Consider the following 57671-nt stretch of genomic DNA (forward strand, 5'->3'; position numbering starts at 1 on the left):
GGGTCATACAATTTCTCAGGTTTACAAGCAGCTACACAAAATGTGATTATTCCATACATCAATTATGCGAAAACAAAGGGCATTTATGTTACCCTTGGTCTTGATTTCACTTTGGCTAACGACCAGGCTACAACACAATCCAATCTGGACAAATTCAATCAAATATGGGGGTATCTTGCCTCGCAGCCGGCTATTAATAGCGCGGATAACGTCATGTTTGAACTGATCAACGAGCCTATTAAGTCATATGCGAATGGGCATTGGGGAGGCTATCCTGGCGAAAATGATTTTGTTGACCATTGGAATGATCTGAGAAGATTCCAAAACTCTATCATTTCCACGATTCGAAGTAAAGGAGCGGATAATGTCATCTGGGCTGCAGGACTTGGATACAACCAATTTTACAGCCCGGCGGCAAAACACCCGCTGATAGATCCATTGAACAACTACGGCTATGCTGTCCACTGGTATCCGGGCTACGGAGCGCATGATAACAAGGACAAGCTAAAATCACAATGGGATTCCAACATTAAGGCGGCAGCTCAAGCCTATCCAATAAATATCACAGAATTTACCTGGTTCAAAACACAGCCCGGCGATTCGGAGTACTGGAATTTGTTTAACGGCTCTAATAATGGATTTGGGCAAAACACGAAGTCCATTTTTACAGCAGCCGGTAATGTCAGCATGACCGCACACATGAATGGCTTTCTGCTGGAAGCTGGAGCAAGGAGTTCATTTGCGGACCCAACAGCCGGGTTAAAGTGGGATGGCGATAACCGACGTCAGGCGATGGCCCGCTTCTTGTTTGACTGGTACTATGAGCGTGCACGGACCTATCCGAGAGCACTACTCCAGAACAGTGAATCAGCAACGGATAATCTGCCTGCGGATGCACCGACTGATGTGCTTACAGATACATACATTAATGCACCGACGGACGCACAATCAGAATGATGTTAATACTTTCAGCTACCGACAGCCTTTCCAATTGGATAGGCTGTCGTATTATCTTATAGAAATGACTAGTGTAAGATTGACGGCCATTATGAGGCCTTCCGTTATGTAAAGTTGTTGAAATGATGGGGAGAGAGTATAGTTTGTATGTATTTATTTTGTACGGGAAGAGGTTCATATGGCGACAATTCATGATGTAGCATTAAAAGCGGGCGTGTCGGTCACTACCGTATCCCGTGTAATGAATAACCGGGGATATATCAGCGAAACTACACGCAAAAAAGTGTTCGACGCAATGGAGGAACTTAATTATCAACCAAATGAAATAGCACGATCTCTGCTACGTAAGCAGTCCAATATTATTGGCCTTATTATTCCCAATGTCTCGCATCCTTTCTTCAGTGAGCTTGCCAATCAGGTTGAGTATTACGCCTATCAGCATGGCTGCAAGGTCCTGCTGTGCAATTCACATATGGATCCCGTGAAAGAGAAAGTGTATATTGATATGTTGAAGCGGAACCGGGTGGATGGCATCATTATGGGTAGCCATACATTAGAAGTAGAAGAGTACCGACATTTGAATTCACCGATCGTGACGTTTGATAGGCAGATTGACCCGTATATTCCTTACATATCCTCGGATAATTATCGCGGAGGCGAGCTGGCTACGGAGCTGCTCATTCGCAAAGGCTGCCGGAAAATTGCCCATATCTGCGGAAATCTGGAGCTGAACATGCTGTCCAATGAGCGGACCAAAGCATTCCGGGATGTGGTGGGTAAGCATAATGTCCAGCATGTGATTGTTCAAACGGACTTGAATGTGTTCGACCAGAAGGAGTACGAGCGGATCATTTCAAAACTCGTTTATGAACATCCAGATGTGGATGGGGTGTTCGCAACAAGTGATATTATTGCTGCTTTTGCGCTGAAAGAATATATTCGCGCTGGAAGGCATGTGCCAGAGAATGTGCGTATTGTAGGCTTCGATGATGTAAGCGTTGCTTCCTGGCTGACGCCAGAACTTACATCGGTAAGACAGCCGATTGCAGAGATCGGCAGGCTGGCGGTCGAGCTGATCCGCAGGCAGGCGGAGGGGGAGCAGGTACAACCTGTCAATCTGTTGCCTGTTGAACTAATTGAGCGTGCAACGACCTGAATGAAAATCTGTTCCTCTAACAAGGGGAACAGATTTTTTTTAGTACAAGTTAAAAATTCAACATGTCAAACGATTGACACAAGTTAAACCTTTGACATATAATCCGTTTGTAAGCGTTTTATTTAAGTGTTCAGAGCCATTATATAAATAAGGGGATGACAACAGTGAGTAAATTCAAAAGAGTTCAATGGATGGTAATGCTGCTTCTTTTAGTTATGGTGGTGTCTGCATGTGGTGGCTCCGGTGGAGAAGGTAATTCGGCTTCTGGAGGGGGATCAGGGGATTCGAAAAATGTGAAGATTACGCTTTTGAACTCCAAAGGCGAAATCCTTCCACAGCTGGAGGAAGCCGCTAAGGCCTTCCAGAAAGACAATCCGGGTATTACTGTTGAAATCCAGCCGGTTCCGACTGGTGGGTCGCCTTTTGAGCGTGCCTCCGCTTTGTACGCATCCGGAAACCCGCCGACCATGATCATGCTAGATACAGGTGATGTGGAGAAGTTCAAGGACCGTATCCTCGATCTGAGCGGAGAAAAGTGGAATAAGGACACAGTTGAAAACGCTACCACAGCTACGACGGTTGACGGCAAAAATTATGCGTTTCCGCTGGCTGTTGAAGGCTACGGATTCATTTACAACAAAGCCGTTGTAGATAAAGCGGTAGGCGGAAGCTTTGATCCTACCACAATTAAAACCCGAAATGACCTTGAAAAACTGTTTCAGCAAATTGAGGCATCTGGTAAGAAAGCATTGGTGATTTCACCAATGGACTGGTCTCTGGGCGCTCATTATTTGCCTCTTGCTTATGCAGGCCAGAACAAAGACATGGCTGAAGTGGACAAATTCATGGCGTCACTAAAAACGGGCCAGGCTAGCTTGGCTAATAATCCTGTATTTAACGGACTTATGGATACATTCGACCTCATGATGAAATACAACATCGATCAGGCTTCTCCGCTAGCAGGAGCTTATGAACGCGGACCGGAGCTGCTCGGCAAAGGTGAAGTTGGCATTTGGTTCATGGGCAACTGGGCATGGCCGCAAATCAACAGTTTTGATACGGCTAACAAAGAATATGGTTTCTTGCCTGTACCCATCAGTAACAATGCCGATGACTACGGCAATCAGGAGATTTCGTCCGCTGTATCCAAGCGCATTGTTATTGACAAGGAGAAGACTACTCCGGAACAGCAAGATGCGGCGAAGAAGTTCCTGAACTGGATCGTATATGATGAGAAAGGCCAGGATTTCCTCGTGAACCAAGCGAACATTATCCCGGCGTTCAAAAATATTACACTGCCTGCGGCCGACCCGCTTGGCAAGTCCATCCAGGATTATATTGCAAAAGGCAAGTCAGAGCAGTCGATGAGCATGCTGCCTGCGGACCACTGGTCTAAGACAGGATCTTCCATGCAAAAGTATCTGGCGAAACAGGGAGATCGTGCAACACTGGTTAAAGAAATCGAAAACTACTGGAAAACCGTTAAATAAGGTTGTTTTCAAATTACCTGGAATAGAGAGAGAAACCCGAAACAAAGGAAGGGATCATCATGATTACGGAAAAAGGAGTATGGAACCGGCTGCGGACGCGGCTACTGTTTACGGGCCCAACCTTGTTTGCCTTCATAACGGTAATGATTATTCCATTTTTGTATGGCATCTATCTGACGTTCACAAACTGGGATGGTATTTCCACCACACTATCGCTGGTAGGCATCCAAAACTATCTGGCTGTTTTTAGAGATATCGAGTTTTGGAAGTCATTCGGCTTGACGCTCAAGTATGTGTTTTATACCGTTGTTCTTATCAATGTGATCGCTTTTATGCTGGCTTATGTGCTGACTAAAGGGTTAAAAGGGCAGAGTATTTTCCGGGCAGGATTTTTCCTGCCCAACCTTGTCGGGGGCATTGTACTCGGTTTTATCTGGCAGTTTATATTCAACAACGTGCTTGTCTATTTGGGACAACATGCCAGTATACAGTCGCTCAGCACGACTTGGCTGGCTGATCCCGACAAAGCGTTCTGGGCACTCGTGATTGTAACGGTGTGGCAGAACGCGGGTTACATGATGGTCATTTACATCGCGGGATTGACGGGTGTGCCGAATGATATTATGGAGGCCGCAAGCATTGATGGGGCAAACAGCTGGACCAGACTGCGGAAAATGGTATTGCCCTTGATGGTTCCTTCTTTCATCGTATGTATATTTTTGTCCCTGCAACGCGGATTTATGGTCTATGACGTGAACCTTGCGCTCACGAAAGGTGGGCCGTTCAGCAGTACTCAAATGGTGTCGATGCATGTGTATGAAAAGGCATTCCTTTCCCGTGATTATGGTGTGGGGCAAGCAGAAGCATTCGTGTTGTTCCTGATGGTTGCTCTCATCACTCTGCTTCAGGTTTATTTTAGTAAGAAGTTGGAGGTGGAGGCGTAATGACAAGAAAAAGAGTTGCTTCCTCCGTAATCAAATTCATTGTGCTGACAGTCATACTCATATTGTTCATCGTACCGTTCGTCTTTCTGCTGATCAATTCGTTCAAAGAAAACATGGCCATCACCTCAAATCCGTTATCGCTTCCAGAGAGCTTCAGTATGGTCAATTATATGAATGCATTTGATAAAATGAATTACATCGCTGCCTTCACCAACTCATTGGTCATAACGGTGTTAAGCGTTCTGTTTATATCGCTGTTTGCGGCGATGACGGCTCATTATTTTGTCAGAAACAACACCAAGTTCAACCAATATACATTTATGCTGATGGTTGCATCCATGATCATTCCATTCCAGGCTATCATGATTCCATTGGTGAAAATCTACGGGTCACTTGATCTGCTGAACAGTAAGTGGTCGCTGATTTATATGTATATCGGTTTTGGTAGCTCGCTGGCCGTCTTCATTTATCATGGTTTCGTAAAGAGTATTCCAAAAGAACTGGAGGAAGCGGCGCTAATTGACGGCTGCACGCGGGTTCAAACATTCTTCCGGATCGTGTTTCCGGTACTGATGCCCACGACTGCCACCATTTCCATTCTCAATGTGCTGTGGATCTGGAATGATTTTCTGCTGCCTTCCCTCATTCTGGTCGATCCGGAGCAAAGGACACTTCCGTTGTCCACGTATAACTTTTATGGAACCTATACAGTGGATTATGGTCCATTGATGGCAAGTTTGGTACTGACGATATTTCCGATCATTATCATCTATCTGTTCGCCCAGAAGTATATTATTCAGGGTGTTATGCAAGGTTCGATTAAATAATTGTAGGAGTAGGATGCCTTATCAAACAGACTAGAACGTATACGAGAGAGCGTGCAGATCAATTTATTTCCCAATCGAAGCATATGCTTCGGCCGGATTATCGGCTGAACTACCATTTAATGGCTGAATTCGGCTGGATGAATGATCCGAACGGCTTCATTCAATATAACGGGCAGTATCACTTGTTCTATCAACATTACCCGTATAAATCAGTATGGGGACCGATGCACTGGGGACATGCAGTCAGCCGCGATCTTATGAAGTGGGATTATCTACCGGTCGCTTTGGCACCGGACGGCGAGTTCGACCAGGATGGCTGCTTCTCTGGCAGTGCGATAGAGCAGGACGGGAAGCTTGTCCTGATGTATACCGGACATGTTGTAACCGGGCCTGACAAGGATCAGGATTACAAGCAGTCACAAGGGATTGCAGTATCGGAGGACGGGGTGACATTCGAAAAGTGGGAGGGCAATCCGGTCATCGGTTATGACGCCGTACCGGACACGATCAGCCGTAAAGACTTCCGTGACCCTAAGGTGTTCAGGCACGAAGATCAATATTACGCCGTTCTTGGTTCTAATGATGCCCAAGGGAACGGACTTGTACTGCTTTATCGTTCTGAAGACCTGAAAAGCTGGACGTATGTCAATGTACTAGCCGTGAGTGACGGACGTTTCGGCGATAATTGGGAGTGTCCGGATTTGTTCCCGCTTGGCGGTCGGCACGTATTTATGCTGTCTCCACAGCGCATGCCCCCTCAGGGAGAAGCATACCGCAATCTGCATTCCACCATGTACGGTATAGGTGATTTCAATGCGGAGGCTGGAACATTTACGGCAGAGCGGTATGCTCAGGTAGATCACGGATTCGATTTCTATGCCCCGCAGTCAACCTTGGATGATAAAGGGCGGCGAATCGTCATCGGATGGATGGATATGTGGGAGTCGGAGATGCCGACCCAGCAAGGGCACCATTGGGCGGGTGCAATGAGTCTTCCGCGGGAAGCGGTTATCGACCACGACAGATTGCTGTTCCGTCCGCTTGAAGAGGTGGAAAATTACCGATCCAATCTGTTCGAACAGCGGGATATCTTGCTGACAGGCGAGCAGATCATGGAAACGTTCGGAGATAGCTACGAACTGAAGGCGGTATTTGAGTTCGAAGCCAGTAACACCAATGAATTCGGCTTGAAGCTGCGAGTGGGCGACGAAGAGGAGACTGTACTCTCGTATCGTCCCGATGACGGTCTGTTCCGTTTTAACCGTGAGCGTGCAGGTATAGGCCCGGGCGGAGAGAGAAGAGTGCCTTTAAACTTAAACGAGGGCCGTCTGGAGCTTCGGATTTTTGTCGATAAAAGCTCGGTGGAAATATTCATCGGCGACGGTGAATACGTCCTCACAGGAAGAGTGTATCCGGGAGCAGAATCTACAGGCATTCGAGCGTTCACGAGCGGAAAGTGTACGATGGCTTCGTTTCAGAAGTGGGATATCTCCACATAGAAATGCATGATAAACAGGAACCCGACCCTTGATGGTCAGGGCTCCTGTTTTTTTGTAGAATTGTAATCGTGTGATTTACACAAGCTTATTTTGAAGATAGGCATCAATTTTTGCGAGGGCTTCTTCTGTACCGCCAGATTGCTGGAAGCTATCATTTATTTTTTGTACGCCCTCTTTATACGTTGCGTTCGACAGTACCTCATGTACGGCATCTCTTAACGATTGTACATTGATGTGGTCTTTGGTTATGCGATAGCCAGCTTGAAGTTCTGTTAACCGCTGCGCGACCATGGGCTGATCCTTGTCCTGCGGCAGTACAACCAAGGGTACGTTAAAGTGAATTCCTTCATTTACACTATTCATTCCACCATGAGTAATAAACACATCTGAATGACGTAATACCTCCAATTGGGGAACATAGGGCGAGATGATAAAGTGCTCTGGCGCCGGATTGATTTTCGTAAAGTCAGCTTTCTCGCCAGCTGCAATCACGACGATACCTTCAAAATCGGAAAAAGCTTCAATACAGGTGTTAAAAAAGTCTTCAGTATGGTCCAGAACAGTTCCCATCGAAATATACAAAACCTTTTTATCCTCTAGTCTGTCCAGTGGAAATGAATTTTCCCCTTTACGTTCTGGAAAGCTGGGACCAATAAAGAGATTCTCGTCACCATACTGTTCACCGTCTGGTTGGAAATATCGACTGGTATATACAACATTCAAAGCCCCTGTATTGCTCATAAATTGAACCATATTTTCGGGAGCAACACCGAACCTTTCTTTCATGAGCTGCAGTGAGGTCGTGGCATGTTCATCAAGTTGAAACGGCTCTTTTTCATTAAAGCGAAAGAGATTGGTAGCCATCCGATTCTGTGAAATCAGAAAAGATGGGGAGGAAGCAATACCAGGGATTTTCAAATAGTCTCTAACTAACTCGCCAGCTCCGAATCTATCATAGAATACAAAGTCAAAATCAATGCTTTTAGACAGTTGCTGAGTAATTGCTAATATGTCCAGCGAAGTCTGAATATGAATTTTCATAAATGCACTCAACCCATCCGGAGTATTGGAATCAATAGAAGCGGTCCTGACCAGATCAGAATGCAGGTGAACCTTCGCTCCAACTGCTTCGAGTCTGTCCTTGTATTTCTCAGTTGTAATGTAATGTACTTGGTCCCCTCGTGCTGCAAAGGCTTGCGTCATCCCAATCGTAGGGTTCACATGTCCTTCTGCCGGAAAGTTAACCATTAATATGTTTAACATTCATCATTACTCCTTTTCTCTACAATTAAGATTGCAGTTTTCACTGAATCTCTCAATCCATAATAACAATAATATTTATTTTTTCAAATGATATCCTTTCAAGATCGTGAAACACATGTTGGCATGAAATATGTATAACAAATATTTACCTCGTGCATAGTAAGGGGGAACTCTACTTAGCAAGGGAGGTTTTTTCTAAGTGAATGTTCAAAGAGCGCAAGAAATAGCGTCTTCTTCCATAATGGCGAATGTGTTGTGTGATGGGCTACCCATTTATATTCAGCATGTGAATGAACAGCGTGAGACGGCACGGATCTATGCGCTGAACAACCCGGAAGAAGAACGGGAAGTACCTTTGTACGCGTTAACAGAACGAGATCAGACCCTTGAATAGAAAGGAGCGACGTGAAAAATGAAACCGACCCAACAGAAAGAGATTGAGGCAGATCGTTTGAACTTTCGTGATCAGACGGATGATGTGGTCAGAGAAGTACCGGCCACAACGGATGCCAGCGAAGCTGTTGCAGCAATGACTTCACATATCAATAAATACGATGTACCAGATGAGTTGGAAGAAGAATAGTAAGTGGTCAAGCGCGCACAGGATAACCTGCTGCGTGCTTTTTATATGACGCATAACTTGGATGGTATCAAACAAAAAGTATTCAATGCCCAAACGTACAAGTGAAGCTGCCCATGTGTACGTTTTTTTCTTTTCGTTTTTTTGTAAAATAATATATAAATGATTTCTGTTCAAACTAAATGGACTAGGCCGTCATAGTGCCATTATCTCTATTAAGTCGAAAAGCCGAATTTAGAATTGTAGGAGGGAATTATGAACGATGAATTCAATGTACAGGTCCAGAATGTAGATCCGGAAATAAGTGAAAGTGAAGGTGAATTTGAGAAGAAAGATATTTCAAAAGTATTAACTATAATATGGATTTTTATAATTTATAGTGAGTCTGTCATTCTTCAACATTTGTCTAGTGGTCTAAATCTGCTGCAAAGTGTCTTATTTACTGTAATCGTCATATTACACATCCTCTTGTACTTGCATGCTCAAAGAGTTGCAAAATATTTTTCATGGGCTTATTTTGTTGTGCAAGGGGGATTGATCTTTTCAAGTGCATTTCTTCTACCTGACAGTTTCTCCATTGTGCTGGTTGGGTTAATGCCAATTTTGGTGGGTCAGAGTATAGGTATTTATTACAAGCCGCTTAAGGTCATTCTTGTATTTTTGATTTCCTATGTACTTTTTTGTGTGGCTGTAGTCTGGCATAATGATGGCAGGCAATTTGTATTGTTCATCCCGCTATTTTTTCTCATTGCAGTTGTTATAGTAGCTTATGCCATTCTTTTTCTCAAACAAGTTCAAGCACGAATCCGAACGCAAAACGTTCTTAAAGAACTTGAAATCGCACATCAAAAGGTCGAAGAACTTACAATCGCTAACGAACGACAACGTATGGCCCGTGATCTTCATGATACGCTGGCGCAGGGACTTGCTGGGCTAATCATGCAACTTGAAGCCATTGATGCTCATCTGACAAAAGGAAGTACGCAAAGAGCTCAGGAGATCGTCCAACAATCGATGTCACAAGTGCGAAGAACATTGTCTGATTCAAGGCGAGCTATAGACAATCTGCGTTCAAAAACCATCTCGGAAGTTGATTTTGCAGAAGCCGTGGAGGAAGAAATACAGCGATTCACAATGGCTACGAGCATTCGTGTAATCCGCAACATCAAAATTAAAGCTTCGGTTCCCAGACTGGTGTTCGAACATGGATTGTTTATTATAAGCGAGTGTTTAACCAACGTAGCGAAGCATTCACATGCGAATACTGTATGGATAAGTATTTTGGATAACGAAGGCAAGATTGAAATCGAGATTCGTGATGATGGAAAAGGATTTGATACGGATATTATTGCCAAGCAAACAGGGCATTACGGAATAATAGGTATACATGAACGTGTACGGATGCTGGGTGGAAAAATAAATATCAACAGTATATTTCAAGAAGGTACGGCTATAAAAATAGAGGCGCCTCTTACTAAAGGAGACCTATTATGAAATACAAGATTTTAATCGTCGATGATCATTGGGTAGTTAGAGAAGGATTAAAGCTGGTGCTGGAGACCAATGACAGCTATGAAGTGATTGGTGAGGCTGGAGAAGGTGTAACGGCTCTTAAATTGATCGAAGAACTTCAGCCGGATATCATCCTGTTGGATTTATATATGCCGCAAATGAGTGGTTTGGAAACCATGAAGGCCCTCAGAGAAAAACAAAATGAAACGCCAGTCATTATCCTGACGACCTATAACGAAGATGATTTAATGATTAAAGGACTCTCTTTGGGAGCAAAAGGATATTTGTTGAAAGATACCAGTCGGGAAAACCTATTTCGCACGATTGAGTCTGCGCTAAGGGGTGAAACGCTGCTTCAGCCAGAAATAACAGCAAGGGTATTTGCTGCCACGAATAAGAGAGAAGCTGAGGCAAAGTCACATGAAAGAAACTTAGTTCTGACTGATAAGGAAAGACATATATTAAAGTCTGTTGCACATGGTTTTAAAAGTAAGGAAATTGCGTTTGATATGGGAATTTCCGAGCGTACCGTAAAGGCACATTTAACGAATATTTATAACAAGCTTGGTGTTGATTCCAGATCTGAAGCCGTTGCTGTTTCGTTGGAACGTGGTATTTTACAGCTTTAGAAATAATAACTGAAAATATGTTATTTATTTGCCCAGTCGTACATAAGGTGCTTGCCCCTTTGTACGATTTTTTTGTTTGTTCATTGTTATAACATGAAAAAAGGATGAAAAAGTTTACTTGACCCACGGGTTGCTGATAGCACCTTTAGAAGAGAGAATCAGGGAGGATGACATGAAGTTGAAGAAAAAAGGAATTAGGATAATGATTGCAGGGGTTGCATTAGCTATCGTAGCTTCCGGTTGCTCCAGTGCAACGGAGAACTCTGTAACAGAAGCCAGTCACCCGGTAAAAGTGGAGAAACTTGCAATGAAACCTTTGGCCAATGATTTTAATTTGGCGGGTACATTGCAGGCAAGTAATGAGGCCATTGTTTCCTTTGAAGCGGATGGACGTATATTGAACACCATGGTTGAGGTTGGGGATTCAGTAGAAAAAGGGAGCGTCCTTGCGAAGTTAGATACATCCACTTACCAGTTGCAGCTGGATCGGGCCAAGGCAACCATGGAAAAGGCAAAGGCTGGTGTTAGCCAAGCGGAGGCTTCTGTCCAATCGGCACAGGCGGGCATTCATAGTTCGCAATCCCAGGTCAATGCGGCCCAATCCAAATTGCAGGAATTGAACAATGGCGCCAAAAAGCAGGAGATAGCACAGTCTCAAAATGCGGTTACTGTAGCAACTAATAATTATAACAAGAAGAAAGCGGATGCCGCACGCTCCCAAAGTCTATTCCAGGCAGGTGCGGTATCTTTAACGGAAAATGAGAATGCGCAGCTGGAATTAGCAAACGCACAAAAAAGCTTAAGTGATGCGCAAGAGAAATTGTCTCTTTTGCTTGCAGGGGCATCCCAGGAACAGCGTGCCCAAGCTTCGGCCGGCGTAGATCAGGCCAGAGCAGGGCTGGAATCGGCTAGGGCTACTATACAACAAGGGCTAGCCAGTAAAGCTCAGGCACAGGCTACCTATGAGGATGCATTGGCTGCTTATGAACAGTCATCCTTGTCACTGAAAAAAGCGACTTTAACCTCCCCGATCACTGGTGTTGTGATTGAAAAAAAGATATCTGATGGTCAACTGGGCTCCAGTGGAAGTGAGGCATTTGTTGTCGGAAATATCAAGACTTTAAAAGTACTCCTCCCCGTACCAGACAGTGAAATCTTATCGTGGAAGAAAAACCAAAAAGTTAATATATCTCTCTACGATGAAATGAGAACAGGAACCGTCACCCAGATCTATCCATCGACTAACTCCAAAACGGGAAGCATCAATGTGGAAGTTAGCATTCCCAATCCCGAACTGAATTGGAAGCCTGGTCAAGTCATCAGCGCATCTAAAAGCCTAAATCAAAACGAAGCGCTTTTAGTGCCCGTAGAGGCCGTAATTAGTACGGGAAATGATCCTTATGTCTTTAAAGCTGTAAATGGAAAAGCTGTCAAAACACCGATTAAACTGGGGAAAGTGACTAATAATCAGCTCGAAGTGGTCTCTGGGCTACAGGCAGGAGATCAAATCGTTACGCAAGGAGCAGGAACCTTATTTAATGGTGATTTACTTGGGAATGGTGTACCTGGGAAATCGGAGGAGTCGTCCGAATGATTAAATATATCGTTAAAAAGCAAAAAATTACACTCATTTTCTTCGCCATGTGCATTGTGCTAGGGCTCTACAATTTTACATCGTTACCTAAACAGGAGCAGCCTGATGTTATTCCTTTGTCAGCCAGTGTTACAACCATCTATCCAGGCGCTTCACCCGAAAGAATCGAGCAAACCATTACTAAGGTCATGGAACAGAAAATTAAAGCCGTACAAGGTGTCAAAACGATTTCTTCCACTTCATCTAAAGGACAATCTAGTATAATGATAGATGCTTTTGAAGATGCGGACCCGACAAAGGTGTGGGCTGATCTTCGTACAAAGGTACAGGATGCACAGTCTGAGCTTCCAGCAGATGCGATGCAGCCCATTATTAATGATAGCATGACAAGCTCTTTCATTGGTTCATACGCGATTACTTCTGATAAAATTGAGAATTTATACGCGTTAAATGAATTGATGAACAAATGGAAAGATCAATTAAAAACGGTCTCGGGTGTTTCGCAAGTTAATATTCAAGGAATACCAGATCAAGAAGTACGAATTAGTTTAGACACACAAAAGATGCAACAATATAACATCTCCTGGGAGCAGGTTGTTCAAGCAATCAAAAATGAGAATGAAAGAGTTCCTACAGGAAGTATGGATTTCAATGAGCGTACTTATCAGCTGACGGTAAATGCCTCTACCGATCCATCCATTCTAAATAACGTCCAGATTTCAAGCAATGACGATGGATTCCCGATATCTCTGAAGGATGTAGGGACAGCCTCACTTGTTTTTAAAAAAGCGACTAGTTATACGTATGTGAATAACAAGCCTGCTATTTCGATCAGTGTGAGCGGAGATACAGGCACAGACGTGCCAACGGTATCTAAGGCGACTACAGCCAAAATCAATGAACTTGTGAGCGGTTTGCCGAAGAATGTACATTTTGAGCTACTTTTTGCGCAAAATGATCGAGTCGATGAAATGTTTGGAAACCTGACCAAAGAGATGATCATCGCTATTATATCGGTCATTGTTATATGTACATTAGGTTTAAATTTGCTGACTTCTGCATTTGTGGCCTTGGCCATTCCTGTTTCCATCGCCATCGGCTTTATTTTCTTACCCACAACAGGAATCACGCTGAATCAAATTTCAGTCATCGGATTAATTATCGTATTAGGGATATTGGTTGATGATGCCGTCGTGGTCAATGACAACATTGAACGCCGACGCTCTGAATTTGGGGAAGATGCTACGGAGGCGGCCATTAAAGGGACGAAAGAGGTATCCTTATCGATCATTACAGCTACGCTAGCTACGGTTGCGGCATTTGCCCCGCTTTTATTCCTGCCGGGCACTATTGGTGACTTTATTAAACCGATACCTACCGTTATTTCGTTAACGATGCTGGCATCCATGATTATGTCGTTAACAATTATTCCTATTTTCCGTCAATGGTACGATCAACGTCGTAAAGGAAAAGAGAGTAGTAAGACAGTTAAGCCACCTGGACTTCTGGGGAATCAAATACAATCTCTATCCAATGTGTACTCTAAAAACTGGATGCCTAGAATACTGCGACGTCCACTGTTAACAGCGCTTATTGGTCTTATGATGGGTACAGCAGCTTATGGACTACTTGCTGTTGTTCCCATTGAATTATTTCCGGATTCCGATCAAGCGGATGCCACGATTAGCGTAACGATGCCAGAAGGAACGTCGTTGCAGGCAACCAATCAAGTTGTAAACGAGATTGGGAGCTGGGTCAAAAAACAGCCAGAAACAGAGCGGCTGGCGGCAACGGCAGGTGGAGGAGCGCCTCAGCTGTATAGTGATGTTGCAGGCGGTCATGGCTCTGGGGGAGCGGTCAACGGCCAAATTGCTGTCGTTGGGAAAGAGGGGATATTTGATCTCAAAAAAACAGTAGATAACTGGACCCATACGCTACAAGCTAAATATCCATCTGCATTAATCAGCATTCGTGTTCCCCAATTAGGTATTCCGGTCGGCAGTGCGGTGTCTATCCGTATTAAAGGAGAAGATATTGATAAGCTGCAAAACATGACAACTAAAGTCAAAGAAATGGTTGCGGGGACCCCCGGAGCTGTAGATGTGACCGATAATATGGGTATGCAAAGCTATAATCTGAATTTCCAAATCAATCAGCAAGCCTTGGATAAATATCAGGTTAGTTATTCCGATTTAACGCGTACTTTGCTATTAATGGGTGACGGGGTGAATGTAACGGATTTTGATACGGGTAAGGAATTGCTTGATGTCAATATATACATGAACAAACCAAACCAAGATCCTGAGGTATTATTCCAACAATTAAGTGTGAACAATGCGGCACGGGAGCAAATACCTTTATCCCAATTAGCCACGATGAAACCGGACTTTTCCATCCAACAAATCCACCGTTATGATCTGGAACGGACGGTAACGATCTCAGCCAATGGTAACGGGCGTACGGCTACAGAACTCACTAATGATATCCGTAGCAAACTTACAAATACCCAGTTTGAACCAGGCTACACCTGGGAGATGGGAGGGGAAACATCTGCGCAGTCTGATATGTTTAAGGACTTGGGCAAATTAGCTGTTATTGTTATTTTCCTTATTCTCCTCTTGATCACCATGCAGTTTTACTCGGTGTCCACACCGCTCATTATTATGACTACTGTTTATCTGGCAGCGGCAGGGGGAATCCTTGGAAGTTTTATTTCAGGGATGCCCATTGGATTCATGAGTATTATGGGGATCATTTCACTTGCTGGTATCGTCGTGCGTAACGGTATCGTGCTGATAGAGTTTATTGAAGATGCGCGGCGTGAAGGCGCTGATTTAACAGACGCCATTCTAATGGCATGCTCTGCCCGTTTCCGTCCGATCTTGCTTACTTCGCTAACTGCCATTGTGGGTATGATTCCTATTGCCACAATCGGGGAGATCTTGTTCAAACCGTTGGCAACAACCATTATTTTCGGACTGATTTTTTCAACTATTTTAACATTGTTTGTAGTTCCGACGCTGTATATGGTCGTAGCTCATCTGAAGCTGAAACGGAAGCATAAGAAGCAAAAGGCTATAAATAGCGATAGTTCATTGACCTTGTAGGTAAATATATAATACAGGATCGTACATTAGGCGAGAGTCTTAATGTACGGTTTTTTTATTTCATTGACATAGTCCACAAAAATCTTTACTATAATTGTTGCAAAAGTCCACTAAATAGGGGGAGTTATGGTCAATATAGATGCTAATATCATAGCGGATATGAGGCGTTTTAATCGGTTCTATACGAATATACTGGGTGTTTTGGATAGACATGTGCTGGATAGCGGATATTCCTTTACCGAGGCCCGTGTCATTATAGAGATCGGGTTGATCGAGCCATGTATAGCGAATACTTTAGTCGAATCTCTTAAAATTGATCGCAGCTATATGAGTAGGATCATTGCTAAATTTTGCAAAGAGGGCTTTCTTGTTAAGGAAAATTCAACGTTGGATAATAGAACAAATCTGATTCGTTTGACTCCTAAAGGAAAGGCGTTCTATAACCAACTGAATGAAAGGTCTGATGAACAAATTCTAAAATTAGTTCAAGGACTCTCAGAAGAAGAGATAAAAGAATTACATGCTTCTATGTTGTTAATTCAGAAGAAATTGGATAATTTGGAGAGGATACAGAATGATACGATTTGAATGCGACTATACCGAAGGTGCCCATGAGCGCATATTAAAGCGACTACTGGAGACGAATGATGAACAAACTCCAGGTTATGGTGTGGATGATCATTGTGAAAAAGCTAGAGCATATATTAAAGAAGCATGTGACTCCCCAAATGCGGATGTACACTTTTTGGTTGGAGGTACACAGACCAATACCACTGTTATTTCTTCTATTCTGCGTCCGCATCAAGGCGTCGTTGCGGCAGTGTCGGGACATGTTGCGGTTCATGAAACCGGAGCGATTGAAGCTGTTGGACATAAAATACTTACTTTGCCAAGCGGAGATGGGAAGATCCGGGCCGAGCAGGTACAAGATTTGTATGACGCTCACTGGAATGATGCCGCTCCTGAGCATAGTGTACAGCCCGGGATGGTTTATATTTCCCAACCTACTGAGAATGGAACGATCTATAGCAAAGCAGAGCTGGAAGCATTAAGTAGAGTCTGTCAAGAATGTGGTTTACCACTGTTCATAGATGGAGCCCGATTGGGCTATGGCTTGGTGGCCGAAGATAGCGATGCATCTTTAGCGGATATAGCACAGCTTTGCGATGTGTTTTATATTGGCGGGACAAAAATTGGAGCATTGATGGGAGAAGCCGTAGTCATTCTAAATGATACATTGAAAAAAGATTTCCGATATATGATCAAGCAAAAAGGGGGGCTGCTGGCTAAGGGAAGAATGTTGGGCATTCAATTCGAAACTTTGTTTGAAGACGGTTTATACGTTGAAATTTCCAAACACGCTATAGATATGGCAATGCTGCTTCAAAACGGATTATCTGAGCAAGGTTTTTCTTTTCAATACCGTTCTACAACCAATCAGCAGTTTCCGATTTTACCAGATCGTATACTAAAGGCATTGAGTGAAAAATATACTTACTCCTTTTGGGAAAAGGTTGATGATACACATAGTGCAGTTCGATTCTGTACCAGTTGGGCTACGAAGAAAGAAAATGTTGAATTGCTGATTCAGGATATTAAAGCATTGCAATAATGGTCATAGAAAGAGTAATTTATAATTTTAAAGATGTAAAATGACTTTGTAATAGCCATACTTCGGTGCACGCATTGCAGCGAAGTATGGCTTTTTTGTGCATTTTACTTATTCCAACGCGGCTTGTATTTAGTTCCATGAAAGAGCAAGTGGATATAAAAATGGAAAAACAAGACAAGAGCGGAGGTATAAAATTGGCGTCTAATTCTTTACACTGAATATCTACCGAACCTGCTTGCGGTACTGAAGAGGAGAGAGCCCAGTTATTTTTTTAAAGATTTTATTAAAGTGGGAAGCATGACCGAACCCGACATCCTCTGCAATATGCTGGATTTTGTCTTTGGTGGTTCGAAGTCTGGTTTGGGCCGCCCTGACCCGCACTACGCGGATGTATTCGCTGAAATGAAAACCAGTCAACTTTAGAAAGATACGGCTTAGGTAAGCTGGACTAATGAAAAAGCAGGCAGCCACTTGTTCGAGAGTTAACGGTTCATTGTAATGATCCTGAATAAAAGAAGAAATTTCCGTGATTTTCTGATGCATGGGATGGGAGGAGACAGGTTCACTACGCTCGATCGCTTCCGATCGGTGCACCAGGATCAGCATTTCCAGCAGTAAATGCTGTACGCAACGGTCATGCAGAGGCTGCTTATTCCTGCATTCGGTATTCATCTGTAGGAATAAACGTTCAACCTCCACTTGCTCTCTCGCAGGTAAGCGAAGTAACGCGGATTGCTGGTATGGCGGCAGGTCAAGAATGTCATGATCCTGCTGTGGGAGAAACGTCGGAGAAAAATGAATCAAAATGCGCTCTGTTTCCTGCAATTGCGTACTGGCGGTAGAGTGCAAGTCGTGAGGAAGGATGAATATCAGATCCCCCTTGCGAGCGGTGTATACCTTGCCATTCATAAAATAGATGCGTTCGCCTCGCAGTAAAAGATACAGCTCATAGTTCTCGTGGACATGAGGCCGGGGCATAACTGTGAAACCGGTACGATAGATGTGATGAATGGAGAATTGTTGTTCGCCAATGACATATTTATCTTCTTTCACTTCATTCATGTGCTTCTTCCTTTACAAATTAAGATAAGTAAGCGCATTCATACATCAACAGTATATATGACAACCTGCCAATGATAAAAGCAGAAAAGATTGATGAAAGGAGGTGAAGGCGCTTCTGAACGTCTCGGATCGTGTTTTTATAAAAATATGCGCTGATGTGGAAGAAAATCTTAGGGAGGAAACAGAATATGAGCAAGCAGCGTACGTGGAAAAAGGTGCTATGTAACGTGGTTGTGGGTTCATTGTTGTTGACCTTGTGCCCGCCACTAATCCAAGCGGAGACTGCGGTAGGAACAGAGAACGCAAAGGGGGCAAAAGTGGCGACGGATATTCCGGCGTTTCCGGGGGCTGAGGGTGGCGGTAAATATGTTACCGGTGGACGCGGAGGTGAAGTGTATGAGGTTACCACGCTGGCAGACTACGGCAAAGGGGAGCAGATCATTCCCGGATCTTTTCGCGCAGCGGTCAGCTCCGATAATCGGACGGTCGTATTCCGGGTGGGTGGAACGATTCATCTCAAGGAGCCACTTAAAATCTTGGGAAACAACCTGACGGTTGCGGGTCAGACAGCTCCTGGCGACGGTATAACTGTAAGCGATTACACAACAGGGATTGAAGCAGATAACGTCATTCTCCGTTACCTGCGTTTCCGATTGACCGACCGTTACCCCAGTGAGGATGACGCATTGGGAGCCAGATACCATAAAAACATAATGATTGATCACTGTTCCTTTAGCTGGTCGGTGGATGAGGTACTGAGCCTGTATGACAACGTCAATACAACGGTACAATGGTCCATTGCGTCCGAAAGTATGCTAATGACTACGCACCAGAAAGGTCGCCACGGCTATGGCGGCATATGGGGTGGACGAAATTCCACCTATCATCATAACTTGTTGGCTCACAATGCAAGCCGTAATCCGCGTTTTCCAACCGATAAAAAACAAATCGACGCTGTGGAAATGACCAATAATGTCATTTATAACTGGGGATTTTTCTCCTCATACGGCGGTGGTGAAGGATCGTATAATGTGCTAAATAACTATTATAAGTATGGCCTTAACACATATGAGGGCGTTCGCGGTCAAATTTTTGTAGACGTGGGTAGTAAAAAATATAAAACACGCATCTTTATTGGTGGTAACTATATGTACGGCAATGACTCGGTTACGAAAGACAACTGGCAGCTTGGCACATCCATTGGGTCCATTATTGATCCGTCCACCCGTTTGGCGGAGCCGATTGAAGTCAGAGGGGAATACGACAACGGAATCTCACCCGATGCGTACGGTCCATATCAAGCGACAGATGCACAAACCGCATATACGGAGGTGCTTGCCGGCTCAGGAGCCACGCTGCCAAGAAGAGATGCGGTGGACGCCCGAATTATGAATGATGTGAAGAATGGAACGGGTGCATTTATTAACTCTCCGCGTGAAGCAGGGTGGATTTATGACGATTCTAACGTAACGACGACGGAGCTTTCTGACAGTGACCATGATGGAATGCCGGATGAATGGGAACGTGCCCATGGGCTGGACCCCAATAATGCAGATGATCGTAACGGTCAGGGGCTTGCCGGCACAGGGGCGTATGCTCATTTTGCCAAGGGTTATACGAATCTGGAGGTCTATTTAAATGATCTTATTGAGAAGCTGTCGAATGGAAATGAGGTGAATAATCCAGAGGCTGTCGTTCAGGTGTCGGATGCAAACGGACGTTCACTAAAGCATAACGATATTTTGGAAGCAGGCCGGGATGCGACCATAACAGCAACAGCCAAGGACAAAGATGGTATTGCTCATGTTGAATTTATCATTGACGGCAAACTCGCTGGAAAAGTAGAGACTGCGCCTTATCAAATGAATTGGAACCATGTGACGGACGGGACCCATTACATTGTTGCACGGGTAACAGATCACAAAGGGACTGCCGTATTTTCCAATCCTATCACCATCCACGTTAACACGACTGCACCAACAGGAAGCTGGCTCAGCGAGGAGGTTGGCTCTGAGGGCCACAGTGGTTATATAAAAGGGCATACTCAGGTCTTAAAAGAAGATGCAAGCGGCAGCAGTATAAGACTGAAGTCAGCGGGAGACGTTGACGGTAAGGCAGATATTTTCCATTATGCTTATCAAAAATGGGAAGGTGACACTGAAATTACAGCCCGTGTGGAACATATTACCCCAGTGGATGATAACGCCGAAGCGGGTGTAATGATTCGTGAATCGCTGAAGCCTGGATCCAAAATGGCCTTTATGTCTTTAGCATTTGTTAAATATGGCAAACAGGGTATTCTTATCAGTCGTGATCAAACGGAGGGTAAGACAAAACGTGCGTCAATGGAGACGTTTATTGCAACGCCATATTCGGTACGTCTTGTACGACAAGGACAAAAGGTTACCGGCTGGGTATCCGCAGATGGTGTGACGAACTGGGAGAAGGTTGGTGAAACGGTTATAGATGTGCCGGATCATCAACCGCTATTGTTCGGGTTGGCTACTGATGCATCCAAACCACAAAACGATGTATGGAATTACAATACGTCGGAATTCAGCCATGTCACCATCCGCAACCTGACAGACTCAGGAGGAACTCGTCCTACTAGTGTGGTGGTAGCGACCTATGGTCCTGCTGACTTTACATCTCTCCAGGCAGCTATTGACGCAGTCCCTGACGACAGCAATACAAGGACAGTTATCCATCTCAAAAACGGTACGTATCGTGAGAAAATAAAGGTGAATTCCTCTAAGAAAAACCTGAGTATTATCGGAGAAGATCGGGATAAAACGATCATTGCTTTTGATGATACGGCCAAAACCGTGGTGGATGGAAAAGAATTAGGAACAAGCAACAGCTATACCATGCGTGTGCAAAGTCCTGATTTTGTGTTGGAGAATGTCACGGTTGCCAATACAGAAGGAACCGGACAGGTGCAGGCTGTAGCGTTATATGCTGAAGGCGATCGTGGTAAGTATCACAATGTCAAAATTACCGGCCTACAGGATACGTTGCTTGTGAACCGTGGCAGACAGTATTTCAAGGACAGCTACATCAGTGGCAGTGTAGATTTTATATTTGGCAATGCACCCGCTGTGTTTGATAATTCGATCATACACAGCCTGCGTGCCGGATATGTGACAGCAGCTTCAACAGAAGAGAACAAGCCGGGCTTTGTATTTATTCAATGTCGTCTGACAACAGAAAATGGCTTAACAGGCAAGGTGGATCTCGGACGGCCATGGCGCCCTCACGCTCATGTTACTTTTTTGAAGACCTATATGGATGACCATATCAAGCCGGGCGGCTGGAATAATTGGGGCAAGGAATCCAATGAGCAGACCGCAAGATTTGGAGAGTTTGATAACTTTGGACCAGGTGCAGGAAGTAGCGAACGTGTACCTTGGGCCAAACAGCTTACTGCCGATGAAGCAAGCCAGTACACCGTTGAAGCTGTTCTGAGTGGACCAGATCATTGGGATTGGCTTTGATGTTCAGTGGTTAAGCGGGGCAAGCGCTTCTAGCGTTCAGCCTCGCTTATTTCTATCGTTTGAGTGGAGGATACATATTTAATTTTTAGGTATTGAAAATACTTGTTTATATGGTAAATGTTTGCTATGTTTAAAGTGTATTTATTTCAAATTGTAATTTATTTTTGATTTTGGAGGTGTAACGTATGGCACGTGTGTTAGTAGTGATCACGCCTGCTGAAGGCCATGTTAATCCGACACTAGGATTAGTGAAAAGGTTGGTAGACAGTGGGGAGGATGTTGACTATGTGTGTACGGAAGAATATCGTACGAGAATTCAACAGACAGGAGCGCAGATGATCACCTACCCTTTTGTGGATGATGCTTTTTCCAAAGACTCTGATTTAAAGCCAGCAGAATACAAACATCATTATCAATTTGTATACATGATGGTAAAAGGTATGATTCTTCCGATTATTCCAGAGGTTTTGAGAGTTATTGAAAACAGAACCTATGATTATTTAATCTATGATTCTTTGATGGGTTGGGGAGGCACGATTATTGCTGAGAAGCTAGGAATTCCTGCTGTATGCTCTATCGCTTCTTTTGCTTTCGTAGAGCCATTGGGATCGGGGCAAGGCATGAATGACAATGATCCGGAGGTAAAAAAGTTATACACGGCTACGATGCAAATAACGCATCAACTAGCTAATGAGCTTCAGGTTGACGCTCCGGCTATAGAAGAGATTGCTCCTCATGGCGGACACTTAAGAATCGTTTATACAAGCCGCTATTTTCAACCGCAAGCCGAAAAACTGGATCACAGTTTTATTTTTACAGGTCCTTCTATTGTACCGCGTAAAGATGCTCCTTCCTTCCCGTTCGAACAACTTCGTGTTCTGCATCCACAGGCGGTGTACATTTCAATGGGTACTATTTTGAATAAAGACTTGGAATTTTATAAGCTTTGTTTTGCAGCATTTCGCGATTTGCCTGTGCAGTTTGTGCTGTCTTCAGGCAATTATACAGATATGGAGCCATTGGCCCCGTGTATCCCTGACAATTTTATAATCAAGCCTTATATTCCGCAATTGGAAATGCTTCAGCATGTGGACGCTTTTGTTACACATGCGGGGATGAACAGTACAAGTGAAGCTCTGTATTACAATGTGCCGCAGGTCATGATTCCTTTAACATCGGATCAGCCCATTGTAGCGAGTCGGGTGCGGGAACTGGGAGCGGGTGTTGTTGTGGATAAAAATGAGCTTACACCCGCTAGTTTGAGAGCTGCCTTATTAGAGGTATTGAGTCATCCAACCTATAAAGAACAGGCTCATGTGATCGGCGAATCATTACGCCAGGCTGGTGGGTACAGTCATGCGGCAGATACAATTATGAGCCATTTCTCTACCATAGAAAAATAAGCGGCAGTCTATATACTGTGATTCCTTTCTTTTAAAGTAGCAGATTTTTCAAACTCTAGTTTCTTTGAAATCGCCAGAAGACCAAGGGAGCAGATGATCAGGGCCAAACATACCCAATAGGTATTTCGGTAACCAATCCATTGAGCGGTTAATCCGCCCATCAAGCTCCCCACCAGTCTTCCGATGGTTGTCGCATTGGAATATAGCGTCGATGCGTACCCTGGAAGAGAGGGCAACAAATCCTGCATGTAACTAATGCCAATGGCAGAAATCACTGCAACAAAGAAGGCTAGAAGAAGCTGCCCCACGAATAGCTGCCACATCTCCGTAGACATAAGGACAAGGAGATAATAGACAACTCCTGTTAATGCCCCTAAAAATATAAGCAAACGGTTGGAGTATTTAGCTGCTAGTACGCCTAGCATGAGCATCAAGGGTATTTCTACAATTGCGCAAATACTGGATACTAGAGCAACGTCACTCGTGTCGCCTTGTAAATTGTGAATGATGAACAAGGAAATATTCAAATTATTCATCCAGTGAGACGTATAGAGCAGAGTAAGAACGGAAAAGGGAATCAGAATCTCAATATTTTTATGTAATGTAATGTGATGAAGTGAAAGTTGATTGTTATGTTTAAGTTGAGCGGGAGGCTGCTTGATAAAAAGGAATAGAAGCACAGCAATGAGAACAAAAATAGAGGTCGTTCCCATAAAGATACCCTTAAAGCCCGTATGTGCAATCAAAAAGGAACCAAAAAGCGGCCCGGTAATAAAGCCAAGAGAAAACATAGACCGAAGCGTTGAATTAGCAAAGGCGTGATCCGCAGATTTACTGCGATTTACTGCTTCACGTGCACTGGCAAATAACTGCGGCATCCCAGGAGCACCAATGGCCGTAAAGATCGTCATATAAACAAAAAGCACATAAAAATTTTGGATTACAAGATATCCTGCAAAGGCTACGGCATTAAATAACGTACAAATCACCAAAATTTGTTTGCGATCTAATCCGGTATCAGAACGTTTGGCAATCAGAGAGCTTATCCATATGCCACAAATCAAACTCACCGCTGTAAACACACCAAAGGTTCCTACAGATACGCCAAGTGTACTTGTAAAATATACAGCTAAAAAAGGTGCGCTGATGGATATAGCCATGCCTTGCAATAACATGCAGATCATGAACAATGGGTAGTTAGGTATAACAAAAAGATTTTGAATACGCTTTAGCATTTCATTTTTACACCCCTTCAGATTTAGAAGCAGAATAATACATACCTATCCCATCTAAACTATATATGAACTTAGCATAATTTGTATATTTACATGGTATAAAATATTATATATTATTTTTTACTTATTTGAGTAGGTCATATACAGGCAAAGATACAGTATCGGTAGTGAGAAGTAGATGTGTATGCGATTTTTCCCATAGGATGTACCTTAAAGACTGAAGCGATCTACGAACTGCTTAATCAGTTCATTCAATGATCCGGCGGCCTTCGTAGGAAGGCGGTGATCGACTTTTTCAATGAAAACAAGCTCACTCTTCGGTAATTGTTGATGCAATATTTTGGCATAGGGATGAAAGTGCTTATCCTCTTCACCATAAACGAGCAGGACAGGAAGGTGGATTTCTCCGAGCCGTGAGGTACAGTTGTACTTCAAGCTGTAACGGTAATATTGTTCGACATTCCTAGGATTTCCCTGTTTCGCATCGTTGAATAACTTACGGAACAAAGATAGCTGTTTCGTTTGTGACCAAGCATTAGAGAGCGCAATCGTACCGACTGCGCCGATCTTGGAAAGAGCAATACCCAAAGAAATTTTGTTTTTTAGCCGCCATTCGTTGACTTCCGACATTCCACTAATAACAATGCCTCCCCATGCCCGATCCGGATAAGTCAAGAGAAATTCAAGTACTATCGAGCCTCCGGTAGAATATCCACACAAAAACACTTTATCTAAGCTCAACCGGTCCATCAAATGTTTCATATCCTGGGCGATGAGAGGATAAGTAACCGTCTGTTCGGAAGACTGACTTTTACCGTGTCCTCTGATGTCAAAAGCTATAGTTCGAAAATGGGGCGAGAGCCCTTGGATTTGGTATGTGAAATTTAAGCTTGTGAGTACCGGAGGGTGAATGAATAGGATGGCGATTCCCTCCCCGGAATCCATATAATGCATGGAGTATTCGTTTATGTTTGTAGTAGTCATGGTTATGCTCCCTCCCTGAATGGTTTGATCTTAAATTTGGCCTATTAGATCCAAAAAATTCATGGAGGTGTATCTTTAATTGTTGTATGAGATACCTTTGTCCCGATGATCCAATGCAGGAATAATTTTTTTAGTACAAGAAAAAAATAAGAGGATCAAGTTTTTCTAAGAAAGGGACACACACATGGGCATGAAAAATAAAGTTACCAATGTACTAGTGCTAAGTTTAAGCTTACTGATCGTTGGTTGCAGGGCGGACTCCAGTCAACAGCTAAAACAACAGAGTGTGAAGCCGCACATCACAGTAAATCAAATGGGCAAAAAACCTGTTATAGTTATTTTGATTGATTCTCTAATGGGTCAACCATTGCAAGATGCGATTCGAGAAGGCCGTGCACCTGCAATGGAATATCTCCTTCATAAAGGGCAATATTTCCCGCAGGTCGTGAGCTCATTTCCCACGATGTCTGTGACAATAGACAGTACATTATTAACAGGGACGTATGCAGGCCAACATCATGTCCCCGGACTTGTTTGGTACAGCGACCAAAAGAAACGCATGATTCTCTATGGCAATGGTGCCAAAGAAGCTTTAAAGATAGACCAACTGCAAGTATTTAATGACGCTATTTACCAATTAAACCAAGTTCAATTGAACAAAAAAACGAAAACAATACATGAAGAATTAGCTGACAAAGGAAAAGAATCCGCGTCCATCAATGCTATTGTCTTTAGAGGGAAAACGAAACATGCCTTAAAAGTGCCTGACTTCATAGCGAATAGCAACAGGGTGCCAGAAAAAATGATAGTAACAGGGCCTAAATGGTTATCTTATGCAGCTCTGGCACAATTGAATCCGAAAAATAACTGGAATACTCCTTTGTGGAAAAAATTTGGGATGAACGATGAATTTTCCGCAAAAGATGCCGCTTTTCTAATCAGCCAGAAGAAACTTCCAGACGTAACCATCACATACTTTCCTGAGAATGATAATTTGGCGCATAGAAAGGGCCCGACTCAACTGAAGGGAATCGAAAAAGCAGATCAAGCACTACAAACTGTGTTGAACGCATATGGTTCTTGGGAGCAGGCTGTAAACAATGCGATATGGATTGTCATGGGTGACAGTGGGCAAAGTGCAGTTTATGATGATCGACAGGCAGCAACTGTGGATATAAGGCCTCTTTTGAGCCATTACTGTATTGCAAAATTAAATCAACCTGTAAGAAGTGATGACCAAATCGTGATTGCCGTTAATGAACGGATGGCCTATATCTATGCAATTAACGATAACGTGGAGTTATCCAATGTGGTGAAGCTTTTACAAAATGAGGACAAGCTCGACATTATCGCTATGAAAGATGGTAAAAGCAATATTCATGTTACAAAGGGCAAAAAGGGTAAGCTGTTTTCTTATCATCCCGGTGGAAAATTCATTGATGAATATGGACAATCATGGACATTGTCGGGTGAAGAGGACCTTGTGGATATTACGGTGAATAACAACCGGATCAAGTATGGAAAATATCCAGACGTATTGGCGAGGCTACACGGGGCAATGAATTCGCATGAAGGAAGATATGTTGTCGTCACGGTCCAACCCGGATATGAACTCGTCGGTGAAAGTTCTCCCACCCACATTGGAGGAGGGGCTCATGGATCGTTGCACGAAAAAGATTCCCTTGTCCCATTAATTATTTCTGGAACGAATACACGGCCTAAAACACTGCGAATCGTTGATCTAAAAGACTGGATTCTGCAATTGGTAAACGAATAAGTATTATTCGTTATTGATATTAAACCCGAGCTCCATTAGTATATAAGCATATGGTTATATGAGTGGAAGGGGGTCACACATTGGATCAACTAGGTTATGTAGCCGATCATTTAAAGCTATTGGGCGATAAAACTCGACTGGCTATGCTTTCCCTGCTAAGAGAAAGAGAGTGGTGTGTTTGCGAATTTGTAGATATCTTTGATATGACGCAGCCAGCAATTAGCCAACATTTGAGAAAATTAAAGTCGCAAGGAATTGTAAATGAAGAGAGACGAAGTCAGTGGGTATACTATTCCTTAAACGTAGACGACAAGCCGCATATTCAAGCTGTTCTTGAGCGTATGCCAGACTCCAAGCAAATTTTAAAATGGCTGAATAAAGAGGAGCCGATCACATTTTGTGAACCGGATTCCTCAGCTTGTTCATCCTAAAGACTGTTCCGTGTATCTCCTTGAGGGATAACGGTGCTATTATATAAGTATATGTTTATAAGGTAATATATTGGAGGTTTAGAACATTGATTTTGTTGGCATGCATTATATTTTTAGCCACTTTAGTATTGGTGATCTGGCAGCCTAAAAATCTGTCCATCGGATGGTCTGCCTGTGGCGGTGCCATACTCGCCTTGCTGGTGGGTGTCGTCGATTTGCATGATGTTTGGGAAGTTACTCATATTGTCTGGAATGCGACACTGGCTTTTGTAGCCATTATTCTGATTTCGTTGGTACTTGATAAAATCGGCTTCTTCGAATGGGCGGCGCTTCATATGGCACGAGCTGCGCGAGGAAGCGGAACCCGGATGTTTGTTTATGTGACCATTCTTGGCGCCGTTGTTGCTGCTTTTTTTGCGAATGACGGTGCGGCCTTAATACTGACACCGATTGTACTGGCGATGGTTCGGGCACTTAAATTGGATGAGAAAATGATTTTTCCTTTTATTATAGCGAGCGGTTTTATTTCAGACACGACCTCGCTTCCGCTTGTGGTCAGCAACTTGGTCAACATTGTGTCAGCCGATTTCTTTGGGATCACCTTTATGGAATATGCGAGTCGCATGATTGTACCTAATTTATTTTCTTTAGCAGCCAGTATAGGAGTACTGTATCTTTTTTTCCGTAAAAGAATTCCGAAAACGTTTGATACGGCACAATTAATCACGCCTGCGGAAGCGATTAAAGATCCAAAAATGTTCCGTATGTCTTGGATCGTTCTCGCGGTTTTGTTCGTTGGCTACTTTGCATGCGAATTTTTTAACATTCCCGTTTCGGTGGTGGCTGGTATTATTGCTATCTTTTTCTTATTGATGGCGCGTAGAAGCCCTGCAGTGCCGATGAAAGAAGTCATCAAGGGTGCTCCATGGGCTATCGTATTTTTCTCCATTGGGATGTATGTTGTGGTGTACGGTCTACGTAATGCGGGTTTGACAGATCTTCTGTCTCATGTGATTCAGGCGGCTGCCGATCAAGGTATGTTTGTGGCCACCATGGGCATGGGTTTTATTGCGGCGATTATCTCGTCGGTCATGAATAACATGCCTACGGTCATGATTAATGCGCTTGCCATTGATGCTACCCATGCAACCGGTATGGTCAAAGAGGCGTTGATTTATGCTAACGTCATTGGTTCTGATCTGGGACCGAAAATAACTCCGATCGGTTCATTAGCCACGTTGTTGTGGCTGCATGTGCTCCGTTCGAAAAACGTAAAAATTTCTTGGGGTACTTATTTTAAGACAGGTATTATCTTAACCATTCCTACACTTTTTATGACCCTACTGGGCTTATATCTATGGTTAATCATTTCATAATGGAACATTGAAGGAGACGGTAATGATGGAAAAAAAGACAATTTACTTTTTATGCACTGGTAACTCTTGCCGCAGTCAAATGGCAGAAGGCTGGGCCAAAAAATACTTGGGAGACCGTTGGAATGTATACAGTGCGGGTATTGAAGCACACGGCCTTAACCCTAAAGCGGTGCAAGCGATGAATGAAGTAGGGTTGGATATTTCCGGTCAAACTTCAGATATTATAGATCCTGCTTTGCTGAACAGCGCGGATTTGGTTGTGACCTTGTGCGGAGATGCTGCTGATAAATGTCCTATCACACCTCCGCACGTTCGTCGTGAACATTGGGGATTTGATGATCCGGCTAAAGCACAAGGAACAGAAGAAGAGAAATGGAGCGTATTCCAGCGTGTACGGGATGAAGTAGGGGCTCGTATTCGGAAATTTTCGGAGACTGGTGAATAAACAAGGTACACAGCTTAGGTATAGTATTTCAAACAAGCACGCCTCCTTAAAGTGGTGGTGCTTGTTTGGCGTTTTTTTCCTCCCTAGCAGAATACTCTTCCAGTACCTTTGTTTTATCTCCATAGATCCTATCCAAATGATCCTCTCCCCATAAGCAAAAACGATCAAGCAGATCTTTAAAATCCCATCCATATTCACTAAGCTCATATTCCACTTTGGGGGGAACTTGGTTATAAATGATGCGGTGGATGATTCCATCCTTTTCAAGCTCTCTAAGCTGTTGGGTGAGCACTTTTTGGGTGATTTTCGGAATGAGTTGACGAAGTTCGTATGTACGTTTTCTGCCGTTGGTTAAATGGTGTAGGATAATGCCTTTCCACTTTCCACTGATGACCTCCAAAGTTGCCTCGATCCCGAGCATATAGGTTTTGGCTTTGTCTTCCATAGACTTTTCCCCCTCTCCGATCTGTAGTACAAAAGGCACTAAGGAACCTTAAAGTACCTACAGTACATTGAAGTTCGTACTTCACACTTTAATGTATAACATCCATAATAGCATCTGTAGACAGGGTTCACCAATTATGAGGAGAAAGAAGGTTTCGGATACATGAAAGTTCTATTGGTCGTCACGCATCCTAGAGAAGATTCACTAACCCTTGCGGTCATGAATCGTTTTGTAGAGGGATTGAAAGAGAATAAGCACGAGGTAGATATTTTGGACTTGGATCGGGATGGATACAATCCAGTGTACAGCGCTGCAGATGAGCTGGATTGGAATACGACCCATAAACAATATGCTCCTGAAACACGGAAAGAGATGGATAGAATAGTGGCTGCGGATGCTCTGGTCTTTGTGTTTCCATTATGGTGGTATAGTGTCCCGTCCATGCTAAAAGGATACCTGGATAAAGTGTGGAACATAGGTTTACTTCAGGAGTTCACGACAAAGCAGGTTCTGTGGATGTGCTTGGCGGGAGGGACTAAAGAACATCTGATCAAGTATGAATATCACGATTTGGTTACTAATTATTTAAATAAAGCCATTGCTGGTTACGCAAGAGTAAGAGAGTCCAAGGTGGAGTTCTTCTATGATACTTTGTCCGAGTCGAAAGAATACATTGAAGGTTTACTGGAGCACGCTTATCAATTAGGCCTGGCATATAAGTGAATTTTATTCTGATAACAATGAGAATTTCATATTGTTGAGGATTTTACAAAATCCTGATTATTGAAAAAGGGTTAAGGATCGTTAGACGGCACTTAACCCTTTTTTATTTTGTAGACGAGACTCTATCCTTTTATAGGCTCGTGCATAGGTGCTGATGGTGCCCCTTGCATAGATAACCCGCTGCCAGTTGTGCTTGCTGGAACAACGGGATGTGGTAATCCCTTTTCAGAAGCAGTGCCCGCAGTCTGCTTGGCCAGCTTCTGTTTCTCCCATAGGGCTCTGGCGATCACCAGCAAGGAGAGTACACCCACATATAGTAACAGAGAACCGAGTTCGGGAAGCATCTCCTGCAAAGGTGCACCACGCAGACCCATAGTGCGCAGGAATTTATACATCCATACAAAGGGGAAGAAATCACCGATTTGAATCGCTAAAGGTGGAAACAGTGATCTGGAAAGAACAGCCCCTGATAGAACAAAAGCAGGCATGAGTATCATCACCATTCTGCCAATGGCTATTCCCGGATGTGCAGCGCCCCATGCAACCAGGACATTGATACAAACGGTACCGAATACATACAGGACAACTGGAATTATAAAGAGAATTGGATTGGCCTCGAAACGGCCTCCCCCAAACACTTTAAGCATCCCTAGAGAGAAGATTAAGCCAGCCGTCGAAAACAGCGTATAAGGAAGCATACGCAGCAGGATGTTGAACGGATTTTGCAGCTCAGCAGCCAGCCTCTTGGAAACCCGGAGTCTGGCGACCAGAGGTAAGCTATTTATATTCAGTATCATAAAAGAGAACATACAAGTGAATGCAAGTATCGTCGTATTCTGATAGTCATTCGTTGGATTAAACATGGAACGCACTTCCAAGGCGATACCATTGAGGGCCCCTTGAGCCTGTTCTGCGTTCATCCCGGTTTTCAACATAGCTGGAACAGACAGTTCCATATTCTCGGAAACGCTAATTTCCTGCATAGCTGTACGAATCGAAGTAATAGATTGTACATTGGTATTATCGAGAATGAGACCCACGCGGCTGGAGAGGGAACGATTGTGATTGTCCTCTAAACCATGCGGCAATGAAATAACAGCCAAATATTGCTCATGATAAAAATACTGTTCAGGGTTGTCCGTATACGAAACAATCTCAGCTACGTTCATATACGGGGAAGCATCTATTTTCTGAATGAACTCACGGCTGTAAGCTGTGTTATCTTGATCCACCACTACCACGTTAGCGTCGTTAATTTGGCTGCTTGGGAGCAACAGTGAATACCCCAGTACGGCAATCAATGGGAAGATAATAGCTATAATCGGATACTTGGAGTGAACCAGATACGACCATTCATCACGAAGAGATTTCATTTGTATTCACCTCAACTGTCATGCCTGGTAGCAAAGCTGCTTCTCTTGTTACATATACACGTACCTGGAATGTAGCGGTATCTGCTTCTCCTTTTTCACGGGACATCTTCACATTAGCGAATTGTGGTGCAGCAGTTACATAGCGTACCGTACCTTTCAAGTCCTTATTGAGACCAGAGATATGAGTTTTAATTTCTTGATTGGCCTTGAATTTCCCCGCTTGTTCTTCATTCACATAGAGATCGTAATATAAATCGTTGGTTTCCAGGGTAATCACAGGAGCACCTTGCGCCACATTTTCGCCGACTTTGGTACTAATCGAAGTCACCTTGCCATCCTGTGGTGCTTTTAACACCAGGCGTTCTTTTTTGAGCAGCAACGTTTTAAGCTGAACTTCCTGTGTGTCTTTTTGTTGCTTTAAAAGGTCAATAGCCAGCTTCTGATCTGCCAACTGTTGACGACTCTGCTGAATGGTTTCCAGCTGGGTCTTGGAACGATCGACGGACAATTGGGCACCGCGAATTTCTTCCTCGGCTTGTTTTACCGAAACGGCTGCTTGTGTCGTCTGTTCACTGGCCTGCATACGTTCTTCAGAAGTGGCACCATGAAGTAGCTTTTGTAGAGCCTCTTTTTGCTGACTCAACTGATTTGTCGCTAAAGTCAAAGAGGATTCGGCATCATCCAACGCTGCTTTGGATGCACTTCCTGCATCATAGAGTGCTTTATTACGCTTATAGTTGGTCTGCGCAGTCTGAACGTTTTTGGTTGCTGAGGCTACAGCAATTCGTTGCTGCTGAACATCTTCATCCCGAACCCCGTTATTGACCTGTTGTTCCGCAGCAGTGGCTTGACGCTCAGCCGCTTGTGCCCGCTGCAATGCTGCCTGACTTTTACTCTCAGTCACTTGAGCTTGCGCGATATCTAGCTGTGCCTGTTTTTCCTGAGTTGCTGCCCGTGTATAGCCTAAATTGATGGATTGTTGTTGTTGGCTGATTTGCGTATTGAACTGGGCAATTTGTGTCCGCAGCTGCTCAATTTGCAGATCCACATCTGTGGAATCCAAAGTCATAAGGACAGTTCCTTTTTTCACCTTCGTTTCTTCTGTTACCGGGATGTTCAGGACTTTGCCTCCTACTTGTTCAAAAGATACATGAATGCTATCCGCATTTAGTGTTGTGCCTTTAACGGATCGCGAAGCATTGACTTGATCTTGTCCGTTGGTCTGGAGCAGGAAACCCCCGCCGATCAGACAGGCGATAGAAATGAGAGGGATGATGAGGCTAGTGGCTTGTGTGCGATTCATGGGTAATACGCTCCTTAGATTCATAAAATGGGTTAAACATAGACTCGAATAAATATCCTGATATGTACATTTTATTTATTCTTTTATTTAATAATTTAAAAGTTAGTCGGCTAACTAAAACGCAAAATTAAAACTTATTCTGGTTTTGCTGCTTTATATATCTCTTTTGCTTGAGGGATGCCACTTTCTATTTTTTGCAGTAACGTCAGGAGCAATTCCTTTTCATCGGTGGACAGGTGGCTCATCAGTGTGGAAGTGCTTGTAAAATGTATAGGCAGCAGTCTTTCCATCATTTCTGTTCCTTGTTCGGTCAGTTTAACAATGCTCATACGGCGGTCGGAAGGATGAACAGATCGAATAATAAGCCCATCGCGTTCCAGGCGGTCAAGCAGACCGGTAACAGTAGGCTTGCTAACCCCTACTTTCTCCGCAAGCTCTGTAGCCAGCAATCCTGTATGGATGTTGCGGTATAGAAGAATTAATATTGAAAATTTCCCATGAGATATACCGAACTTCTCAAAGCCCTCAAAGCTGACTTTAAAGACGCTGGAAGATACCCGCATAAAAAATAGCATAGCTTCTGTTGCTCTTACATCAATCTCGGGGATACGCATAGAAAATTCTTGTAGCGCCTCACGAGTGGGCAAGTCCCGTAAATCAAAATCCATAAGGTTCTCCTTTCTTCTTACAGTATGCTCCAATCAATAAATTAGTTAGCCGACTAATCTTAATCTATTCAAAAATGAATTTCAAGCTAAACTTTGTTAATCGTCATGCGATTGTTCACCATATGGAGGTTGTTCGTGCCATGGTTCAAGCTTTTCCCTACATTGATATTTACAATGAAGTGCTTGATAATAAGTGGATATCGCACGAGACCAAAAACCCAAAAGTGAGGAACCTGGAATGACGACAAAATTATACTACACTGCTCCAAATCTTACGGAGTGGGACACTCATATTACACAGAGCATGGAAAGAGACGGAAAATATTTGGTTACGCTGGAGGAAACGGCCTTTTATCCGCATGGTGGAGGCCAGCCTTGTGATACAGGAACCATTCAGGGCGTCCGTGTATTAGATGTTGTTCTCGAAGAAGGGGATATTTGGCATCAGGTAGAGCGTTTGCCGGAGGATCGGAAAGTAGCCTGCCGATTGGATTGGGAACGCAGATTTGATCATATGCAGCAGCATAGCGGGCAGCACTTGCTGTCAGCGGTTTGTCTAGAGTTGTTGGGTGCCCGTACGGAAAGCTTTCATCTGGGACAAGAATATGACACGATTGATGTGAACTGTTCGGATATAACGCCTGCGCAGCTATCGGCAATCGAGCAGGAAGTAAATCAGCAAATCTATAGTAATCGCAGCATAAAAAGTTATTTTGTAACCCGTGAGCAATTGAAGGACATTCCGCTTGTGAAAACGCCCAAAGTGACAGAAAATATTCGGATTGTCGAGATCGAGGGCATTGAATATAATGCTTGCGGTGGCACACATGTAGCTCAGACCGGGGAAATTGGAATCATTAAATGCTTAAAATGGGAGAAGCAGAAGGGGATGGCAAGAATCCATTTCAAATGTGGCGCTCGCGCACTCCAGGATTTTAACGATAGTGTTCAGATATTGGACGTGTTATCTATGAAGTTCAATACCGGGCGAAAAGATATTTTGACCCGATTCGAAAAGTGGGAGCAGGAGCATAAACAGCTTAAGGCGCAAGTGGAGCTCCTACAAGAGGAAAATGCTTCGTACCAGGCGAAAGAGTTGCTATCTGCTGTGCGGGGGCATGTTCTTGCTCATGTATTCGAACAAAAATCCCTGCAGGACATGCAGCAATTGGCTACCAAGCTGACAGCTGAGCATGATTTGCTTGTTCTATTTGCCACAACAGCAGAAAACAAAATCCTTCTGGCACATAACGGCACCCAGTCTGTTAGCTGCGGAGCATTTTTGAAAGAGAATCTGGGGGCATTTCACGGTAAGGGGGGCGGTAGCAACCAATCAGCTCAGGCTGCATTCCCGTCCCGTGAAGACCTTTTGAATTTCTTTGAAACGGCCCAGCGCCAGTTCGTTCAGGGCTGATGTAATGGAGGATTAGTGGCGTAGGGGAAGCTTCCACTTTTCCTTTTCTGTAAATAAAATAAAAGAAAAAATAAGTGCAACAACAGCGCCCCAAACGGCTTTATCCCCAATTGTCAAAGTTAGAAATCCCCCCAGCAAGGCTCCTACCAAGAAGGCTGCCAGGATGACACCATAACGCATCGCTCGAATGGCAGCGTTCGTGTCCTTGGTCGTTACGGCGACATACACAGCCTCGATAGCTGATCGGAGGTTACCGGTGCTGACCGTGGAGGTGTACGGCACATCAATGAGCTTGCGGAAGGAAGTCATTTGCACGGAAGCGACGAACGAGACGATCACCACCACTACCGTATTGGGAACTCCTTGCGGAATCAATCCCACGATGAAAAAAATCGCAATTTCCAGTAAAAGAATTGCGCGGGTCCAGTCCGGAGTTAAACGGTGGGTTGATTTTCGTTTAATCCCTTCAGCAACAAAAACCCCCAGTGAAAAGGCGATCAGGGGCGGGATATAGGATAACGCCTGAATCCAGTGCCCCTGAATGACTTTGACAGCCAGCAGCACGATATTGCCTGTCTGTGCGTTGGCGAAAACACCGCCTCTTCCAACAAAGGTATATGTGTCCAAAAAGCCCCCTACTAATGATAGTAAGGCGCCCAGTCGCAACGATTCGGACGTTACCTGATGTAAATGTATTTTGCCTTTCATAAACACGGCATATAAGCCTCCTATGCTAAACGTCGATTGTTTAAAGCTAACACGAAAATCCAGGACCATACAATTAAATTAATCACTTAAGCATGAAAATGACACAAAAAAGCCACATCAGGTCCCATACAATAGAAAGGACGTGATGCGGCTTGTTGGAGTGCTGTTTAAAGTGTCATCTGGAACTTCGAGAATGTGCTTATTGCAGAGCTTGAACGAGGGCTGCGCCGAATTCCTGTGCACCATCTGGGCCATCGGCTGTAATAATGTCGCTATGCGCAACGACATGCTGAGCGAGATATTCGGCTTGATGCACTTGAAGCTGATCCTTTTGTATATCCACTGGATAGCATGTAGCCGTTCTACCAGAGAGTAGTCCGGTTTGAGCCACGGCTACAGAGCCTGCGCAGATGCCAGCCAATAAAGTCTTTTGCTCATGAGTTTGTTTTAGCAGAGTTTGGAGATCCGCGTTATTCCACAGATGGTCATTCGTACCTGATCCGCCGATCACAGATACTACATCATAATCAGCCAGCACAGCGTTTGTAAAAACAAGATCAGCTGTCGCTTTACCGTTGTAGTCACCCGTGATTTCGCCTGTTTTTGTACTAGCTAGGGTCACGGTAACGCCTGCTTGCTCCAGCGCTTCCTTCGGTTTAAACAATTCATCCTCATTAAAGCGCTCTGGGGGTATAATAAAAAGAGCTTTTTTACTCATACTTTATTCCTCCTTGAATGTGTAACGTTATCTACTATTGTAGGATGGCTTCGTCAGGCTGTGAAGAATGCACTTTCAAGTACGGAGGTTACCTGCAGGTTACTATTAGAGTGCAAGACCATGATGATTTAGAAGGAGTTAATTATATATGTCTGATACGCTAAGAGAAGAAATACGGGAGAAGATCGTTAACGGAGACTATAACTGCGAAAAGGAACTAACCTTGTCAGTGTTAAGCGGAAAATGGAAGGTCGTCATTTTATGGCATCTGGGTGTGGAAGGAGCGCATCGTTTCAGTGACCTGCAAAGGCTGTTTCCGAAGCTGTCGCATAAAGTGCTGACCAATCAGTTGCGGGAGTTGATGGAGGACGGTATTGTGCACCGGGAAGTGTATCCCGAGGTACCTCCAAAGGTGGAGTATTCGATGACCGAGCTGGGGATGACGATTTTACCCATTGTGGAGATGATGTATGACTGGGGGAAAAAACGGGTGCAATCCATACGTGAGGAAATGCAACGCAGCGGTGAGGGAAACGTTTAAAGTTCCTTCATATGAAAAATAGAACGCCTTGCACTATGAGTACAATTGTACTTAGAGCAAAGGCGTTCTTTGGCATGTTAGCAGTCTGTGTTTTTATCATATTAGTCTAGGAACAATAGCGGTAGACGTGAAGCTGCTTCAATAAGAATCATTGCTGTTCAAGTGCTGGTAGAACCTCAATCCAGCGTGTAGCCCAAGTACCGATATGGTCAAACAAAGGAGCTAAATCGCGTCCTTTATCCGTAAGAGAGTATTCAATCCGTACGGGCTTCTCAGGATAAACCATACGTTGTATGATTCCTTCTTCCTCCAGCTCTTTCAAACGGTCCGAAAGGACCTTTCCACTTAAATTAGGAATTGAATTCTCAATAGCGACGAAACGTTGCGGACCATTCGTTAGTTGAAATACGATCAATACCGTCCAACGCTTACTCAGTAGTTCCATAGCCTTTTCAAACCGTGGACACATCTGCGGAATGTTCATGTGATCACCTCATGCTTATTATTAACGATTCACTGTTAAAAGTAAATGATTTTACTTTACATAAATTTATTACTTGACGAAATGATATGATATAAATATACTTTGTTACATAAAGTAACTTGTTAGCTTTGAGACGGAGCTTAAGATATGAATACTTAAAATTTAAACTTAATTTGATGTTATTTTTGATATTATTAATGATGTAATTAAATGAACAGGTACGAACTAATCGTTGAGGTTATGGTTTGGGTGTAGGGGGAAGTCGGATGAAGCTGGAATGTGAAGTGTGCGTAGTTGGAGGGGGACCCGCAGGGACTTTGTTGTCCTGTCTACTGGCGGCGCAGGGTGTATCCACGATATTGATTGAGCGACAGAGCATAGCGGGAAAGGCCTTTCGCGGTGAAATCTTGAATGATGAGGGTCAGGAAGTGATCCAAAGGCATAAGCTGCTCGAACAAATTCATGAGAACTATGTTCTCGCCTCCACAAGGATCGAATATTGGGGGCATCAGCGGCAAGTGAAGACGGTCAAGCCAGTATCAGTTGATGGTAATGTGGGGGTTCATATTCCACAGCCTCGATTTTTGGAGGCTTTGCTCAAACAGGCGTCAACCTACGAGTCCTTCCGTTACCTGGCGGGTACAACTGTGACTGCGTTGGAAGGTAACAGCGAGCAGGGCTACACGGGCTTGATCGCCCGCGATAAGAACGGTCATGAGATCACGATTGACAGTTCGTTGATTGTAGGGGCAGACGGTCGCTATTCGACTGTGCGCAAGCTGGCGCAGATGCCTGTGACGAACATTCGACACGGCTATGATCTGCTATGGGCGAAAATTACGGCACCTGCTGGGTGGGAGCCCGTCACTCGTCTGGCACTGGTCAATGGAGGTCAGTTGGCTTTATTCTCTCAGGCTGAGGGATATATTCAAATTGGCTGGAATGTGGAGGAGAGTAGCTTTCCAACCCTGTTTAAGCAATCCTTTGAACCATTTATACAACGGTTTACAGAGGCTTTTCCAGATTTGAAGCATAGTGTGCATGATCATATTCGTTCATGGAAGGACTTCGTACCGTTGGATATTTTCAGCAGTCGTAGTGACACCTGGACGCAGAACGGACTGGTCCTTATTGGAGATGCGGCGCATACCATGACACCTACCGGAGCTTTTGGCTTGAACGCAGCTTTGAAGGATGCCGATGTGCTAGCCAGTGAGCTTCTTCGTTTACGACAGAAGAGCTATACCGCCGGAGACCTAAAGGCGTTCGAAGACGGACGACGGCAGGCTGTCACCGAGCTTCAGGAACGGCAACTGACGATGGAATCCACGTTTCATGAACATTTCTTACACAGAGTTCAATGATTTATGACCCTAACAATAACGATTAGCCTTTGAAGAATTAGGCATTTTCTATATAGAGCTTATATAAAGGATGGTGCAAAGAGATGAACCAAAAAGATGTAGCTACGCTACTTAACGATAAAATTCAAACCGTTCGTGGAGAACAATCTTCGACGATTTTGGTTGGACCGATCAAGCTGCCAGTTAATTTGGAAGGGGAAACGGTTGTTTTTCAGTGGTACTGCTGGTTGCCTGTACGGGATGAGGAAGATCGTCAGGACTTACTGAATGCCACCGCTGAGACGATTGTGAAGCGATTGTCCACACTGGATTTGGCAGAGGGACAACAGTCAAGCGTTTTGGTGTACGGCGATCTCGAGCAGTCGGAAAATGCATTAGTTCGCATGCATAGTATTTGCCATACTGGAGATATTTTTGGTAGCAAGCGTTGTGATTGTGGATTTCAACTCCACCAGTCCATGAAAATGATCGTGGAACATGGAACGGGTGCATTGTTCTATCTGGCTAACCATGAAGGCCGCGGAATTGGTTTGTTTAGTAAAGCAATGGCTTATATTCTGCAGGAAGAAGGCATGGATACCGTGGAAGCCAATCATCAATTGGGTTTTGAAGATGATACACGCAACTATGCGGATGCCATTAGTGTGCTCCGTCACCTGAGACAAAAGCCGGTAACCCTGATTACAAATAATCCTAAAAAACTGGATGCCTTGAAAAAATCGGGTATGAATGTGGCGGGTCGTATGCCGCTCTGGGGCGATGTGTCGCAATATAATGAACGGTATTTGAATACAAAAGTGGAACGATCCGGCCATTTGCGGGATTCCGATCTCAGGGAGGTTCTATGACCACTCACGAAAAATATATGCGCCTGGCACTGGAAAATGCCAGAAGTGCTAAAGGGCAAACAGAACCGAATCCGCTCGTCGGATCAGTCATTGTCAACAACGGCCGTATCGTTGGGATCGGCGCTCATCTGAAGCCCGGCGAGCCACATGCCGAGATTCATGCGTTGCGTATGGCGGGTGAACACGCTCAGGGAGCGACGATTTACGTAACGCTGGAGCCGTGTTCCCATCACGGCCGGACAGGCCCGTGCGCGGAAGCGATTGTGAAGGCTGGTATTCGTCGAGTGGTGATTGCAGCGCTGGACCCGAACCCGCTGGTTTCCGGCAGAGGGGTGCAGATTTTGAAAGATGCAGGCATTGAGGTCATTGTCGGCGTATGTGAGCAGGAATCCATCCGCATGAATGAAGTGTTCAATCAATATATCGTGAGCAAGCGTCCTTTTATTACGATCAAATCAGCAGTAACGCTGGACGGTAAAATTGCAACTCGAACCTCTGAAAGCAAGTGGATCACATCTGAGGCTGCACGGGAGGATGTGCATCGTCTTCGTCACGAGCATGTAGGAATCCTGGTCGGTGTACAGACCGTGATTCATGATAATCCTCAGCTTACGACTCGTCTACCAGAAGGACGGAATCCGATTCGTATCATTCTGGATAGTAAGCTTCGAATTCCATTGGATGCTCGTGTCATTACAGATGGGGAGGCTCCGACCTGGATATTCACAGGACGGGCCTACGATGAAGGCAAGCGAAGCCAGCTGGAACAGCTGGGTGTAAAAGTATATCCGACACAGGATGAAAACAGCGATCGGGTTAACCTGCCGCAAATGTTGGATATTCTGGGGGCAGCGGAGGTGTCATCGGTGTTCGTGGAAGGCGGAGCCGAAGTGAACGCTTCGTTCGTGCAGCAAGGGCTGGCAGACAAGCTGGTGCTGTATATGGCGCCGAAGCTGGTTGGAGGACGTGCAGCCCCGGGATTTCTCGGGGGAGAAGGCGTGTCTGCGATGAGCGATGCGGTGGCATTGCATGATTTGAGCGTGACACAGGTTGGTGTAGATTGGAAAATAGAAGGGTATTTTGAGCGGGGAAAATGAGTGAGTTGTTTTCGGGTGGAGGAGGCGCTTCGCGGAGAGGTTGATCTTCCGATCGCTGTTGCAGTGGGATTCTTCGGATTGTATGAGAGATTTAAAGGTAAGAATCCCACTGCAAAGGCGAACGCTTCCGCTTCTCCAGATTCAACCCCTTCGCTCCGCTGCTGCCCACCGCAAAGTCACTCTTTTTCCGAAATGTTGTGGAGCATGGGAAGGTCATAAGAAACTAAATACTCAAAAACTCAAAGGCTCAAAAACTTATAAATTCAAAACAGAGGATCTGAAGGGCTAAAAGGCCTGGAGGATTCTTTTTTTATATACTAAACGTTTATTAGGGTGAATGGTTAATGGGATGAATAACTTATAGGGTGAATGTCTTATGGGGTGAGTTTGAAAACATAATTACGCGAATGCCTACCACTGGATCTATAATTTGGATGCTGTAGGCAACATCGACCGCAGCATCACCGCTAATTCACCTATTTATGCCGTATTTCATAAGAACGGTGTAAAAACCTATGTGGCCTACAACTTTACAGACCAGGTCAAAACAGTAACCTTCTCAGATGGGCACAGTATTACCGTGCAGCCGAATAGCTTTAATGCCGGAAATGGAAGCGGCGGTGGCAATCCGCAGCCTGATACGGAGGCTCCGTCCATCCCGACGAATGTACGAGTTACGACCAAAACGGCTTCGACAGTCACTCTGGAGTGGGATGCAGCTACAGACAATGTTGGCGTTACGGGGTATATCGTTTATAAGGACGGGGCTCAGGCGGCAGAGATAAGCGGTATTTCCGCATCAATTACAGGGCTGAATGCAGCTTCCACTTACAGCTTTACCGTTAAGGCTCGCGATGCAGCTGGTAACCTATCTGCAGCAAGCCATGCTGTATCGGTAACTACGGAGGCAGCATCTGGCGGTAATGAGGGCGGCGGAGAAACGGAGGATTATAAAGTAGGAGCTCGCTTTGTCAGCGATCGTGAAGCATTGCTTCAATTTACACCCAAAACAGCCTCAGCCTATGTTGACGTGCATTATACTTTAACGGGTGGACAACAGCTCAATTACCGGATGACCAACAACGGCGGTGTCTGGGAGCAGCGGGTAACAGACCTCGATATCGGGAAGGGTGTCAGCTATTGGTTTACCTATGAAAAGGCGGGATTGCAATACGAGACCCCTCCATTCAGCTATACACACCAGCAGATTGCCTCAACAACGACAGACGTTCCAGAACTTCCAACACTAGGCGCTGATCCCGTTTTCGAAAAAACATCCTAGTGGATCAGGCCTAAGATACGAACGCGACTAGTTAACTATAGAGAGAAAGACACGAGGGAAGCACATATGCTTCTCCTGTGTCTTTTTCGTTTTTTATAGGGTCGTAATACTTTCGCCATGTTCGCGAGTTCTAGATTACGCGATAATGATAAAGGCTGATACAGGAAGATATTACCGAGGCGCGGATTTCCAAAGGTCCCGCAGTGCCTGCCCTGATGGGGTCAGGTATCCTGTAAACTTGCGTATCCACCAACAATTAGGGTTCGATTCCCAATCGCCTTCCACGCGACTTCTGGTAGAGTATTCGAATGATCGAATAAAAACAATGAAAAGACCCGGATAAGAGCATCCCATGTCTGGTCTTGATGACAGATACCGGGGCGATGGCTATGCGGCCAGCGGATACCGGAGAGAGCAAGCGCCGACAGGGCCCGAGGCTTCGGAGATACGGATTCACAGTCGATGTTGGGCTGATGAATCCCATCCCTAGAACACGAAAACAGGCGGTATCTTTCTTTTTCCTCAAGCTTGACCCCGCCGTTCACACCGGAGGGATGCTCTGCAAGGGTCCTAACCCTACTACAACAAATAAAAATAAAAAATCCTCATTTTAAAAGTGTGTTAATTTTAAGGCGGGCAGCTACGGAGCGGTCCATTTGAATCTGAAGAAGCGAAGCGTTCGCCTTTTGCCCCTGAAGTTTAACCCTATAAGGGGTTCATCAAATCCAAAAATTCAGGGGCAACAGCGATTGGAAGATCAAATGGATCGCGGAGCGCCACACGTAGAAAAAAACACTCTTTTAAGTTGAGGATTCTAAATACTAGGAGTGATACGATGTTTAAGAAGATAACAATTAAATCCGATGAGCGCGGATTGCTGTTCAAAAAAGGAAGCTACCACAAATTGTTGCAACCAGGAACTTACCTATTGAAGACATTTCAGCAGGAAGCGGTTGAAATTTTGAATGTAGCCGAACCATTTTTTGTACCGGACCATGATATTCGTTTGTTTTTGACAGATCCCCTATTGCTTGAGCAATTGAATGTCATTGATGTAGAGGACCATGAATATGTGCTGCATTATGAGGATAATCGGTTTGTGGAGCTGCTGACGGCTGGGAAATATGCTTATTGGAACGTGCTCAAGGAACATCGTTTTGTTCGTGCAGATACTCGGCAGCCTGCAATTGATAAGGCATTGGGGCAAGCATTCTTGTCCAAGACACCGGGCTTCTGGAAGGCGCTTCAGGTGGGCAGCTATGAATTAGGATTTTTGTATTACGATAATGTGTTGCAGGGTGAGCTGAAACCGGGTAAATATTATTTCTGGATGTCCACGGTGAATACAGAGATCAAAACGATAGATATGCGACAACAGCAAATGGACTTGATGGGACAGGAAATCATGACAGAGGACAAAATTACGCTGCGCCTCAACTTCGTCTGTCAGTACCGTATCATCGACCCATTGCGGGCATTAGAATTCCGGGCATACGAGGAGCAAATGTACATTATGCTTCAACTGTTGTTACGCGAATACGTTGGCACGATGAAGCTGGATGATTTGCTGAAAATGAAGCAGGAGATTGCGGTATATGTTTTGACTCGACTGAATGAGCAGAGCGACGAATATGGAGTGACTTTTACGTCAGCAGGGGTGAAGGATATTATTTTGCCGGGGGATATCAAGGATATTCTGAATACGGTGCTGTTGGCAGAGAAGAAGGCACAGGCCAACCTCATCACACGACGTGAAGAGACGGCATCCACTCGTAGTCTGCTCAATACGGCCAAGCTGATGGACGAGAACGCCACTCTCTATCGTCTCAAAGAGCTAGAATTCATGGAAAAAATCTGCGAGAAGATTGGCACGATTTCGCTAACTGGCGGGAATACGTTGCTGGAGCAGCTGAACACGCTGGTTCACATGAAAGAGGGGCAGGGACTCCAATAACTGAAAATACTCCCGAACGATGAGTGCAAGCCGCCTCAAGGTTCGGGAGTATTTTGCGTTTTAGTTCGTCTTGGTGGATGCGAGAAAAGCGTCCATATCGATCACCGGAATGAGGGTACCCTGATGCTCCATCACGGTAGGGAACAACTCGCGCTGCCACTCTTCCTCATTGCTTTGTAGCTGACTGTCCTCGGCAGAAGCCGTGTCCTCCACCTGATCGACAAGCAGAGCAATCTTCGCACGGCTGAGCAAAATCATTTTGTCCTCGGAGGAATCGCTGGATGCAGGAAGAAGCAGTTTTTTGCGTAAATTAAGGATCGTAAATACATTGCCGCGAATAGTCACCATTCCTTCATGCCATGCTTCGGAAAAGGGAAGCGGAGTTCCCTTCTTAGCATTCATGACTTCTTCTACTTCCACAAAGTTTAAAGCGAACTTTTTGTCCGCTAGACTGCACACAATAAATTCAGACATAACAATTCTCCTTATCTATTCAGATGAGCCATCACAGGTTGTGATTGAGCGGTAAAATGGGTTAACTATTGCGTTTTGACAGATGGAACGATAAAGTTGAGGATGCGGTAAAATGGTTGTAGTTACTCACAGAATATCACAAACGAGCAGTTAAATCTTCCAAAATAACAACCATACGGCCAAGGCGTGGCTTCAAGTTTCCCTTCATATATAATGTTTGGGACTAAAGCTGTGTCCGATGGCACTACATTTTAAGATAAGCGGGTTGAGGTAGAGTGGATCATGAAAAGCAGCGATTAAGTATCGAAGCAGCCAGATTATACTATCTAAACGACTACAGCCAGCAAGATATCGCGGTCAGACTCGGGGTTTCGCGTCCTACGGTATCGCGGTTACTTCAGGCTGCCAAGGAACAAGGATACGTGCGGATTAGTATTGTGGACCCGATGGAGGATATGGACGCGCTCGGAGAGCAGGTGAAGAAGAAATACGGACTGGATACTGTGTTAGTCTGTTATTCGCCGTTAAATGAATATCAGGAGATCAAGAAGCATATTAGCAAAAAAGCAGCCGATTATTTGCATGAAACGGTACAGGATGCTGATATTATTGGAGTGACATGGGGAACAACCATGCATGCCGTGGCGCTTCATCTCCAACAAAAGCAGGTCAAGGGAGTTGAGGTGGTTCAGCTCAAGGGAGGCGTGAGCCATTCACATGTCAACACATATGCTGTGGAAACCGTGAATTTGTTCGCAGAAGCCTTTCATACCATAGCAAGGTATTTGCCGCTGCCTGTAATTTTCGACAGTCACGCCGTTAAGAAAATGGTCGAGGAGGATCGGCATATCCAGCGTATCATCGAACTTGGCAAGCAGGCGAACATCGCGGTGTTTACGGTGGGGACGGTCAAGGAGGATGCGTTGCTGTTCCGATTGGGTTATTTTAACGGGGAAGAGCAGAAGCTACTGCAAAGAGTTGGCAAGGGCGATATTTGCTCACGCTTTTTTGACGCTGAGGGCAACATATGCAGTCAGGAAATTAACAGCCGTACCGTTGGGATTGATTTGCCTGATTTGCGAAAGAAGGAGAAGTCCATTCTCGTCGCTGGAGGCCAGCGCAAAGTGGAGGCCATTCGGGCATCGCTGCGTGGCAAGTATGCGAATATCTTGGTGACGGATCAGTTTACGGCACAAGCACTTTTACAATAGAGCAAGTCGCCTCCATCCAGCAAAATACACGGTTATGGCGTGTGCCTACAGGGTAATATGAATGGTAGGTGAACGCCTTATGTACAAGCGTGAACATAATTTCAAAATGTGTTTTACATATGTTCAAAGCCGTGCTATGATGATCTCATCACAGAGAAATAAAGGACTTTTGTCTTCAACTATTTATCTAATGAAGGAGCTTTTAGATATGAACATTGCAGCATTAATCGACCATACATTGTTGCGTGCAGATGCGACGAAGGATGAAATTACGAAATTGACTGCCGAGGCAAAAAAATATCAGTTTGCTTCTGTATGTGTGAACCCGGCGTGGGTAGCTTATGCAGCAGAACAGCTCGCAGGCACAGGCGTAGCCATTTGTACAGTTATCGGTTTCCCGCTGGGAGCGAGCACGTCCGCAACGAAAGCATTTGAAACGAAAGATGCTATTGCTAACGGAGCGACTGAAATTGATATGGTTATTAACATAGGCGCTTTGAAGGAACGTGATGTACAGCTCGTCGAGCAGGACATCCGTGCGGTCGTGGAAGCAGCTGCTGGTACACTGGTAAAAGTGATTATCGAGACCTGCCTGCTGACTGACGAAGAGAAGGTACTGGCATGTGAGCTGTCCGTCAAAGCGGGGGCGAATTTTGTGAAAACCTCGACAGGCTTCTCAACAGGTGGAGCTACTGCGGAAGATGTGGCTTTGATGCGCAAAACGGTAGGACCTGAGATTGGTGTCAAGGCTTCAGGCGGTGTACGCAGTCTGGAAGACGTGCAAAAATTAGTAGAAGCTGGCGCAAGCCGGATCGGTGCAAGTTCCGGTGTGAAAATCATCGAGGGCGAGCAGTCTACATCTTCCTACTAAGTTTATTTTAAAGTCATGGAGGGATTCGCAATGAAGGATCAATTGATTCAGAAAGCGCTTGAGGCGCGTAAACAGGCGTATGTTCCGTATTCGAATTTTCAGGTGGGTGCTGCGGTTCTCGGAAGCGATGGCACGATTTATCACGGATGTAATGTGGAAAATGCCTCCTACGGCTTATGCAATTGTGCAGAGCGGACAGCGATTTTTAAAATGGTATCCGAAGGCTGCCGGAAAATTGATTCGATTGCGGTTGTAGCTGATACGGAAGGGCCTGTGTCTCCATGTGGGGCCTGTCGTCAGGTCATTTCCGAATTTGCTCATCAAGATACCAAAATTTATCTGACAAACCTTCATGGCAACACGGAAGAGTGGACGGTGGATCAATTACTGCCGGGTGCCTTTCGACCTGCGGATCTGGGGAAATAAAAAAAAGAATGCCTCTTTGGGGCGCGTTCTTTTTATGGGGAATGTAAGCGCTTAATGTAATAAGGGGGAAATTAAATGAAATATGTAATCGCTCTGGTGGGACTGCTCGTTGTTTTTGCACTTACTTACGTTGCCAGTAGTGACAAACGTAAAATCAGGTATCGTCCGCTGGTGGTTATGGTTGTGTTGCAGGCGGCGCTAGCTTTTGTATTGCTCCACACAGGTATTGGCGAATTTTTGGTCAAAGGCTTTGCAGAAGGTTTTAATAGTCTTTTGGCATATGCCACTGAAGGGATTAACTTCGTTTTTGGAGGAATTGCGAATGAAGGAGCAGCACCGTTCTTTATCGGTGTACTGCTGCCAATCGTGTTCATATCCGCGCTGATTGGTATTTTGCAATATGTAAAAGTGTTGCCTTTTATTATTAAATATATCGGGCTTGTCTTGAGCAAAGTAAACGGAATGGGTAAACTGGAATCCTACAACGCTGTAGCTTCGGCTATCTTGGGTCAATCCGAGGTGTTTATTTCCGTTAAGAAGCAAATTGGTCTGCTGCCAAAACATCGGTTGTATACGCTGTGTGCGTCTGCGATGTCTACGGTGTCCATGTCGATTGTGGGAGCTTACATGCAAATGTTAAACCCCAAATATGTGGTCACAGCTTTGGTATTGAACCTATTCGGCGGCTTCATTATCGCTTCTATTATTAATCCGTACAAGATTGAGAAGGAAGACGATTTACTGGAGGTTCAGGAGGAAGAGAAGCAGTCCTTCTTCGAAATGCTCGGGGAGTATATTATGGACGGTTTCAAGGTTGCGATTACGGTAGCTGCGATGCTGATCGGTTTTGTGGCGCTGATTGCCATGGTTAACGGGATTTTCTCCTGGTTGTTTGGAATCAGCTTTCAGGCGTTGCTTGGATATGTGTTTGCGCCTTTCGCTTTTGTCATGGGTATTCCGTGGAACGAAGCCGTTCAGGCGGGCAGCATTATGGCTACTAAACTCGTATCCAACGAATTTGTGGCCATGCTGGATCTGACCAAGCAAACAGGATTGTCCGAGCGTACAATCGGGATCGTATCGGTATTCCTCGTATCCTTTGCTAACTTCTCATCCATCGGTATCATTTCCGGGGCTGTGAAGGGTCTGCATGAAAAACAGGGAAATGTGGTGGCCCGCTTTGGTCTGAAGCTGTTGTACGGGGCAACGCTGGTTAGCGTGCTGTCGGCAACGATTGCAGGGTTGTTTTTGTAAAAAAAACAGCGAGTCAGGAAAGGATTTTTATAATGTCTAAATTTAAACGGATTCACTTGGTCGTTATGGACTCGGTTGGTATCGGCGAAGCGCCGGATGCTGCCCAGTTTGATGATTATGATGTAGATACACTCGGTCATATTGCGCGCGAACGCAGCGGTCTGAAGATGCCGAATATGGGCAAGCTCGGTCTGTCCAATATTCGTTCCATAGAAGGAGTGGCAGCAGCCGACAAGCCGCTCGCGTATTACACTAAGATGCAGGAAGCGTCCAATGGCAAGGATACGATGACGGGTCATTGGGAAATTATGGGCTTGAATATTGCAGTTCCTTTCCGTGTATTTCCTGATGGGTTCCCGGATGAGCTGATTCAACGCATTGAGGAGCACACAGGCCGCAAAGTGATTGGCAATAAGCCTGCTAGCGGCACGGAAATCATTGATGAGCTGGGCGAAGAACACGTGAAAACTGGAGCGCTCATCATCTATACCTCGGCGGACTCTGTGCTGCAAATTGCGGCGCATGAGGAAGTTGTACCTTTGAAGGAGCTCTATGAGATTTGCGAGTTCTGCCGTAAAATCACGCTGGAAGATCCGTACATGCTGGGTCGCATTATTGCCCGTCCGTTCGTAGGTGAGGCAGGGAATTTCTCTCGTACCTCTAATCGACATGATTACGCGCTCAAACCATTTGGTCGCACTACAATGAACGAGCTGAAGGATGCAGGCCTGGATGTGATCGCCTTGGGTAAAATCTCTGACATTTATGACGGCGAGGGTGTAACGAAGGCGGTGCGTACGGTGTCCAATATGGACGGCATGGATAAGCTGGTGGCTACGCTCGACGAGGATTTCACCGGATTAAGCTTTCTGAATTTGGTGGACTTTGACGCTGTGTACGGTCACCGTCGTGATCCACAGGGATATGGTCAAGCTTTGGACGATTACGATGCGCGTTTGCCAGAGGTTTTTGCTAAAATGACCGATGACGATCTGCTGATCATTACTGCAGACCATGGGAATGATCCGACATATCGGGGAACGGATCACACCCGCGAATATGTACCTTTGCTGGTATATTCCCCGCGTTTTACAGCGGGGGACAAGGAACTTGCGGTTCGTAAAACCTTTGCTGATATTGGAGCGACCGTAGCGGATAACTTTGGTGTAAAACTGCCTGAACACGGAACGAGCTTTTTGGCAGAGCTTCAGTAATCCAGGGCCCGCAAGAGTACAAGCAAGATTACAAAGATTAATGTAACGGTATAAATAACGATACAAGCACGGACAAATGGGACGGAGGAATAAAAACATGAGTGTACACATTGGAGCCAAACCTGGAGAGATTGCAGAAACGATTTTGCTGCCAGGAGACCCGCTACGGGCAAAATTTATTGCTGAAACATATCTGGAGGACGTGACCTGCTACAACGAGGTGCGCGGAATGCTCGGATTCACGGGTACGTACCAAGGCAAACGCCTATCTGTACAGGGAACCGGGATGGGGCTGCCGTCTATCAGTATTTATGTCAACGAACTGATTAGCGAATACGGTGTGAAAAACCTGTTCCGCGTGGGTACATGCGGCGGAATGAAGGAGCATGTACACGTTCGTGACGTCATTTTGGCACAAGCATCCTGTACGGATTCCGGTATGAATCGCCATATTTTTGGTGGCTACGACTACTCGCCGATTGCCAGCTTCGATCTATTGAAGGGCGCTTATGATCGTGGTGTTGCCAAAGGCTTGAACATGCATGTCGGCAATGTATTCAGCTCAGACAGCTTCTACCGTGATGATAAATCAGTGGTACAAAAGCTGATGGAATACGGCGTGCTGGGTGTAGAGATGGAAACTTCAGCTTTATACACGCTCGCAGCCAAGTTTGGCGTAAACGCACTGACGATTCTGACGGTAAGCGATCATTTGTTGACGGGGGAAGAAACGACCGCAGAAGAACGGCAAACGACCTTTAAAGAAATGATGGAAGTTGCACTGGATACAGCAGTATCTCTGTAAACGATCATACGCACAGTGAGGAGAAATGACATATGAGAATGGTAGACTTGATTGAGAAAAAACGTGACGGAAAAGAACTGAGTACGGAGGAAATTAATTTTATTATCCAAGGCTACACTCAGGGTGAAATTCCCGATTATCAAGTCAGTGCATTGGCGATGTCCATTTTCTTCAAAGATATGACTGAACGCGAACGCGCTGATCTGACGATGGCGATGGTTCATTCGGGTGATACCATTGATCTGTCCGCGATTGAAGGTGTAAAGGTCGATAAGCATTCTACTGGCGGCGTGGGTGATACAACAACGCTGGTACTGGCTCCGCTCGTAGCGGCCTTGGACATTCCGGTAGCCAAAATGTCAGGACGCGGCCTCGGACATACCGGAGGAACGATCGACAAACTGGAAGCTATTGCAGGCTTCCACGTCGAAATCAGCAAGGACGAATTTGTGGATTTGGTGAATCGCAGCAAAATTGCGGTCATCGGACAAAGCGGTAACCTGACACCTGCGGATAAAAAATTGTATGCCTTGCGTGACGTTACGGCGACGGTCAACTCGATCCCGCTGATTGCCAGCTCGATTATGAGTAAGAAAATCGCTGCTGGCTCCGATGCTATCGTGCTCGATGTAAAAACAGGTGCAGGCGCATTTATGAAAACTGTAGATGATGCCAAAGCACTGGCACATGCCATGGTGAGCATCGGTAACAATGTGGGTCGCAAAACGATGGCAGTCATTTCCGATATGAGTCAGCCGCTGGGTCTGGCTATCGGGAACTCACTGGAAGTGAAAGAAGCAATTGATACGCTGCGCGGCGAAGGACCCAAAGATCTGGAAGAACTGTGCATGGCTTTGGGCAGTCAGATGGTATTTTTGGCAGGGAAGGCAGATTCCCTCGATAACGCCGAAGAGAAGCTCAAAGAAGTCATTCGTAATGGCAAAGCACTGGAAAAATTCAAAGAGTTTATTGCGAATCAGGGCGGTGACGCTTCTGTAGTGGATCATCCTGAACGCTTGCCGCAAGCACAGTATCTTATTGAGGTGCCTGCGAAGCAGGACGGTGTGGTAGCTGAAATCGTGGCTGACGAAATCGGTACCGCAGCGATGTTGCTTGGAGCAGGACGTGCGACCAAAGAATCCGAGATTGATCTGGCCGTCGGCTTGATGCTGAACAAAAAGGTCGGGGATGCTGTTCAAAAAGGCGATTCGCTAGTTACTATCCATGCGAACCGTGAAGATGTAGCCCAAGTGCTGGAGAAAATCTACGCGAACATCCGTATTGCAGATCACGCGGAAGCGCCAGTGCTAATCTACGGAACAGTGACAGAGTAAGCGATAAGCCCTACTCATAAAGTCGTATTAGTAGCATGCATATGAAGCCGGAGGCCCTAAGTTTAGGGTGCTTCCGGCTTTTCTGTTGTCCTCGTTCTCAGACAATTGAACGGCAGAATTTAAAAATGGGGTTGTCAATTTCAAGTGAGGGTAATATACTGAACCCATAAACTGACGACCGTTCGTAAGGTATTGGAGGAAAAGCATGACACTACAGAAAATTAAAACAGTTAGCTTGCAGCAATTTGCGAAAAAGGGATACGATGCGTCCTCTCTGCAACTGATAGCTGATGAGGTAGGGATTAAAAAGCAGTCCATTTATGCTCATTTTAAAAGCAAAGATGATTTGTTTTTAGACATATTTAAGGATGCGGTGGATCAAGAGATTTTGGAACTGGATCGTTATTTTCAAGATCAATCCGAACAATCACTTGAAGTTGTCCTGCGCGGACTAATCGTTGAATTTAAGGAACGCTATGAGAGTGCTATGAATTTGCGTCTGATTCTGTATATCGGCTTTCTGATTCCATCTGCACTGGAAAGCCAGGTTCAGGCTTTGGTCACACGCTACGTACAGCATAAAACCAGCTTGGTACACGGGCGACTGGCAACTGAAACATCGGTTAAACTTCGTGTTCCAGCTCAATCTGCCGCGACAGCCTATATGAATTTGATTGAAGGCATGCTGGTAGAACTGGTGTACAACGGCACCGACGGTTTTGATCTGCGTCTGGAAAGCTCTTGGGATATTTACTGGCATGGCTTGATTCGGGCCTGAACAACTGAGCAGTCGAAGTAAACATGATTGTATTGGGGGAAGAGAACAGTGTCTGTGAAAGAAAGCTTTTGGTCCAGAAACTTTATTTTTTTGATGATATCCAACGCTTTATTGTTCATGGCATTCGAAATGCTTATGCCTACGCTGCCGCTGTTTGTGGAAAGTCTTGGCGGCAGCCCATCCCAGATTGGATTGGTGACTGGCGTGTTTATGTGTTCTGCTATATTGATTCGTCCATTTTCAGGTACGCTGATCCAGCTCTTGGACAAGAAGTATGTTCTGATTATCGGAGTTGTGATTTGTATGCTGGCAACGGGAAGCTACATGCTTTCCAGTAGTTTGGTACTGCTGTTAGTATTTCGGCTGGTACATGGCTTTGGATTCGGCATTGCGAGCACGTTGTATGCTACCTCAGCCTCAGATGATTTGCCGCCTCATCGTATGGGGGAAGGAATGGGCTACTTTGGCGTAGGTGAAACCGTAGCGATTTCAGTGGGGCCACTGATTGGTATATGGATGCTTCACGCATCAGGTTTTAACGGACTGTTTTCCACGGGAGCTATAATTCTACTGTTGTCGCTCGTGATGAGCGTATTGGTTCGTCGCCGTGCTCCGAAACCTATGTCGGCGGATACAGTGCAGGGCAAAAAGAAGGTTCCTTTTAAATTATTTGAAAAAAGAGTGCTGCTGCAATCCTGTCTTGCGTTGCTGGTTGGCGTGGTGGCAGGTGGAGTGATGTCTTTCGTGGCTTTATTTGCCAAGGAGCAGGGCTTTACCAATGCAGCATGGTTCTTCTTTACTGTGGCTATGGCAAGCTTCCTCGTCCGACTGGTGTCAGGTAGAATTTTCGATACCAAAGGCCCAGCTTATATCCTGATTCCTGCAGGGATTGTGCTTATCGCCGCCATCGTTATGGTGGCCTCATCGCGGACCGAGTTACAATTTTTGGTTGCTGCTGTGATGTATGGTTTGAGCTTTGGAGCTATTTTCCCAGCTTTGCAGGCTTGGGCAATCAGTGTGGTCGGAGAAGATGAGCGAGAGGACGCTGTAGGCTCCTTTTATAATTTCTTCGATTTGGGCATTGGAGGAGGCTCTTTGGTTCTGGGGATGGTTGCTGGATTAACCTCTTATAAAACAATGTATTTGTTCTCCACTTTGCTGATTGCGGCTTATCTAATTATATTTGTGACGTATATTGTATTGGATAAGAAAAAGAAAAAGTCCCATAACACGTTGAACGTATAAGCTATGATTACGGAATACGAAATATATGATGGAGCGCTTGCGTTTGGGTGCCTTTGATCAAGTTTGAAAAAAATGACAGCCGGACTCATAATAGATATGAGTTCGGCTTTTTTTACGAAGGAGGAAATCAAATGGTGGAGAAATGGGTTTGGGTTGGGGTTGCCGGAGCAATCGTGGGTTATGTCACTCTTGCCAATATATCGACTACCATGCATAGTACATCATCGGTGAGTCAGGCGCACTCGGCTGCTCCGTTAAGTGCACAGAGTGAGAATGGGAGCGCAGCGAAGCGTATCGTACATGATCAAAGAATGCATTTTGAAGGACAAGGCGGAACGAACTTTAAATTTGAAGAGGGGCGCAAGCTGTACATCAGTATCAAGAATGTTGGAAAGCAGCCCATACAATACAAGCTCAACAGTTCGAATGGATCGGACTTGCAAGGTACAACGAGCGGATTTTCCAGTCGAACGTTGCAGCCAGGAGAACGCCATGATCTGCTGTTTGTAAAGCCAGAAGGGCAGGATGAAGCAGCAAATGACTCCTTAAAAGAGCTGATTTTGAAAGTAAGTACGGACGATGGATCGCAAGGAAGCGTTAAAACCTTCGCCTATATCACACTGTAAGCTCCTTCCAGAAAGGGCACGACATGCGGTCATTAGTCTACTTATGTTACAATAGAACGGTTGAAGACTTAATGAACAGAATAGGTCAGAGCAGAAAGCAGAAAGGATGACCCGTTGTGCCCATAAACCATGAATTCGGTAATCAAAAGATGTCACGGAGGCTGTCACTCACAGCTATTTTACTTACACTTACTTTTGTGGCACTTACTGGCTGTGGTCAGGATAAGAATGCTGAAACCATTGATACTGGAAGCAGTACAAGCGTGATCGAGAATGGAGCCGGTGGTAATCGTAGCGGTTCAGCCCAAAATGACAAAGCAGCGAAAGAGAGCGAGAGTGCAGAAAACAGCGATACTGATGCACAAAAGTTAGCTCCTTCGGCTCCAGCTGCTTCATCGGATACTTCTTCTTCTCCGGCAGCCTCCAATCCATCGCAAAATCCATTTGAGGTAGCAGGTATTCAAGATCCTAAAGCGTTTTTGAACACGTTCAAAGCGCTGCAGAAGGCAGTTGCCGACAATGACAAGGAGAAAGTGGCCGATTATATTTTGTACCCTCTGCGTGTTAATGATAGTGAAAAGTCGTTAACGATTCCGAATAAGAAAGATTTTATTGCCAAGTATGATCAGATTTTTACGGACGCGATTCGCGAGGCGCTTGTGAATCAAAAGACAGATGATTTGTTTGTTAATTATCAGGGAGTCATGGTGGGATCAGGTGAACTGTGGTTGAGAAGGGCTACGGACAATCCGAAGCTTTTTGGAGTCTTTTCGATTAATCTTGAAACGGTTGCCAACTAAGTCGTACCCCGTGTGTAAATGACCTCTAAACGGTCGGAAACATATACAATGTTTCTGACTGCCCCCCTTAAAGAAAGAAAAGTACAGATAATGCATACCAAAAAAAGGTTTGACATCACTCCTAAACTCTCGTATTATATCCGTATAACTCATTAAACAGGTAGGAATTAAAGAATTAAAGTTTGATCTCGCCATTTTGGCGGAGAACCTCTAGGAACAGCAGGCAGACACTGTCCACACGACAGGTTTGACCTAACAGGGCTGCATCAGGGAATTCTCCGCTCTTTTTTTAATTATGTCTGTAAATAACAGGCGTAAATGAATACAAATTACATAGAATTCGGGGTGTCTTGATGAAGAGGCAATGGAAAAGTGGACTTATTCTCGGACTATCTTTGGTTTTAACGATGATGCTAAGCGCTTGCGGGGCAAGCAAGGGAGGGACGGAGGTAGATGGTAGCTCTGCTGCCGTGGAGTTGCTCAATGTTTCTTATGATCCGACCCGTGAGCTGTATGAGGCATATAATAAAGCATTTGCCGCCCATTGGGAGAAGGAGAAAGGACAGAAGGTTACGATTAAGCAATCTCACGGAGGATCTGGCAAGCAAAGTCGTTCTGTGCAGGACGGGCTGGATGCGGACGTGGTCACTCTGGCTCTGGGCTATGATATTGATGCGCTACAGGAAAAAGGACTCGTTCAAGAGGGATGGCAAAGTAAATATGAGCATAACAGCGCCCCGTACACTTCAACCATCGTGTTATTGGTACGCAAAGGGAACCCGAAAGGGATTAAGGACTGGGACGATTTAATCCGTGGCGATGTGCAAGTCATTACACCGAATCCTAAAACTTCGGGTGGAGCACGTTGGAACTATCTTGCAGCCTGGGCTTATGCGCTCAAGAAGAACAATAATGATGAAGCCAAGGCCCAGCAGTTTGTACAGGAGCTGTATAAGCATGTGCCGGTATTGGATAGCGGAGCACGTGGAGCGACAACGACTTTCGTAGAGCGTGGAATTGGCGATGTGCTGATTGCATGGGAAAATGAAGCACTGCTCTCGGTGAAGGAGCTGGGTGCGGATAAATTCGATATCGTATATCCATCGATCAGTATATTAGCTGAACCTCCGGTAGCAATAGTCGATAAGGTGGTAGATAAAAAAGGTACACGCGAGGTAGCGGACGCGTACCTGAAATATTTGTACAGTGAAGAAGGGCAGACCATTGCTGCTGAAAATTATTATCGCCCAACATTGGAGAGTGTGACGGCAAAGTTCAAGGATCAATTTCCTAAATTGGAGCTCGTAACCTTGAAGGATGTATTCGGGACATGGAAGGAGACGCAGCAGAAGCATTTCAGCGACAAAGGCATTTTTGACCAGATTTATGTACCCGGCAGTTCATAAAATAGGTGGACTGTGTAGACGATTGGATTGGTAGCCGCGAGTGTCATAGTGAATGAATTCAGAGAGGGATGGACAGAACATGAGTCAAGTGCAAGCCACTCGAAAACGCGTACTTCCCGGGTTCGGGTTAACAATGGGTTATAGTGTGCTGTATCTCAGTCTGGTGGTGCTGGTGCCTTTATCGGCACTGCTTCTGAATTCAACTGGACTGACGTGGGAGAAATTTTGGGACGTGGCGACTGATGTCAGGGTGCTGGCTTCCTACAAGGTTAGCTTTTTGTGTGCCGCGGCTGCGGCGCTGATCGACCTGTTTCTCGGTTTATTGATAGCCTGGGTGCTGGTGCGTTATGAATTTCCGGGGAAACGAATTTTTGATGCGATGATTGATCTGCCCTTTGCTTTGCCTACTGCGGTAGCGGGGGTTGCTCTAACTGCCCTATATGCGCAGAACGGCTGGATCGGTTCGTTGTTCGAACCGCTTGGATGGAGGATGGCGTACTCACAGACGGGGATTACGCTAGCATTGATGTTTATTGGCATTCCGTTTGTCGTACGGACAGTTCAGCCGGTGCTGGAGGAACTGGACAAGGACGAGGAGGAGGTCGCTGCTACGCTGGGAGCTGGCAGATGGCGTATCTTCTGCAGCGTTATTGTGCCGGAGCTGGTACCACCGCTGCTGACGGGTTTTGCGCTCGCCTTTGCCCGTGGCATTGGCGAGTACGGCTCTGTCGTCTTCATTTCTGGCAATATGCCGATGAAGACGGAAATTGCTCCACTGCTCATAATGTCCAAGCTGGAGCAAAATGACTATGCAGGAGCTACGGCGGTAGCATTGATGCTGTTGGTGATTTCATTCGTGCTGTTATTCGTGATTAACAGCATTCAGCGCTGGTCACGGCGCCGTGCAGTTTAACGTAACTGCCTAAAC

At 45.0% G+C, this 57671-nt stretch carries 54 protein-coding genes (1 of these 54 only partly in view); 42 read left to right on the forward strand and 12 right to left on the reverse strand.

Translation table 11 applies throughout. The features are described from left to right. From JOD82_RS20765 to JOD82_RS20790, 6 genes are all read left to right on the forward strand, one after another. On the forward strand, positions 1-957 hold the 3' portion of the coding sequence (locus tag JOD82_RS20765; protein ID WP_069011603.1) for a cellulase family glycosylhydrolase. 390 nt of this gene lie to the left of the window's left edge; the window shows 957 of its 1347 coding nt (coding positions 391-1347); its start codon lies off the left edge, out of view; it ends in the stop codon at positions 955-957. Positions 958-1135: 178 nt separating this feature from the next. Then, positions 1136-2113 (forward strand): LacI family DNA-binding transcriptional regulator, encoded by a 978-nt coding sequence (locus JOD82_RS20770; protein WP_069011602.1) that lies wholly within the window; start codon positions 1136-1138, stop codon positions 2111-2113. Between the two features lie 164 nt (positions 2114-2277). Then, positions 2278-3603 carry an ABC transporter substrate-binding protein gene (locus JOD82_RS20775; protein WP_029519359.1) on the forward strand — a complete coding sequence of 442 codons (1326 nt, stop codon included), beginning with the start codon at positions 2278-2280 and terminating at the stop codon, positions 3601-3603. Positions 3604-3662: 59 nt separating this feature from the next. Continuing rightward, positions 3663-4547, forward strand: coding sequence for a carbohydrate ABC transporter permease (locus tag JOD82_RS20780; protein WP_029519358.1), 885 nt, complete (start codon positions 3663-3665; stop codon positions 4545-4547). Next, positions 4547-5374, forward strand: coding sequence for a carbohydrate ABC transporter permease (locus JOD82_RS20785; protein WP_029519357.1), 828 nt, complete (start codon positions 4547-4549; stop codon positions 5372-5374). The genes JOD82_RS20780 and JOD82_RS20785 overlap by 1 nt, the downstream gene beginning before the upstream one ends. An 83-nt stretch (positions 5375-5457) precedes the next feature. After that, positions 5458-6873, forward strand: coding sequence for a glycoside hydrolase family 32 protein (locus tag JOD82_RS20790; RefSeq protein WP_029519355.1), 1416 nt, complete (start codon positions 5458-5460; stop codon positions 6871-6873). 75 nt (positions 6874-6948) lie between these two features. Here the strand turns inward: JOD82_RS20790 and JOD82_RS20795 are convergent, their stop codons facing one another. Continuing rightward, on the reverse strand, positions 6949-8136 hold the full coding sequence (locus JOD82_RS20795) for a macrolide family glycosyltransferase (RefSeq protein WP_029519354.1): 1188 nt from the start codon (positions 8134-8136) through the stop codon (positions 6949-6951). A 199-nt stretch (positions 8137-8335) separates the two neighbouring features. On the opposite strand from JOD82_RS20795, the gene JOD82_RS20800 reads away from it, so the two are divergent. The 8 genes from JOD82_RS20800 (at position 8336) to JOD82_RS20835 (ending at position 17170) form a co-directional block, all read left to right on the forward strand. After that, entirely contained in the window at positions 8336-8530 is a 195-nt protein-coding gene (locus JOD82_RS20800; protein WP_016820419.1) for an H-type small acid-soluble spore protein, read from the forward strand. Between the two features lie 18 nt (positions 8531-8548). Continuing rightward, positions 8549-8719 (forward strand): hypothetical protein, encoded by a 171-nt coding sequence (locus JOD82_RS20805; protein ID WP_209949868.1) that lies wholly within the window; start codon positions 8549-8551, stop codon positions 8717-8719. 252 nt (positions 8720-8971) lie between these two features. Then, positions 8972-10210, forward strand: coding sequence for a sensor histidine kinase (locus JOD82_RS20810; protein WP_209949869.1), 1239 nt, complete (start codon positions 8972-8974; stop codon positions 10208-10210). Continuing rightward, a complete protein-coding gene (locus tag JOD82_RS20815) occupies positions 10207-10857 on the forward strand; it encodes a response regulator (protein WP_209949870.1) in 651 nt (216 codons plus the stop codon). The genes JOD82_RS20810 and JOD82_RS20815 overlap by 4 nt, the downstream gene beginning before the upstream one ends. A gap of 172 nt (positions 10858-11029) precedes the next feature. Beyond that, positions 11030-12451 carry an efflux RND transporter periplasmic adaptor subunit gene (locus tag JOD82_RS20820; protein WP_209949871.1) on the forward strand — a complete coding sequence of 474 codons (1422 nt, stop codon included), beginning with the start codon at positions 11030-11032 and terminating at the stop codon, positions 12449-12451. Next, the gene (locus tag JOD82_RS20825) at positions 12448-15558 is read left to right on the forward strand and encodes an efflux RND transporter permease subunit (RefSeq protein WP_209949872.1); all 3111 of its coding nucleotides are present in this window, start codon (positions 12448-12450) and stop codon (positions 15556-15558) included. Before JOD82_RS20820 ends, JOD82_RS20825 begins: the two co-directional genes overlap by 4 nt. Before the next feature lie 126 nt (positions 15559-15684). Further along, the gene (locus JOD82_RS20830; protein ID WP_209949873.1) at positions 15685-16146 is read left to right on the forward strand and encodes a MarR family winged helix-turn-helix transcriptional regulator; all 462 of its coding nucleotides are present in this window, start codon (positions 15685-15687) and stop codon (positions 16144-16146) included. Then, complete coding sequence (locus JOD82_RS20835) at positions 16133-17170, forward strand: threonine aldolase family protein (protein ID WP_029519348.1); 1038 nt, start codon at positions 16133-16135, stop codon at positions 17168-17170. Before JOD82_RS20830 ends, JOD82_RS20835 begins: the two co-directional genes overlap by 14 nt. Positions 17171-17392: 222 nt before the next feature. On the opposite strand, the gene JOD82_RS20840 is transcribed toward JOD82_RS20835, so the two are convergent. Continuing rightward, the gene (locus JOD82_RS20840) at positions 17393-18232 is read right to left on the reverse strand and encodes a helix-turn-helix transcriptional regulator (RefSeq protein ID WP_029519347.1); all 840 of its coding nucleotides are present in this window, start codon (positions 18230-18232) and stop codon (positions 17393-17395) included. Between the two features lie 188 nt (positions 18233-18420). Between JOD82_RS20840 and JOD82_RS20845 the strand changes: the two genes are divergently transcribed. Both JOD82_RS20845 and JOD82_RS20850 read left to right on the forward strand, forming a co-directional pair. After that, complete coding sequence (locus JOD82_RS20845) at positions 18421-21726, forward strand: pectinesterase family protein (RefSeq protein WP_209949874.1); 3306 nt, start codon at positions 18421-18423, stop codon at positions 21724-21726. 185 nt (positions 21727-21911) lie between these two features. Next, the gene (locus JOD82_RS20850) at positions 21912-23129 is read left to right on the forward strand and encodes a macrolide family glycosyltransferase (RefSeq protein WP_209949875.1); all 1218 of its coding nucleotides are present in this window, start codon (positions 21912-21914) and stop codon (positions 23127-23129) included. An 8-nt stretch (positions 23130-23137) separates the two neighbouring features. Here JOD82_RS20850 and JOD82_RS20855 read toward each other — a convergent pair whose 3' ends face one another. Both JOD82_RS20855 and JOD82_RS20860 read right to left on the reverse strand, forming a co-directional pair. Beyond that, complete coding sequence (locus JOD82_RS20855) at positions 23138-24364, reverse strand: sugar efflux transporter (protein ID WP_209949876.1); 1227 nt, start codon at positions 24362-24364, stop codon at positions 23138-23140. Positions 24365-24574: 210 nt separating this feature from the next. Continuing rightward, complete coding sequence (locus JOD82_RS20860) at positions 24575-25348, reverse strand: alpha/beta fold hydrolase (protein ID WP_209949877.1); 774 nt, start codon at positions 25346-25348, stop codon at positions 24575-24577. A 184-nt stretch (positions 25349-25532) separates the two neighbouring features. On the opposite strand from JOD82_RS20860, the gene JOD82_RS20865 reads away from it, so the two are divergent. From JOD82_RS20865 to arsC, 4 genes are all read left to right on the forward strand, one after another. Beyond that, complete coding sequence (locus JOD82_RS20865; RefSeq protein WP_209949878.1) at positions 25533-27125, forward strand: alkaline phosphatase family protein; 1593 nt, start codon at positions 25533-25535, stop codon at positions 27123-27125. Between the two features lie 80 nt (positions 27126-27205). Further along, positions 27206-27556 (forward strand): ArsR/SmtB family transcription factor, encoded by a 351-nt coding sequence (locus JOD82_RS20870; RefSeq protein WP_209949879.1) that lies wholly within the window; start codon positions 27206-27208, stop codon positions 27554-27556. Between the two features lie 86 nt (positions 27557-27642). Next, a complete protein-coding gene (locus tag JOD82_RS20875; RefSeq protein WP_245249103.1) occupies positions 27643-28932 on the forward strand; it encodes an arsenic transporter in 1290 nt (429 codons plus the stop codon). A gap of 25 nt (positions 28933-28957) precedes the next feature. Continuing rightward, complete coding sequence (arsC, locus tag JOD82_RS20880; RefSeq protein WP_029519339.1) at positions 28958-29377, forward strand: arsenate reductase (thioredoxin); 420 nt, start codon at positions 28958-28960, stop codon at positions 29375-29377. 46 nt (positions 29378-29423) lie between these two features. On the opposite strand, the gene JOD82_RS20885 is transcribed toward arsC, so the two are convergent. Beyond that, entirely contained in the window at positions 29424-29822 is a 399-nt protein-coding gene (locus tag JOD82_RS20885; RefSeq protein ID WP_209949880.1) for a winged helix-turn-helix transcriptional regulator, read from the reverse strand. Between the two features lie 162 nt (positions 29823-29984). On the opposite strand from JOD82_RS20885, the gene JOD82_RS20890 reads away from it, so the two are divergent. Then, positions 29985-30545, forward strand: coding sequence for an NAD(P)H oxidoreductase (locus JOD82_RS20890; RefSeq protein ID WP_209949881.1), 561 nt, complete (start codon positions 29985-29987; stop codon positions 30543-30545). Between the two features lie 122 nt (positions 30546-30667). Here JOD82_RS20890 and JOD82_RS20895 read toward each other — a convergent pair whose 3' ends face one another. From JOD82_RS20895 to JOD82_RS20905, 3 genes are all read right to left on the reverse strand, one after another. Continuing rightward, positions 30668-31918, reverse strand: coding sequence for an ABC transporter permease (locus JOD82_RS20895; RefSeq protein WP_209949882.1), 1251 nt, complete (start codon positions 31916-31918; stop codon positions 30668-30670). After that, positions 31902-33221: an HlyD family secretion protein gene (locus JOD82_RS20900; RefSeq protein ID WP_209949883.1), complete on the reverse strand. Its 1320-nt coding sequence runs from the start codon at positions 33219-33221 to the stop codon at positions 31902-31904. Before JOD82_RS20900 ends, JOD82_RS20895 begins: the two co-directional genes overlap by 17 nt. 134 nt (positions 33222-33355) lie before the next feature. Beyond that, complete coding sequence (locus tag JOD82_RS20905) at positions 33356-33889, reverse strand: MarR family winged helix-turn-helix transcriptional regulator (protein WP_029519335.1); 534 nt, start codon at positions 33887-33889, stop codon at positions 33356-33358. A gap of 238 nt (positions 33890-34127) precedes the next feature. Here JOD82_RS20905 and JOD82_RS20910 point away from each other — a divergent pair, with 238 nt between their 5' ends. Further along, on the forward strand, positions 34128-35303 hold the full coding sequence (locus tag JOD82_RS20910) for an alanyl-tRNA editing protein (RefSeq protein ID WP_069011590.1): 1176 nt from the start codon (positions 34128-34130) through the stop codon (positions 35301-35303). Positions 35304-35315: 12 nt separating this feature from the next. On the opposite strand, the gene JOD82_RS20915 is transcribed toward JOD82_RS20910, so the two are convergent. Together JOD82_RS20915 and JOD82_RS20920 are read right to left on the reverse strand one after the other, a co-directional pair. Then, positions 35316-36017, reverse strand: coding sequence for a YoaK family protein (locus JOD82_RS20915; RefSeq protein ID WP_029519333.1), 702 nt, complete (start codon positions 36015-36017; stop codon positions 35316-35318). A gap of 193 nt (positions 36018-36210) precedes the next feature. After that, entirely contained in the window at positions 36211-36729 is a 519-nt protein-coding gene (locus JOD82_RS20920) for a DJ-1/PfpI family protein (RefSeq protein ID WP_069011589.1), read from the reverse strand. A 148-nt stretch (positions 36730-36877) separates the two neighbouring features. On the opposite strand from JOD82_RS20920, the gene JOD82_RS20925 reads away from it, so the two are divergent. Further along, on the forward strand, positions 36878-37270 hold the full coding sequence (locus JOD82_RS20925) for a winged helix-turn-helix transcriptional regulator (protein WP_013312050.1): 393 nt from the start codon (positions 36878-36880) through the stop codon (positions 37268-37270). A 148-nt stretch (positions 37271-37418) separates the two neighbouring features. On the opposite strand, the gene JOD82_RS20930 is transcribed toward JOD82_RS20925, so the two are convergent. Further along, positions 37419-37754 carry a winged helix-turn-helix transcriptional regulator gene (locus tag JOD82_RS20930; protein WP_013312049.1) on the reverse strand — a complete coding sequence of 112 codons (336 nt, stop codon included), beginning with the start codon at positions 37752-37754 and terminating at the stop codon, positions 37419-37421. 266 nt (positions 37755-38020) lie between these two features. Between JOD82_RS20930 and JOD82_RS20935 the strand changes: the two genes are divergently transcribed. From JOD82_RS20935 to JOD82_RS20960, 6 genes are all read left to right on the forward strand, one after another. Continuing rightward, the gene (locus tag JOD82_RS20935) at positions 38021-39118 is read left to right on the forward strand and encodes an FAD-dependent monooxygenase (protein WP_209949884.1); all 1098 of its coding nucleotides are present in this window, start codon (positions 38021-38023) and stop codon (positions 39116-39118) included. Positions 39119-39201: 83 nt separating this feature from the next. Beyond that, positions 39202-39966, forward strand: a complete 765-nt coding sequence (locus tag JOD82_RS20940) for a GTP cyclohydrolase II (protein WP_029519329.1) — start codon at positions 39202-39204, stop codon at positions 39964-39966. Continuing rightward, positions 39963-41063, forward strand: coding sequence for a bifunctional diaminohydroxyphosphoribosylaminopyrimidine deaminase/5-amino-6-(5-phosphoribosylamino)uracil reductase RibD (ribD, locus tag JOD82_RS20945; RefSeq protein WP_029519328.1), 1101 nt, complete (start codon positions 39963-39965; stop codon positions 41061-41063). The genes JOD82_RS20940 and ribD overlap by 4 nt, the downstream gene beginning before the upstream one ends. A 430-nt stretch (positions 41064-41493) precedes the next feature. Further along, positions 41494-42345: a fibronectin type III domain-containing protein gene (locus JOD82_RS20950; protein ID WP_397376029.1), complete on the forward strand. Its 852-nt coding sequence runs from the start codon at positions 41494-41496 to the stop codon at positions 42343-42345. Between the two features lie 352 nt (positions 42346-42697). Further along, on the forward strand, positions 42698-42835 hold the full coding sequence (locus JOD82_RS20955) for a hypothetical protein (RefSeq protein ID WP_161627040.1): 138 nt from the start codon (positions 42698-42700) through the stop codon (positions 42833-42835). Between the two features lie 345 nt (positions 42836-43180). After that, positions 43181-44299, forward strand: coding sequence for a slipin family protein (locus JOD82_RS20960; RefSeq protein ID WP_029519326.1), 1119 nt, complete (start codon positions 43181-43183; stop codon positions 44297-44299). Between the two features lie 60 nt (positions 44300-44359). Here the strand turns inward: JOD82_RS20960 and JOD82_RS20965 are convergent, their stop codons facing one another. Then, a complete protein-coding gene (locus JOD82_RS20965) occupies positions 44360-44773 on the reverse strand; it encodes a chemotaxis protein CheW (RefSeq protein ID WP_029519325.1) in 414 nt (137 codons plus the stop codon). 275 nt (positions 44774-45048) lie between these two features. Here JOD82_RS20965 and JOD82_RS20970 point away from each other — a divergent pair, with 275 nt between their 5' ends. The 13 genes from JOD82_RS20970 (at position 45049) to cysT (ending at position 57656) form a co-directional block, all read left to right on the forward strand. Next, a complete protein-coding gene (locus JOD82_RS20970) occupies positions 45049-45984 on the forward strand; it encodes a DNA-binding transcriptional repressor DeoR (RefSeq protein WP_029519324.1) in 936 nt (311 codons plus the stop codon). A 208-nt stretch (positions 45985-46192) separates the two neighbouring features. Next, positions 46193-46855: a deoxyribose-phosphate aldolase gene (gene deoC, locus JOD82_RS20975; RefSeq protein WP_029519323.1), complete on the forward strand. Its 663-nt coding sequence runs from the start codon at positions 46193-46195 to the stop codon at positions 46853-46855. A 30-nt stretch (positions 46856-46885) separates the two neighbouring features. After that, positions 46886-47281 (forward strand): cytidine deaminase, encoded by a 396-nt coding sequence (locus JOD82_RS20980; protein ID WP_029519322.1) that lies wholly within the window; start codon positions 46886-46888, stop codon positions 47279-47281. Between the two features lie 75 nt (positions 47282-47356). Continuing rightward, entirely contained in the window at positions 47357-48535 is a 1179-nt protein-coding gene (locus JOD82_RS20985) for a NupC/NupG family nucleoside CNT transporter (protein WP_209949885.1), read from the forward strand. 32 nt (positions 48536-48567) lie between these two features. Next, positions 48568-49749 (forward strand): phosphopentomutase, encoded by a 1182-nt coding sequence (gene deoB / locus JOD82_RS20990; RefSeq protein WP_209949886.1) that lies wholly within the window; start codon positions 48568-48570, stop codon positions 49747-49749. A 97-nt stretch (positions 49750-49846) separates the two neighbouring features. Next, a complete protein-coding gene (gene deoD / locus JOD82_RS20995; protein WP_013312036.1) occupies positions 49847-50554 on the forward strand; it encodes a purine-nucleoside phosphorylase in 708 nt (235 codons plus the stop codon). 32 nt (positions 50555-50586) lie between these two features. Then, positions 50587-51888 carry a pyrimidine-nucleoside phosphorylase gene (locus JOD82_RS21000; RefSeq protein ID WP_029519318.1) on the forward strand — a complete coding sequence of 434 codons (1302 nt, stop codon included), beginning with the start codon at positions 50587-50589 and terminating at the stop codon, positions 51886-51888. Between the two features lie 205 nt (positions 51889-52093). Beyond that, positions 52094-52666, forward strand: coding sequence for a TetR/AcrR family transcriptional regulator (locus JOD82_RS21005; protein ID WP_029519317.1), 573 nt, complete (start codon positions 52094-52096; stop codon positions 52664-52666). Positions 52667-52714: 48 nt separating this feature from the next. Next, complete coding sequence (locus JOD82_RS21010) at positions 52715-53911, forward strand: MFS transporter (RefSeq protein WP_069011941.1); 1197 nt, start codon at positions 52715-52717, stop codon at positions 53909-53911. 131 nt (positions 53912-54042) lie between these two features. Then, positions 54043-54537, forward strand: a complete 495-nt coding sequence (locus JOD82_RS21015) for a hypothetical protein (protein WP_029519310.1) — start codon at positions 54043-54045, stop codon at positions 54535-54537. Positions 54538-54653: 116 nt separating this feature from the next. Next, a complete protein-coding gene (locus JOD82_RS21020) occupies positions 54654-55337 on the forward strand; it encodes a hypothetical protein (protein WP_029519308.1) in 684 nt (227 codons plus the stop codon). Positions 55338-55690: 353 nt separating this feature from the next. After that, on the forward strand, positions 55691-56743 hold the full coding sequence (locus JOD82_RS21025) for a sulfate ABC transporter substrate-binding protein (protein WP_069011943.1): 1053 nt from the start codon (positions 55691-55693) through the stop codon (positions 56741-56743). Between the two features lie 79 nt (positions 56744-56822). Continuing rightward, positions 56823-57656: a sulfate ABC transporter permease subunit CysT gene (gene cysT / locus JOD82_RS21030; protein ID WP_069011945.1), complete on the forward strand. Its 834-nt coding sequence runs from the start codon at positions 56823-56825 to the stop codon at positions 57654-57656. Positions 57657-57671: the final 15 nt, after the last annotated feature.

It is taken from the genome of Paenibacillus sp. 1182 (assembly GCF_017833915.1).
Lineage (GTDB): Bacteria > Bacillota > Bacilli > Paenibacillales > Paenibacillaceae > Paenibacillus > Paenibacillus polymyxa_D.

Coding starts and splice junctions, on each gene's coding strand:
- JOD82_RS20770 (WP_069011602.1), top strand. CDS start 1,136: ATGGCGACAATTCATGATGTAGCATTAAAAGCGGGCGTGTCGGTCACT.
- JOD82_RS20780 (WP_029519358.1), top strand. CDS start 3,663: ATGATTACGGAAAAAGGAGTATGGAACCGGCTGCGGACGCGGCTACTG.
- JOD82_RS20785 (WP_029519357.1), top strand. CDS start 4,547: ATGACAAGAAAAAGAGTTGCTTCCTCCGTAATCAAATTCATTGTGCTG.
- JOD82_RS20790 (WP_029519355.1), top strand. CDS start 5,458: ATGCTTCGGCCGGATTATCGGCTGAACTACCATTTAATGGCTGAATTC.
- JOD82_RS20795 (WP_029519354.1), bottom strand. CDS start 8,136: ATGTTAAACATATTAATGGTTAACTTTCCGGCAGAAGGACATGTGAAC.
- JOD82_RS20805 (WP_209949868.1), top strand. CDS start 8,549: ATGAAACCGACCCAACAGAAAGAGATTGAGGCAGATCGTTTGAACTTT.
- JOD82_RS20810 (WP_209949869.1), top strand. CDS start 8,972: ATGAACGATGAATTCAATGTACAGGTCCAGAATGTAGATCCGGAAATA.
- JOD82_RS20815 (WP_209949870.1), top strand. CDS start 10,207: ATGAAATACAAGATTTTAATCGTCGATGATCATTGGGTAGTTAGAGAA.
- JOD82_RS20820 (WP_209949871.1), top strand. CDS start 11,030: ATGAAGTTGAAGAAAAAAGGAATTAGGATAATGATTGCAGGGGTTGCA.
- JOD82_RS20825 (WP_209949872.1), top strand. CDS start 12,448: ATGATTAAATATATCGTTAAAAAGCAAAAAATTACACTCATTTTCTTC.
- JOD82_RS20830 (WP_209949873.1), top strand. CDS start 15,685: ATGGTCAATATAGATGCTAATATCATAGCGGATATGAGGCGTTTTAAT.
- JOD82_RS20835 (WP_029519348.1), top strand. CDS start 16,133: ATGATACGATTTGAATGCGACTATACCGAAGGTGCCCATGAGCGCATA.
- JOD82_RS20840 (WP_029519347.1), bottom strand. CDS start 18,232: ATGAATGAAGTGAAAGAAGATAAATATGTCATTGGCGAACAACAATTC.
- JOD82_RS20845 (WP_209949874.1), top strand. CDS start 18,421: ATGAGCAAGCAGCGTACGTGGAAAAAGGTGCTATGTAACGTGGTTGTG.
- JOD82_RS20850 (WP_209949875.1), top strand. CDS start 21,912: ATGGCACGTGTGTTAGTAGTGATCACGCCTGCTGAAGGCCATGTTAAT.
- JOD82_RS20855 (WP_209949876.1), bottom strand. CDS start 24,364: ATGCTAAAGCGTATTCAAAATCTTTTTGTTATACCTAACTACCCATTG.
- JOD82_RS20860 (WP_209949877.1), bottom strand. CDS start 25,348: ATGACTACTACAAACATAAACGAATACTCCATGCATTATATGGATTCC.
- JOD82_RS20865 (WP_209949878.1), top strand. CDS start 25,533: ATGGGCATGAAAAATAAAGTTACCAATGTACTAGTGCTAAGTTTAAGC.
- arsC (WP_029519339.1), top strand. CDS start 28,958: ATGGAAAAAAAGACAATTTACTTTTTATGCACTGGTAACTCTTGCCGC.
- JOD82_RS20885 (WP_209949880.1), bottom strand. CDS start 29,822: ATGGAAGACAAAGCCAAAACCTATATGCTCGGGATCGAGGCAACTTTG.
- JOD82_RS20890 (WP_209949881.1), top strand. CDS start 29,985: ATGAAAGTTCTATTGGTCGTCACGCATCCTAGAGAAGATTCACTAACC.
- JOD82_RS20895 (WP_209949882.1), bottom strand. CDS start 31,918: ATGAAATCTCTTCGTGATGAATGGTCGTATCTGGTTCACTCCAAGTAT.
- JOD82_RS20900 (WP_209949883.1), bottom strand. CDS start 33,221: ATGAATCGCACACAAGCCACTAGCCTCATCATCCCTCTCATTTCTATC.
- JOD82_RS20905 (WP_029519335.1), bottom strand. CDS start 33,889: ATGGATTTTGATTTACGGGACTTGCCCACTCGTGAGGCGCTACAAGAA.
- JOD82_RS20910 (WP_069011590.1), top strand. CDS start 34,128: ATGACGACAAAATTATACTACACTGCTCCAAATCTTACGGAGTGGGAC.
- JOD82_RS20920 (WP_069011589.1), bottom strand. CDS start 36,729: ATGAGTAAAAAAGCTCTTTTTATTATACCCCCAGAGCGCTTTAATGAG.
- JOD82_RS20925 (WP_013312050.1), top strand. CDS start 36,878: ATGTCTGATACGCTAAGAGAAGAAATACGGGAGAAGATCGTTAACGGA.
- JOD82_RS20930 (WP_013312049.1), bottom strand. CDS start 37,754: ATGAACATTCCGCAGATGTGTCCACGGTTTGAAAAGGCTATGGAACTA.
- JOD82_RS20935 (WP_209949884.1), top strand. CDS start 38,021: ATGAAGCTGGAATGTGAAGTGTGCGTAGTTGGAGGGGGACCCGCAGGG.
- JOD82_RS20940 (WP_029519329.1), top strand. CDS start 39,202: ATGAACCAAAAAGATGTAGCTACGCTACTTAACGATAAAATTCAAACC.
- ribD (WP_029519328.1), top strand. CDS start 39,963: ATGACCACTCACGAAAAATATATGCGCCTGGCACTGGAAAATGCCAGA.
- JOD82_RS20955 (WP_161627040.1), top strand. CDS start 42,698: ATGTCTGGTCTTGATGACAGATACCGGGGCGATGGCTATGCGGCCAGC.
- JOD82_RS20960 (WP_029519326.1), top strand. CDS start 43,181: ATGTTTAAGAAGATAACAATTAAATCCGATGAGCGCGGATTGCTGTTC.
- JOD82_RS20965 (WP_029519325.1), bottom strand. CDS start 44,773: ATGTCTGAATTTATTGTGTGCAGTCTAGCGGACAAAAAGTTCGCTTTA.
- deoC (WP_029519323.1), top strand. CDS start 46,193: ATGAACATTGCAGCATTAATCGACCATACATTGTTGCGTGCAGATGCG.
- JOD82_RS20980 (WP_029519322.1), top strand. CDS start 46,886: ATGAAGGATCAATTGATTCAGAAAGCGCTTGAGGCGCGTAAACAGGCG.
- JOD82_RS20985 (WP_209949885.1), top strand. CDS start 47,357: ATGAAATATGTAATCGCTCTGGTGGGACTGCTCGTTGTTTTTGCACTT.
- deoB (WP_209949886.1), top strand. CDS start 48,568: ATGTCTAAATTTAAACGGATTCACTTGGTCGTTATGGACTCGGTTGGT.
- deoD (WP_013312036.1), top strand. CDS start 49,847: ATGAGTGTACACATTGGAGCCAAACCTGGAGAGATTGCAGAAACGATT.
- JOD82_RS21000 (WP_029519318.1), top strand. CDS start 50,587: ATGAGAATGGTAGACTTGATTGAGAAAAAACGTGACGGAAAAGAACTG.
- JOD82_RS21005 (WP_029519317.1), top strand. CDS start 52,094: ATGACACTACAGAAAATTAAAACAGTTAGCTTGCAGCAATTTGCGAAA.
- JOD82_RS21015 (WP_029519310.1), top strand. CDS start 54,043: ATGGTGGAGAAATGGGTTTGGGTTGGGGTTGCCGGAGCAATCGTGGGT.
- JOD82_RS21025 (WP_069011943.1), top strand. CDS start 55,691: ATGAAGAGGCAATGGAAAAGTGGACTTATTCTCGGACTATCTTTGGTT.
- cysT (WP_069011945.1), top strand. CDS start 56,823: ATGAGTCAAGTGCAAGCCACTCGAAAACGCGTACTTCCCGGGTTCGGG.